Here is a 46,630-nt window from a genome sequence, read left to right as displayed (position 1 = left end):
ATCAATTGAAGACCTAGAATATTTATTACATCAACTCTTAAATGAAGGAGCGTTAATTATTAAATGGGGACGAAAACTCAAAAATAAAGGCGATACTATTATCACAATTTAAATGCACAAGAGCTTAAGAATGAATAGAAAAATGAATTAATATCAAATTCTAGGATGAATCTGGGTGGTTTTAATACAATTAAATAATAAAAAAATAGACAAAAATTCAGAAAATAACTGCTGTTGTAAAATGTCGCTAATAAGTAATTTATTACTAATATTACCTATTAGCGATGCTCAATATATGATGAAAACCTTGTCAGTGTAGGATAAAATGACTAACGCATTCTTACAGCTGTACCTGTAGCAGTAATCAGCATTAAAACTCCAGACTGGTCAACATTGATTGTTCCTGTATCAATTTCAATCCCAACGACGGCGTTTGCGCCTAATCGCTGTGCGCGTTGTTCTAATTCTAAGAGTGCTTTTCTTTGGCCTTCTTCAAATAAACGTTCGTAGCTACCAGTTCGACCACCAATCACATCTCGAATGCTGGCAAAAAAATCTCGTAAAAAATTGCTACCGTAAACAACTTCCGCAGTTACAATACCTAAATATGAATCAATCACAGCGCCTTGAATTACATCGGTTGTAGTTAAAATCATAGAATTATCTCACAGTTCACAGGTCAAGGAATATTGTACGTCTGAGATTGTTATTATTGGGGTAACTGCTAACGCAAGGTCAAACTTAGTGTTGCCAAGCAATATAAAAACGGATACAGAAATTAAATATTTTGGGTTTTAAAATAAGCAGCGTTGTAGTAATATTAGCCAGCAATAGTAAAATCGTTAGCAAAATAAATACAGAAGTATAGCAGTTCTATTTGAGAAATGAACAAAAGAGACAAGGGAGACAAGGGAGACAAGGGAGATATGTTGGTAAATCGCCTATAGATTCATTGTTCAGTAGAAACTCTAGTAAATTGGTGTCGTTTGCAGCTTGGGAGTTTATAAAATATTAATATTTCGTAAAACAGAATAAATACAGTTTTCAAAAATCCATATTTTTGTTTTAATGTACAAGAAAAAAGTTGCTAGAAGTTCAGGAAATTTACTGTGTACAAACGCATATCACTTATAGTTAGTGCTTTGTTGTTAGGATGTAGTGTGGTTACGATGCCTGTGAGAGTTCAAGCACAAGTATTAGTTGCCCAAGCGAAAAACCCAGAATTAAAGGAATTGTTTGAAGAAGGTCGCAGACAAGTTGATGCGGGTGATTATAACGGAGCGATCGCTACATATCAAAGAGCCGCAGCCTTAGACCCCAAGAATGCTAAAGTATACTCTGGGATGGGTTATTTGTATGCCCAACAAGGCAATTATCAAGCTGCTTTAGTGGCTTATCGTCGGGCATTGGGTCTTGACCCTGATAATAGTGATTTCTTTTATGCTGTAGGTTACATCAAAGGTAACTTGGGTGACACAAAAGGCTCTAGGGATGCTTACCGCCGCGCCATTCAGCTAAACCGTAACAATCTGAATGCTTATCTGGGATTGGGCGTTACCCAAGCTCGTTTAGGAGATTATGAAGCAGCTAATTGGGCTTATGAACAAGCTATTGGTATAGATCGCAACAATCCTCAGATATATGAATTTATGGCGGCGATGTTTAAACAACGTCGCCAGACAAAACAAGCAAATAGCTTACTACAAAAAGCTAAAGGTTTATACCAACGCCAAAATAATGCAGATGGCGTTGAGCGAGTAGAAGCAATGCTGCGGGAGTTAGGCGGTTGAGGTTAATCTAGCTGTCGTCCGGTTAATTCCACAAAAATATCTTCTAAATTAGAGGGGCGTACCATCATTCCCGTTTTATCTGGTTGTTGATTCAGATAATTGTTTGCTGCTTCTAAAGAAGGGAAAAATAAATATTCCCAGCGTCGGGCGCTGTCATTACCCGCCTCGGTGATTCCTAATTGTTTCATGACCAAACCTTCACCGTGAGCAGAACGCAACTGTTGGAGCGTTCCTAAAGATATAAGTTTGCCACTATCCATAATACCAATGCGTCCCGGCCCGGTTGCTTCAAAAGCTCCACACAAGTACTCGACTTCATCCATGTAATGAGTTGTGAGTAACATTGTCATCCCTTGCTTGTTTAAATCTCGAATAATTTCCCAAAGTCGCCGACGAGTTTGGGGATCTAGTCCGACTGTTGGTTCATCCAAAAATAAAATTTGTGGTTGGTGAAGTAACGCCCTGGCTATTTGTAATCGTCGTTTCATTCCGCCAGACAAAGTTTTGACTAAATCATCTCTTCTGTCTGCTAGTTCCACATACTCTAGCCATTGATTAATTAGTCGTTGTCGCTGTGGGTTGGCTATACGATGTAGCCGCCCATGCAATTCCATATTTTCCCAAACGCTTAAATCACCATCTATACTAGTTTGCTGCAAAACAACACCAATGCTCTGTTTTGCTTGTATTGGTTGTTTGACAACATCATAACCAGCAACTTCTATATGTCCTTGGGATGGCTTGGTTAATGTAGTCAACATCCGAATTGTGGTTGATTTACCCGCACCATTCGGGCCAAGTAGGGCAAAGATTTCTCCAGGTGCGATCGCAAATGATAAATCATTAACTACAGGGACATTTTTGTAAAACTTGAAGACATTCTCTAACAGAACAGCAGCAGTCATGGATAACTTTCTTAACATTTAGTTCATCACATAGACTATCATTCGTGGAGTGCTGAGTGCTGAGTGCTGATGGGTGTGCCTTGTGCAAATCAGACACACCCATATTGAAGGAGATATCTAGAGTTTAGATTTTACCCAGGAAACTTCTTCAATAAATCATCGCCAGGAATGACTGTTGTATAGAATACATAATCATTGTTAGCTACATAACGGCGGTCTTGTTTAATGATGGACATAAACTCTCTATGTCCTTGACGCATCCGCCCTACAAGACAACCAGCACTAGCATTTTTAATGTCATTACTAGGCGCATCATAACCCCAGTGTTGATTTACGTAGAAAAGACCTGTATCTAGTTTGTCACCTGTGCGTTGAAAATCTTTGTTGAAATCGCGGTGAACAGTAATGGGTGCAACTTGTACTAAGGCTTCGTGGCGTTCTGCATTTCCATGCAAACCTACAGCCCAGGCTTTGTATTGTCCAAACTTAATTCTGGCTGCACCGCCGGGATTCATGGGGTTAAGGGTGTAATATCTGCCTGGTTCAGTGGTTGCTTGCCAGTGATCGACAATTTTTGGAGTACCATTGACGACTTCGATCACAATGCGGCGATCGTTAAAAGCGTTGGGTGTGTCACTGTTGAGATTCCAGTCACCGTCTATACCTTCAACATAAACAATATTGTATTCTTTGGGGCCAGTAAAGACTTGATAATTTTGTGCCAGCATATACTTCACAATTCTGCTGGCAATGTCGTTACCTAGTTTTAATTCAGGTTTGGGCAATTCGTCGCGTTTGGTTTCAATCAATTCTTTGGCTGTCACTGCACCTATATAATCTGGCTCATTAATTTTCTTTAATTCTTGAAATTTTTTGATAGCAGCCGCAGTCACAGGGCCAAATTTCGCATCAGCAGGTGGTTCTAATAAATCTAAGCCAATTAATAGTATCTGTATCTGGCGAGTCAATTCTTCATCTTTAGCAACAGCCTCAAATCCCCACTTTTCTTCTTTACCTAAGAAATCTTGTAATTTCATTTTGCACCTATCTTCGTTTAGTTCTAACTAGGTATAAACAGCATTTCCATAATTGGGAATGTTGTTTGAAACTATACTCACAGCTCAAAATTTCAGCCGTGAATTTTAGTATTACTTTACGATTCAAGGCGACTTCAGTAATTTACGCAAAAGTAATTCTGTATTTTTTATAAAATCTAATTTGTAGGGTGGGCATTGCTTCTGTAAAATCTGGGAATATGTTGTCCAAAAAATAGCAATGCCCAGCTTCTGTTAACTGGGTGTAGAGACAGGTATGGCTTGATAGGCATTTTTGATGGCTACCCAGCTACTAGCGATGGGCATTCGCCAGCCTGTACCAAAGGCGCGGTCAGTAATTTTCAAGCCGGGGGGTGCTTGACGACGCTTAAATTCGGCACGGGCAACCATTTGAATTACTCGGTCTACAATTATGGGGTCGTGACCTGCTTCAACTATTTGGGCGGCTGATTCATGGTCATGAATGAAGCGTTGCAAGATGTCGTCTAAAACTTCATAAGCTGGGAGGGAATCTTGGTCAACTTGGCCGGGTTTGAGTTCAGCACTGGGGGCTTTGGTAAGGATATTTTGCGGGATAACTTCGTCGTTGCGGTTTAACCATTGGCAAATTTTATAAACGCGGGTTTTGGGAACATCGGCGATGACTGCTAAACCGCCGTTCATGTCGCCGTAGAGGGTACAGTAACCGACGGCCATTTCTGATTTGTTGCCTGTGGATAATAAGAGATAGCCAAATTTGTTAGCGATCGCCATTAATAAGTTACCGCGAATCCGCGATTGAATATTTTCCTCGGCGATGCCAAATTCTGTACCAGCAAACAAGTCAGCAAGGCTATGATCAAAGCCCTGCATTAATTCACCTATGGGTAAAATAGTTGTTTCAATGCCTAAATTTTTACCTAATGCCAAAGCATCACTAACAGAATGTTCGGAACTGTAAGGTGATGGCATCAGGACACCGAGGACATTTTCTTTACCTAATGCTGCTGTTGCGATCGCAGCGACTAATGCTGAATCTACACCACCACTTAAACCTAATACTACTTTAGAAAAGCGACATTTCAGGGCATAGTCTTGCACACCTAAAACCAAAGCTTGCCAAACTTCCTCTTCTTCTGATTCACACTCAGGTTTTAAAGAACTTAACTCTAAATCTCGTTGTCTCTTGTTAAATTCCACAGTTACTAAATCAGTGGCAAAACCACGGGCGCGACACATAATTTCGCCTTGACCATTTAACGCAAAACTATAACCATCGAATATTAAATCATCATTACTGCCGACTTGGTTAACATAAATCATCGGCTGTTGAAAGCGCACTGCACTATGCTTTAACATCGATTCTCGAAACTGCGGTTTGCCAACACTGTAAGGTGAAGCCGACAAATTAACAATTAAATCTACACCCAAAATTGCTAAGTCTGCAATGGGATTGACAGCATAACTACGTTTGCCCCAAAATTCCTCGTCATTCCATAAATCTTCGCAAATAGTTACGCCAATATGAATATCATCTAAAGTGAAATGATTCGGTTGTAACCCTGGTTCAAAATAGCGGTCTTCATCAAATACATCATAAGTAGGCAACAGCCGTTTATAAAAAATTTGCTTGACTTTGCCTGATTCTAATAAAGCAATACTATTAAATAAACTTTTACCGCCAGTGATATGAGATTTGGTATTTGGTTCAACAGTACCGACTAACACAGCTAATTCTGGGGGTAAATCTCTGGCTAATTGTTGTAGTGCCGTACTCATAGCCGAGACAAAACTAGGATTTAGTAATAAATCTCTGGGTGGATAGCCACACAAAGAAAGTTCTGGAGTTAATAATAAACGTGCGCCTGATTGTACTGCATCTTGGGCGGCTGCTAGAATCTTTTGGACGTTTCCTGGTATATCACCGATGGTTGGATTAAGTTGAGCGATCGCAATTTTCATATTTGTCCTTTGTTCTACCCTGCGGGAAGTCGCAAAAGCGTCTATGTCATGAGTCATTTGTACATAGTTTTTTACAAATGACTAATGACCAATGACTATTTAAATAAACACCAAAGGTTTATCTTTAAAAGGTGCAAAAGCTTCAGCATCGAATTTATATAAACTAGCTGGGCGACCTGCACCCCGTGATACCTTTACTCCGGTATCGCACAAAAAACCTAACTTGAGTAGTCGCGCCCGAAAATTAGAGTAATCAGAAAAGTTTTCCCCTAACACTGTTGTGTATAGCTGATACAAATCGTTTAAAGTAAACATTTCTGGTAAAACTTCAAAGGCGACTGGGCTGTACTCTAATTTATTTCGCAGTCGTCTATGACCATAAGTTAGCAGTTGATTATGGTCAAAGGCTAATTGTGGCACTTGTTTGACGGGATACCAAGCAATTCCTGCGACTTTATCAGCGATTAATTCGGCTTCTTCAAACCTGACAAGGGCAAAATAACTCACTGATAAATAACGCACGCCATAACTATCAGTTGCTTCTCTGGGGTCACGGTTTGGCCCGCCAAAGGTATACAACTGTTCTAAATAAAGATTGTTGACTCGGATTTTCTCTGCCATGATGCGGTAGGCCGCATCTTCTAAAGATTCGCCTTGACGCACTAACGTCCCAGGAAGACTCCAAGAATTTAAAAATGGTTCTTGCTGTCGCATGACTAAGAGAACCAAAAGTCGATTTTGAACAGTGTCTACAGAAAAAATTACATTATCCACACCTACCTTAAAATCAGCCAAAGGTTGTTGATTTAGCGGAGTTGGAATCTTTTTGTGGTTGCGTCCTGGCATTTGTACAAATGCTGTTGATGAATATAGGCAACAATGGGAGCTATCAGGGCTTGAGTATCTCCATGCTCACGATAAGCTGTTGAGGATACATTTAAACCTGTGAGGGTAGCGATCGCAATTTTTCCTCCCAGCTTTTGAATTGCCTCTAAGCTAGATTCTTCTATTGCATATCCTGGTCGTGGCACAACCATTAGTTGCACTTGCTGTAATAAATCTTCAATTTTATACCAGCGTGGTAGTTGATTGATCAAATCTGAACCAATAACTAAGGTGTATTCTGCTTCTTCACCCCAATACTGTTTGGCTTTTTCCACTGTTTCTAGGGTGCGCCAGCTACTTAAATCCTGCGTCACTGCGACGTTATCTCTTGGCGCATCCATGTCAGCAATTAATAACCGCAGCATCGCCGCCCGATGTTCTAATTGTGTTTGATGGGACTTAAAGGGATTATCCGCCGCCCAAACTGCCACCCAATCATAACGTTCTGACAACCATCTTAAAATCTCTTGATGCCCAGCCGTTGGCGGATCAGCACTTGTACCAAATAAAGCAATTCTCATGATTTACCTCTGTGTCCTCTGCGTCTTGGCGGTTCGTTCCTTAGTCTTCTCAGTCAATTCCTGCAACTCTTCAGAAATCTCCACCGGCAAAGCCACAGGGTTTGATATCTGCCTTGTCTCTTCTGGCAAACTAGCGACTGTTATCGCAGTTCGTTGGCGAATGTCTGCTAAAGTTTCTGGCAGTTGCACACGTTCACCTTGCTTCATGAATAATTGCAATAAAGGTGTTTCTGATTGCGGTGTTTCTGTGATTAAACCCAACCTATCAGCTTTTACCTTGCCATCAGCAAATGACCGAAAAATCTGCTTGCGTCCGGGATAAGTCCCCTTACCGCTAGACTGTTTCATGACGGGAACGCCATCAATTTCTACCAGCTTATAAACCCCGTTGACAGGCGTACCTGTTACCAGTCGCGTTCCCAAACCATAACCATCAATTACCGCCCCAGCCGCTTTGAGTCTGCTGATTTCCCATTCATCTAAATCACCACTAGCAACAATTGGCACATTTGGTAATAGCGATCGCACTTGTTTTGACAAGCTTACCAAATCCCCAGAATCCAGTCTGACTCCTGATAATTCCATTTCCCCTGCACTGACTTTGGCTGCCAAATTTTCTGCCGCCGCGATGGTATCGTAAGTATCAATTAACAAGGGCGCACCGGGAAAATAGCGATGAAATGCCGTAAAAGCTTCTGCTTCACTGCCTTCCATCGCTGACAACGCCATGACCAAGGCGTGTGCCATCGTACCACTTGGCTGTTGACCTAGTTGTAGTGCTGCTAACACATTGGAGGTAGCATCTAATCCCCCGGCTAAGGCTGCCCGTGCCGCCCACAACGCCCCTTGGGGACTGAATGCCCGCCTTGTGCCGAACTCTAAAAGTTTGGCTTTTTCCCCAGCAACATCACGCAGACGGGCGGCTCTGGTGGCAATTAAAGTTTGATAATTGATGGTATTTAAGAGGTACGTTTCTATTAGTTGGGCTTGCCAAAGTGGCGCTTCAATTCGCAAAAATGGCTCGTTGGGAAATACGGCTGTGCCTTCGGGAACTGCCCAAACATCACCAGTGAATTTCGCTTCAGCTAATAACGACCAAAAGCGATCGCTGGCTTGGGCGAAAATTCCCGTCGTCTGGAGTGCGGCAATTTGAGAATGAGTAAAACTTAACTTTTCTAAATATGCCAGAACTTGCTCTAAACCCATTGCAATGAGATAGCCAAAATTTTCTGGCGATCGCCTCACAAATAACTCAAAACTAGCTTGTTTTTGTTCTAATCCTTCACCAACATAACAAGCTGCCATTGTTAGCTGATAAAGGTCGGTGAGCAAGCTGTAATCAGCCGCAGAGATTGTCAAGTCTTGGCGCTGGTAGCTGCCCAAGTCTGGGATAGTTGCCATGTAAGAGTGTCCTTACAAGAATGCTGCTTTTTATTATGGTAGATTTTACCATAAATAATGTCAACTACTCCGCGACAGAGAAGCTCTTGACTTCATTAAATCAACATAATCACCGCAAAATAATTATATTTTATACAAATATTTAATCTTTTTTAATAGTTTATTCTTCGTAAACTAACCTCTATAAAACACTGATATTTCTCATACAAAAGAGCTTAATTGGAAGTTTTGTTATAATTGGAATTGCAGAGAAACTTTAAACTTTTTTGGCAACCTAAAGTATTGCAAAGCAATCTGAAAAACTATTGCATAAATTCTCAATATATTGAGAGTCTGAGCGATAAGAAAATATCGAATTAAAGTAGAAAGATAACTATCTAACTGACTCAAAAATAAGGAGTCTAAGAGTATGGCTATTTCCCAAATCATTGCTAGGATTACCGAGTATATCTCTGAAGCTGCAATGCGAATTTTTGGCCCTACAGATGATCAATATCCTAATACTGGGGTACAACCTTTTACGGGTGAACCTTATAAAAAAGGTATGAGTGATGTTTGGTAGAAGATGAAATATTTAGATATGAGTGAGGTCAAGGCTTGAGCCAAAAGCTTGAGCCTTTTTATTTGGTAAATTTTAGGAATTACGCACAAAGATTGTTTGTGGAGATTGGGTGTAGGGGTATAAGGGTTTTGAATAAATACACCCCTACACCCTCACACCCTTAAACCCATTTTTAAGAGAAAACATTTGTTTTTTAATCAATTACTAAAACTGCTGAACCTTCAATTTCGCCATTGCGAAGGGCGTTTAAAGCTTCATTGGCTTGGGTGAAAGGAAAAGCATTCACTTCTGTTTTAATTGGAACTTTGGGTGCTAAAGCGAGAAATTCCTCGCCATCTTTGCGAGTTAAATTAGCCACAGAACGTAACATTCTTTCTTCCCAAAGAATTTCGTAAGGAAAAGAGGGAATATCGCTCATGTGAATACCTGCACAAACCACAATTCCTCCTTTGGCGACTGCGCGTAAAGCGGCTGGGACTAGTTTACCTACAGGTGCAAAAATTATCGCTGCATCTAAAGGTTCTGGTGGTAATGTGTCGGAGTCACCCGCCCAATTTGCACCGAGTTGAAGAGCAAATTCTTGTCCGATGATATCTCCAGAACGAGTAAAAGCAAAAATTTGCCGACCTTGATAGCGGGCTAATTGAATTAAGATGTGGGCAGATGAACCAAACCCATAAAAACCAATTTTTTCAGCATCGCCTGTCATGCTGTAAGCACGATAACCAATTAAGCCACCACATAATAAAGGCGCAGCTTGCAAGTCAGGAAAGCTAGGATCTAAGGCAAAGCAAAAGCGGTAATCAGCTACAGTATATTCTGCATAACCACCATCTAGGTTATAGCCAGTAAATTCAGCATAATCGCAGAGATTTTCTCGTCCTGAGCGACAATAACGACAGTGATCGCAAGTATGACCCAGCCAAGGCACTCCCACCCGTTGACCGACATAAAATTTATCAACCTTTGCCCCCATTGCCTCGATAGTACCGACAATTTGATGTCCAGGTATTAAAGGTAATTTGGGATGAGTCAATTCTCCATCAACTATATGTAAATCTGTGCGGCAAACTGCACAAGCATGAACCCGAATCAGAACTTGTTCTGCATTGGGTTGAGGTATTGGTAACTCAGCTAAACGTAGAGGTTGATGTGGTGCATCTAAAAGCATTGCACGCATAATATAGGGGAGTAGTGAGTAAGGGTGATTACTCACTATATAGCTCAGGAAGAAAAATTTTTCTTCTATCTCTGGCTTACAAAATTCCCACTCCCAACTCCCCTATTTACGAAAGATTTCGGCGAAAAATTGTCGCATATCTTCCCAAGAACGTTTGTCAGCTACGGGATTATATAACGCGCCTTTTATCTGACCTTTGTATTCTGGGTTAGTAAAGGCGTGTACTGCACCACCATAAGAAATTAATTGCCAGTCTACATTTGCTTGGCGCATTTCGTTTTCAAAAGCTTGGACTTGTTCTGCTGGGACGAATGGGTCATCAGCACCATGTAATACTAAAACTTTGGCTTTGATATTTTTAGCATCGTTGGGGTTTGGTGTATCGAGGTTGCCGTGAAAACTGACGACTCCGGCAATGTTAGCACCGCTACGGGCAAGTTCTAATACTGTACCACCGCCAAAACAATAACCGATCGCTGCAATTCGTTTAACATCAGTAAGCGGATTTGATTGTAATACTTTTAACCCAGCTAAGGCGCGATCGCGCAACAATTTTCTATCGTTGCGATAAATGGTAGCTTGCTTACCAGACTCTTCAGGAGTCTTCGGTCTAATACCTTTACCATAAATGTCAGCCGCGAAAGCAACATAACCAAGTTTCGCTAACTGTTCTGTGCGTTGTTTGGCGTAAGATTGTAGTCCATTCCATTCATGTACTACCAAAACTCCAGGACGCTTGCCTTTAATTGCGTCATCATAAGCGAGATAGCCTTGTAAAACTGTATTTCCTTGTTTATACTCAACATTTTTCGTTTGAATTGCTGCCAATGTTTGTGTAGCAGTCAATACCACAGCCACAGGTGTAATTAATGCAGAAAGCAGTAATTTCATCTCAGGACACCCAGTAAAATAATCATCTGGGATGATTATGCCTGGAAAGTAGACAATAAAGTTGTCATTTGTCATTTGTCAAAAAATCCACTACCTATTCCCGGTTGGTGAGCTTGTCCTGAGCGTAGCCGTTCGCGCAGCGTCTCCGATAGGAGAAGGGCGGAGCCGAACCACCACTCCCTAATTCGGTTATTTCGGCATTCTGGCAACGCTAAAAATCGCAGCGATCGCTACATTAGAAGTATATTGAGATATTTATCAGCATTGATACAACGCTATGAGTGCAGCCACTATTCCCCAAAATCCCTTGTTAAGAGGTACTGGCTTACCGCCATTTACTGAGATTCAAGCAGAACAAGTAATTCCAGCCTTCCAGCAGTTATTAAAAGAACTGGATGAGGAACTGGCTACCTTAGAAGCTAACGCCCAGCCAACTTGGAGTGGTTTAGTTGAACCCTTAGAAAAACTCACCGAAAGGCTGACTTGGAGTTGGGGTATAGTCAGTCATTTAATGGGAGTCAAGAATAGTCCCCAGCTGCGCGAAGCTTATGAAACTGTGCAACCCCAAGTAGTACAATTCAGCAATAAACTTGGTCAAAGTCAAGTTATATACAACGCCTTTAAACAACTCCGGGCGAGTGATACCTGGGCAACCTTAGAACCAGCCCAGCAACGCATTATCGAAACTGCCATCCGAGATGCGGAATTATCGGGTGTGGGCTTGTCAGGCGAAGCCAGAGATCGGTTTAATGACATTCAAATGGAGTTAGCAGAATTATCCACAAAATTCTCTAACCATGTATTAGATGCGACTAAAGCTTTTAGCTTAAACCTCACAACCAAAGCAGAAGTTGAGGGCTTACCCCAAAGTTCCCTCAGTTTAGCTGCCCAAGCTGCCCGTGCGGCTGGGGAAGAAAACGCCACCCCCGAAAATGGCCCTTGGCGCATCACTTTAGATTTCCCCAGCTACAGCCCGTTTATGCAGCACAGCACCCGCCGAGACTTGCGGGAAAAATTGTATAAAGCATATATCACTCGTGCTGCTGCTGGTGAGTTAGATAATAATCCTTTAATTGTGCGGATTTTAGAATTACGCCAAGAACTAGCCAATTTATTAGGCTACAAAAACTTTGCTGAGTTAAGCCTTGCTAGTAAAATGGCTCCCAATGTGGCAGCAGTCGAAGCACTGTTAGAAGAGTTGCGGAGTGCCAGTTATGATGCTGCTGTCAAAGAGTTAGCTGAACTTAAAGCTTTTGCTGCTACCAAAGGCGCACCAGAAGCCCAAGATTTACAACACTGGGATATTAGCTTTTGGGCAGAACGCCAACGGGAAGCAAAATTCTCCTTTACCACGGAAGAATTACGCCCTTATTTCCCCTTACCGCAAGTTTTAGACGGTTTATTTGGACTAGTGAAGCGGCTGTTTGGCGTTACCGTCACCCCTGCTGATGGACAAGCACCCGTTTGGCACGAAGATGTGAGATATTTCCAAATTGCTGACGAAACAGGTAAACCCATCGCCTACTTTTACTTAGATCCTTACAGCCGTCCCGCCGAAAAGCGTGGTGGTGCTTGGATGGATGTCTGCATTAACCGAGGCAAGATTAACGATAATGGTGCTACATCTGTGCGCTTGCCTGTGGCTTATTTGGTGTGTAACCAAACTCCGCCAGTGGATGGTAAGCCAAGTTTAATGACCTTCTATGAAGTAGAGACATTATTCCACGAATTTGGTCATGGCTTACATCACATGCTAACCCAAGTTGATTACAGCAGTGCCGCCGGGGTGAATAATGTCGAGTGGGATGCTGTGGAATTACCAAGCCAATTTATGGAAAACTGGTGTTATGAACGCCCGACTTTGTTTGGTATGGCCAAGCATTATGAAACTGGCGAACCATTACCAGAGCATTATTACCAAAAACTGTTAGCCGCACGTAACTATATGAGTGGGAGTTTGACATTGCGGCAAATTCACTTCAGCACGGTGGATATAGAATTACACGATCGCTATCTTCCTGGTGGTGATGAAACTCCCGCCCAAGTGCGCCAGCGTATAGCCAAAACTACCACAGTTTTACCACCGCTACCCGAAGATTCTTTCTTGTGTGCCTTTGGGCATATCTTTGAAGGTGGCTATGCCGCAGGTTACTACAGCTATAAGTGGGCTGAGGTACTGAGTGCAGATGCTTTCGCCGCTTTTGAAGAAGCTGGTTTAGACGATGAAACCGCCGTTCAAGCCACTGGTAGACGCTACCGTGATACTGTGTTGGCACTTGGTGGTAGTCAGCATCCAATGGAAATCTTCAAAGCCTTCCGAGGAAGGGAACCAAGTACAGTTTCGCTGTTACGGCACAATGGTTTGGTAGATACAGCAGCTTAACAAGATTGTCTGTGGAGACTGGGTGTGGGGGTGAAAGGGTATAGGGTGTAAGGGTGTTGAAGAAGTACACCCTATACCCCTACACCCTTTCACCCTTCTCCAAATCCTTAATTTTTCGTTTTTTGCGTAAGTCCTATTTACAACTGAAATTCATCAAACTTGATCACTTCTGAATCTGGTTTGCGCGTATCAAAAAGATAGCTACTTACTTTACCTGTGCTGGTATCAAAGATACTAAAAACAGTAATGTTATTACTAGCTATATAAGGTATTGGTTGACCATTTTCACCTAATATTGGTGCGATGTTTGGTACCACAGGTTCTAAACCATTGGGGTCGCCGAGGTCAACATATTTTTCCTGATAGTTAGTGGGAACTTCTCGCTTTTTTTCGCCCCAAGCAGCACTATATGTATTACCCACATTTGAGGTTTCTAAAAAGTGCATTCCCCCAGAACTAATAAAGCGATTCCATAAATGAGAATGTCCATAAAAGACTAATTGCACATTAGCTGCTTCCAGTAAAGGGACAACATCACGGATAATATAGTCAGCGTTTTTGGGATATTCGTAACGCACAGAGGTAATTTTGTTTTGCTGATTGCGATCGCTGATTTGTATTGGGTCGGTGTACGCTGGAACTATATTATCGCCCAAGGTATGGGGCGGGTGATGGAACATCACAACTTTGTATTTTGCTTGTTGAAATTCTGGGCTGTTGAGTTCTGATGCTAACCAATTGTATTGTGTACTACCTTTGGCGATTGGCTCATAAATGATCTGCCCATAACCCCAATTTTCTTGGTTATTTAAATCTTTTTCTGCTTCTCGATATCTACCTGTAGATTTTCCGTCTAATTTGGGTGTGCGCCACATATTTGTGATGTATAAAACTATTAAACGCACATCACCAAAACTAACTGCATAATATTTTTTTCCACCTGATTTACTTTCAGGTAAGCTCAAAATTTCTTCGTAGGTAATTGTATTAAAAGAATGATCAATTAGAGATTTGCCACTATATAATTTTTGGGCAACCGCGCGGGGAAAGGTATCATCAAATTCATCATTTAAACTGTTTTTCCTACCAAAACGCCCCATGACTTCATGATTACCAATGCAACTATACATGGGTGCGTGTTGGATAATTTGCCCGCCTGTGTAAGTGACTTTCACGCCATTATGCTGCATTTCGTATTGAGCATGACCTTGTAAGCCAGGAAATAAAGCATTACCCCGATTATCATCAAACCATTCCGAGGCGCGATCGCTCACATTAATCAAATCACCAGCAAACCACACTGCATCCACTCTCCCCACTGTTTCTACGACTTTTTGTAGGTTGGCGGCGGTCATTGGCTTGAGTTGATGGTCGGAAGTTAACAGGATTTTGAGTGGTGTTCCCGGTTCCGGTTTGGCTGTCAGAGTAAAAACATCACTGCTAACAGTCGCGCCATCTTCTCTTGTACTGCTAACTCGATAATTCACCCGCACCCCTGGCGTTAACCCTGTCACCTCTGCTTCATGTCGCCAAATATCCCGCATTGTTGGTTGTTGATAAACTTGTCCATCTTGGGTTTGCTTCCCAACTCTGGATTTTTGGTCTTCTCTGGTGCGACTGAGTTTAGTCGTCGTGGCTTTGGCAGTTTGCTGCAAATTTTCCCCATAAGCCACTGTATGCTTAGTTCCGGCAAACTCAGTAAACCACACTACTTTGACTGAGTTTGCCGTTGGTAGCTGCAAAAATGGATCGGTCAACAGTTGAGGCGCTGTGGTCATAACGGTTTGCCCAAGAGAATGCACGCTTACCAAGGTAAAGCATAGAACAAACAAAAGTACAGGCTGGAGAAATTTCATGATTTGTCCTGCTGGAAAGGTTCTGCGACAAATGCAGGTGCGCGGTGATTCGCTTTGTGAGTTTTATTTACAAAGATGTATTGACAAAATTTACTTATTTTTAACTTGTTACAGATGATGTTAAATAACCTTATGATAAAAAACAAGTTTTTAGCTCAAAATTTGTAAAGAACTTAACAGACTGGCAGAAGAAATACATTAATTCTCTGGCGTAGGTGCAGTGTTATGAGAAATTTAATTATATTCATCAATCTACTGTTAGTATCACAGTTTCTTGGTGGGATTCCTTTAATTGCTTTAGCACAGTCATCGTCTCAACCATCTCCCAGTACACAACCAAAGCCACCAACAGAAACAGAACCACAGGTACTTGTCTCAGAAGTCGTAGTAAAAGGCACAACTGAAAATTTAGAAGATTTAGTTTACAAAACAATTAAGACTAAACCAGGTAAAAAAATTACGCGATCGCAATTACAAGAAGACATCAACGCCATTTTTGCCACAGGTTGGTTTTCTAACGTACAAGCTGAACCAGCCGATACTCCATTAGGTGTACGTGTAACTTTTGTTGTCAAAACTAACCCTGTTTTAAAAAAGGTAGAAGTAACTGCTGTATCTAAAGCTTCTACGATACTATCGCCACAAGTCGTTAATAGTATTTTTAGTAAAGATTACGGTAGCATCTTAAATTTAAATAAATTGCAAAATAATATCGCACAGTTAAATAAATGGTATCAAGATAAAGACTATGTCTTGGCGAATGTAGTTGGTACACCACAAGTTGATGATAATGGTGTTGTTAAACTAAAAGTTGCTGAAGGGGTAATTGAAGATATCCAAGTTAAATTTGTTACAGACGACGATCAAGAAATAGATAAAGATGGTAAACCCATTGAAGGGAAGATTCCTGCAAAATTAATTATAGAAGAGTTTAATATTAAACCAGGACAAATATTTCTAAAATCAGTAGTCCAGAAAGAAATAAAACATTTATTTGATTTTGGCTTATTTAAGAATGTAGAAGTTGCTCTTGATACAGGCAAAGATAAAAACAAAGTCATTGCAATTATTAAAGTTAAAGAAAATGAACTAGCTGAGAAGCTAGGTGAGAAATTTTTTGTTAATCAACAAGCATTCAATAAAGCCCAGGCTAACAAGGATGAATTAGGAATTGCGAATGCCGCAAACAATATTGCTAATATTTATGTTGACTTAAAAGAAAAAGATGATCAAAAAAAAGCTATTCCTAAATATCAAGAAGCCCTGAAGATTTTTCAGAAAAAGCAAGATTTAATTGGACAAGCCAAAGTTTTTAATAACTTAGGTAATACATATAATAAAATTCAAGAAGATAAACTGGCAATTGAAAATTACAATCAATCACTTATTCTGTTTCAAAAACTACAAATGCCATTTTGGGAAGCTTTAACTTTAAATAATCTAGCACTAAATTATCGAGAACTAGATGAAAAAGAAATGGCGCTGGGAATATATACCAAAGCACTAAAAATGTGGCAGAAGTTTAGTAAAAATCCTAATATAGCTAAAATTGGAGTTAACAAGTCAGACCAAGATTCTAAATCAATTAAAACCAGTTCCCTATATTTTTCAATTGCTACATCTAGTACTCAAGGTACCAGTGGAATTTCAGGCGTACAAATAGGTAACAGTGAAACTTTAAAATACTTGCCTCTTCCAGATGTGCGTTTTTGGGAAGCAGAAACACTTTTCAATATTAGTGGTATTTATCAAACTTTTGCCGATTATCAGCAGGCTTTGTATATTTTCAGTGATGCCGAAAAAATTTGGGGAACTATTAATTTTGATAAAATAGTTGACACTCTTCAATTAGAGGATAATAAGAACACTAAGAAGTCATCTTTGGCTTTATTAAGAATATTACCAGAGCTACCAAAAATTAGGTTATATAATGAAGTAAATAAACCAGAAGTAACAGCTAATAATCTTAACAATTTCATCCTAAAATTGACTTCGCTACTATCTAATACAGAACCCGAAAACAGTGCATTTTTATCGTTTTTTAATTTAGCTTTAACATCAGAAGAAGATGGTAATGACAATAATAAAATTTCTGAAAATATCTGGACAAATTTTAGACCATTGCTAAAAGATTTTCTACGGGAATTTAATCAAAATCCTAAACAACCTTATTCTCAATCTATTAGTAATTTATTATCTGCTGCTGATGCTTATTTTTCCAAAGATAATCAACAAAAATTAGAAGCGATAAACATACTAGAAACAGAATACCAATCTTTAGAAAAAGCTTACCCACAGTTTACTCAGTTTTCTGGTTTCGTTATCTCTTACTTAGGTAAAGAAAAGGGTAAAGTCTTAACTGATGTAGGAAGAAATACTGAAGCTGTAGCAGCGTACCAAAAAGCTTTGTCTGCACCACCATTTCTTGGTGTTCCCTTAAATAACGATAAACAAGAAATACTATATTTAATTGGTAAATCTTATTTAAACAATCGTCAATATCAGCAAGCAGAAGAATTTTTTAACAAATCATTAACTGAAGCCCAAGCCAATAAAAAAAATATCCAAAAAGCTGATGTTTACTTAGGTTTAGCCATGTTAGAACGCGAACGTGGCAATTTTCAGAAAGCACAAGCACAAATAGAAAAAGCAATTGCCACGATTGAATCAGAAGGCGCTCAAATTGAGAATGCTGAACGAGAAGGAAAAGATAAACCCGTACTGAGACAAACACCGTATAGGTCTTATACTAGTTTAGCTAAATATTTAGAATCAAAACAAAATTATTATGCGTTTTATGTAGATTTATTAATGAGATTACATCAAAAAAATCAGCAAGCAGGTTATGATATTCAAGGTTTTCAAGCTAGTGAACGCTCTCATGCTCGCAGTTTGTTAGCGATAATTAATAGAACAAATCAAAGTTCAAGATTGAGCAAACAAAATAAAAAAGAATCAGATGCGCGGGCAGTTGAATTAGCTAAACCAGTGGAAATTAAGCAAATTCAAAAACAAATTTTAGATGATGACACATTACTTTTAGAATATCTATTAGGCGAAGAGCATAGTTACTTATGGTTAGTTAGTAAAACTGGTGTTAGCAGTTACCAACTACCAAAGCTTTCTGAAATAGAACCTTTAGCCAGAAAATTTTCTACAGCAGTTTCTTCACCAAATCCATCATTGCGCGATCGCCAATTATCCCAACAGTTGAGTCAAATACTTTTGGGACAGGTTGCGAATCAACTAGGACAAAAACGCTTATTAATCGTGGCTGATGGCATCCTCCAATATATTCCTTTCAACGCTCTCCCTCATCCCAACTCTCCAGCGGACAAACCCGAACCTTTACTGGTTAAACATGAAATCGTTGGTTTACCCTCAGTTTCTACTCTGGCTGTGATTAGAAATAGGCAAAACTCTCGCAAACCCAGTAAAAGTTTAGCTATATTTGCTGACCCAGTTTTTAGCCGCAACGATGAACGATTAAAATCTCGCTTAACCAAGTCTAACGATGAAGAACTCTATGAGCGATTACCCGGTACACGCCAAGAAGCTGACGAAATTCTGTCGTTATTTCCAAATTCGCAAAAATTGGTCAAATTCGACTTTGCAGCGAATCGTCAAGCAGCTATCAATCCAGAGATTAGTCAGTATCGCTTTGTGCATTTCGCTTCTCACGGGATTCTCGATAGCCAAAGACCGGAAAGATCAGGTATGGTCATGTCTGTAGTGAACGAAGTAGGGGATGTCCAAAGAAGCTTGTTATCTATCCCTGATACTTTTAACCTCAAATTATCTGCTGACTTGGTAGTATTAAGCGGTTGTCGTACTGGACTAGGAAAAACTATTAAAGGCGAAGGTTTAGTCGGACTCACAGGCGGTTTGATGTATGCCGGTAGTAAAAGTGTTGTGTCTAGTTTGTGGGACGTAGCGGATGAAGGTACGGCATTGTTGATGTCCAAGTTTTACTCGGCAATGCTGCAAAAAGGCTTAAAACCCTCATCTGCACTGCGACAAGCCCAACTAGAGATGTGGCGAGATCCTCAATGGAATGCACCTTATTATTGGTCTGCGTTTGTCTTTCAAGGGGAATGGAATTGAGAAACTAAGACAAAAAGGCAAAAGTAAAAAATCAAAAGGAAAAAGTAAAGAATAGCGATATCACAAGCCTTTTAGTAATTTCTTATGGTCTGTTTATTTACGCCGACCTGTACTAGGGAAATCAGAGGAGATAAAGTGCTTGTAAACTTGAACGAAGTTTGAACACTATTTCTACTGACTTTTGACTGCTGATGTTTATTGAGGTCACAAGTAAAAGTTAAATTTCTATTAAAATATGTCAATTGTTAGCAGATGTAGCAAACTCTACTAAATTTTGGGAGGAAAACCGTTAACTTGATGAGAGCCGTAAATGTAATTCAGGCTACCTTCACATGCGACTAGAACAGTTGCAAGCTTTTTTGGCGATCGCAGACAGTGGCAGCTTCCAACAAGCCGCCCGACAATGTGGTGTCACTCAATCAACTATCAGCCGCCAAATTCAAGCTTTAGAGGCTGATTTGGGTGTGGAACTGTTTCACCGCAACACTCATGCTAAATTAACCTTGGGCGGGGAACGTTTATTACCGCGTGTCCGCAAGATTTGTCAGGAGTGGCAAGTTGCTACCCAAGAATTAGTAGATTTAATGGCGGGGAAGCAACCAGAATTGTGCATTGCTTCGATTCATTCTCTTTGTGCTTCTTACTTACCGCCAGTATTACAAAAGTTCTGCCGAGATTATCCCGAAGTGCAGTTGCGGGTAACATCTTTGGGGAGCGATCGCGCCCTGAAGGTTCTCAAAGATGGTTTAGTAGATTTAGCGATCGTCATGAATAATCGCTTTTTAACCACCGGTAGGGAAATGGTGGTGGAAGTTTTATACGAAGAACCAATCGAAGTCCTCACCGCCGCTAATCATCCTCTCGCCCAATATGAACGCATTCCTTGGTCAGAATTGGTGCGTTATCCCCAAGTGGTATTTAAAGATGGTTATGGAATGCAACGGTTAGTCCAAGATAAATTTGAGCGTTTAGAAGCAACACTCCATGCGGCTTTAGAAGTAAATACTTTAGATGCGTTTCGGGGTGTGGTGCGTCAAGGCGAATTAATTGCCTTACTCCCGACTTCGGCGTTAGTCGAATCGCGTCACGATACAACTTTAGCCGTGCGTCCTTTAGCTAATAACCCTATAGATAATTCTGGGTTGACTCGCCGCGTCGTTATGGTCACAACTCAAGACCGCCTGCAAATTCCCCCGATTAAACATTTTTGGGAACTGGTGTTAGAAAATATTCCGCCGCAATCAAAAGAACAGCGATCGGCTTCCTGAAGTATGATTAGTCAACAGTCCATAGTCAATGATCAATAGTTTGTACCATTGACAAATGACCCGTGACCAAATATGAGCAATATCTTCAGGGAACTACTAAAAAAAGTAGGCAGTGGCAATCACACAGGGGAAAATTTAACTCGTGCGGAAGCTGCGATCGCTACTAAAATGATGTTGCTGGGAGAAGCCACACCAGCCCAAATCGGCGCATTCTTAATTGCCCACCGCATCAAACGACCAACGGGCGAAGAATTGGCAGGAATGTTAGATACATACAATGAACTAGGGCCAAAACTCCAGCCGATAAACGCTACATCGCCTGTGATGGTGCTGGGAATACCTTATGATGGCAGAACCCGCACTGCACCCATTAGCAACGTTACAGCTTTAATTCTCGCGGCGGCTGGACAGCCTGTGGTGATGCACGGTGGCGATCACTTACCAACCAAATATGGTTTACCTTTAATCGAAGTTTGGCAAGGTTTAGGTGTCGATTGGACTGCTTTATCTTTACCTCAAACCCAGCAAGTTTTTGAACAAACCAAAATTGGCTTTATCTACACACCTCGTCATTTCCCCTTAACTAACAGTATTTGGGAATACCGCGACCAACTCGGTAAACGTCCACCATTTGCCACAATGGAATTAATTTGGTGTCCTTATGCGGGTGATGCTCACTTAATTGCTGGGTTTGTTCATCCACCCACCGAGGGAATGTTTCAATCTGCATTAGAGTTAAATGGAGTAAGAAAATATACCTTGATTAAAGGCTTAGAAGGAAGTGGTGACTTACCGCGCGATCGCACCGCAATTATCGCCTTATCTTCATCCCCAGATTTAGCCAGGTTATTTCTCTCGCCCCATGATTACGGGTTTACCACCAAAAATGTCCCTTTAGGCACCACTGAAGAATTAATCACCCAAATTCAAGATGTTCTCGCCGGAAAACCAGGGGAATTAATGCAAACAGCTTTATGGAATGGGGGATTTTATCTCTGGCGCAGTGGTATTTGTTCAGATATGACATCAGGTATCGCCACAGCCAAAGAACTATTAACTAATGGTGTAGTCGCGGCTAAATTGCAAGAATTGAGGCAAATAGTTAATTCCGCTTCCCAGAATGCCTCTCCCTTACTCCCTGCGACCTCAACATACAAATCAAATGCTTAACAAAGCGATCGCTTGTCCTGTTTGCCAAAAAACTCTCACCACCGCACCCCCAGACTGCAATCAATGTCAAAATTACTTCCGTCAGGAAGTCACAAAAATACCATTATCTCTAGTGGATTTAACACCTGCAAAAGTCAAGGGAGAGGTTGATGTAGTTGATTCTCAGCCACTACGCACTGAGTTATTTCGCTTACCAATCATTTCTTTTTTATACGAGCGACTCTTACCGCCAATTTGGGCAATGGGGTTACGTAATCGAGGCGGGATTGATACGGAATTTCAGCAGTGTAGCGAATTTTTTGGTCAAAACTTAGGCACTGTGGCGGATATTAGTTGTGGTACAGGAATTTTTGCCCGCCGTTTGGCTTTATTGCAGCAATGTCAGCAAATTATTGCTCTGGATTATTCAGAGACAATGTTAGGGCAATTACAACAAAAAATCCTACAAGATGGGATATTACCATCTCAAATCGCCATTATCCGAGGCGATATCACCGCATTACCCTTCGCGCCAAATTCTCTCGATGCTGTTTACAGTGGCGCGGCTATGCACTGTTGGCCTGATGCCACAACAGGAATTCGCAATATTTATCAAGCATTAGGTAGTGGAGGTAAATTATTTGCCACTACATTTCTCCAACCATTACCCAGCATAGTGTTTCGCTTCTTCACTGCCGATGAATTGCAGCAAATTGCGATCGCCGCAGGTTTTCATCCAGACTGTGTACAGGTGGAAACTCGCGGAGTATACGGCACGCTCAAATGTATCAAGTAAATTAATCACCAATAGATAACACCAGACCTTCACAGGCTAGTAAACCTTGGGCAAAAGTGGCTTTCACCTCAGTTTGCACCTGATCCAGAAAATCATCCTCATCATCGGGATGGTGATGGGAAATCACTAATTTTTTTACTGCTGCACTTTGGGCTACTTCTACAGCTGCTTGCCAGTGTACATCTGTCGATTCGTGGCTGTTGGCGGTTGGCGGAACGTAAGTAGCATTCGCAACCAGCAAATCTACACCTTTTACTAGTTGTAAAATCTGCTCTTGATCTACAGGATCAGCATTTTTGGTTAAATCGGTGACGTAGGCAACACTTTTGTCCTGCCAGGAAACTCGGTAGCCTATAGAACGCTGTGTTTGATTAATCGAGGCTGTGGTGATTTTGACATCATCTAGCTGCACATCACTACCAGGAATCACATTATAGAAATGCAATTCCGACTGCATTACCTGGAGTGGATAGGGAAAGTGCGGCTGTAACATCTGATCACAAAGGCACTGTTTAATCGAAGCACTGTTAGAAGCAGCCGAACCATAAATATGAAAGCGGTTTTCTGGGACAAACGCTGGTGCAAAAAATGGAAACCCTTGAATGCGATTTGATTGAGAATTGGTAAAAAATAAATGTGCTTCTATCGGCTGTTGCAGTTGTCGCAAAGATTTACCGAGAATACGTAGACCAGTTCCACCATCAAAAATCAAGCGTTTACCTGCTACTTGTATTTCTACACAAGCAGTATTCCCGCCATAGCGATCGGCGTTACTAGCTGGGGTGGCGATTAAACCTCTGACACCCCAAAACTGCACAAAAAATTCACCCACGGAACTACTAGCGGTTGTAGTTGCGGTTTCAGTTACGGAACTTTGGAAATCCGACGGCGCAAGATTTGACATTTTTCTGACAATTTAGACCTTACTGAGCAGGTCATCGTAGTGCCGCACTTCTAATAGTCGGTTTTTTTCGTCCACAATGACTACCGTAGGAGAGTAATTTTTTAACTCTTCCAAAGAGAACTGCCCGTACGCCATTATAATCAAGCGATCGCCCACAATGCCTAGACGTGCCGCCGCTCCATTTAGCTCAATAATTCCCGAATTGGCTGGAGCCTTGATTGCATAAGTAATAAAGCGTTCACCATTGGCAACATTGACGACTTGCACTTGCTCGTAGGGTAGAATACCAGCCTTGTCTAACAACATTTCATCGATGCTGATACTACCTACGTAGTTAATATTCGCCCCAGTCAGGGTGCAATTGTGTATTTTTGCCAAAAGAACTGTACGCTGCATTTAGGTTTGAGATTTTTGTGGCTAGATGTGCAATCTGCAATTAACAAACTTTTAATTTTGTGATTGCCTGAATCTAGTATAGGAAAGCAGGAGACAGTCTTGATGAATTTTTGATTCAGTGCTATTGAGAAGTTAGGAGTGAAAATCATTACTCCTAACTTAGCAATAATTATTTAGCAGCTTGGATGCACTTTTCTACCAAAGCTGAAACTGTGCCAACATCTTGCCAACCAAGAATTTCGGTGACTTTCTTTTCCAAGTTTTTATAACTGCGGAAAAATTCAGCAATTTCATCTAAACGGTGTGGCGCTACATCGTTGAGAGATTTGACATGGGTATAGCGTGGGTCTTTGTCTGGTACACAAAGAATTTTCTCATCGCGATCGCCACCATCAATCATCTCTAACATACCTATTGGGCGTGCAGCAATGATACAACCAGGAAAAGTTGGCTCATCGATAATCACCATCCCATCCAGAGGATCGCCATCATCAGCCAAAGTATTCGGCACAAAACCGTAGTCGTAGGGATATCTTACCGAAGAATAAAGCACTCGGTCTAGGGCAAAAGCGTCCAGTTCTTTGTCATACTCGTATTTATTCTTGCTTCCACCTGGGATTTCAATCAGAACGTTCAGAATACCCGGTTTTGGTTGAGCAGGAATACGGGATAAGTCCACAACAAAACTCCTTGGCTAACAGTAAATTGGGGATGCACTCTGTTTAGTTCCCCGTGTAGAATTTTATGGCCAAGATGTACTTCTGCCCAAAGTATTTTCTCACACACCCTGAACCCGACAATGATGATTCTTCCATCCGAGGGATGTGTCAATACTGAAAAAATGACTAATCTAAAAGTAACATTTAATCAGTAAATAATAGAATTATGCCATCTCCAAAACCATTGTATGGTACAGAACTAGTAGACTGTGCCAGAGCAAATGCCAAGCAAGGAATTGAAACTGCTGCTTATCAATGTGGCTATGGCGATGATCTTAATACTTTTGCCCAAGAACTCCGACAAGCTTGTGAACAAATGAATTTACAAGTCAAGGAATTAAGTGAATTAATTACTGATCAAGATATGCTCCTCGAAATAGGTACTGGTGAAATTATTGCCCCAGATACAGCTTCTGAATTATAAACACAGCATCCTTGGAGATGTATCTGATATAGATTTAACACATCTTCTTTCTTATCCTGTTCCTTGGTCGCCGAGCGGAGTCGAGGTGATAATCTCGATATGATTTATGGTGCGATCGCCCTTCACCACCGTTAAATCTTATACCATTTCCCAAAATTGCTGATACAAATCACTTCCATCGCCCCTCTGCTTCCGGTCGCCGAGCGTTCGCGCAACGTCTCCGACAGGAGACGTCGAGGTGATACTCTCGATATGAGTTATGGTGCGATCGTCCTCTGCCACAATTAAATCTTACGCTGCTTAATAGGTTGGGCGGGATTACCGGCATAAATTGTCATCGCTTCTAGAGAACGTCCTGTAACTCCACCCAAAGTCAATACAGCACCCTTCCCAACAGTTACTCCAGGGCCAATTACTGACTTAGCAGCAATCCAACTACTTTCTTGAATGTGAATTGGCGCAGTCATTAATTTAAAATCGGGATGACTCCAGTCATGGTTCCCCGTGCAGAGATACACACCTTGAGATATGCACACATGGCTTTCAATCGTCACATTCGCTAGATTATCAATCCAAGCATCTTCTCCAATCCACACATGATCACCAACAACTAGCCGCCAGGGAAACTTCACCCGCACACCTGGTTTAATCCGCACATGCTCACCTATCTGCGCTCCAAAACAGCGAAGTAACCACACTTTTAACCCCGAAGCAGTCAACCACCGATTCTGCACTAACGCAGAACCCAGGAAATACCACAACACTTGTTTCCATAAAGGTGCGCCAGGAGTATAAGTACCAAGAGTGTAATTATCTAACCGCATATATCAAGCTAAGCAATGGTTGATGAAAAAATAGGTATGACCAAGGAAATTAAACTGTAAGTTTTTCTCGTTCTGTAGTTTTACCAAATATGGAAATAGCTTGAGGTTCAAATGAGTTGTCTGAATCAGACATCAAGCTAATTCAAGCTCAAATTACCAAAATTAAGTCAAATATGCTGTTATTTAACGCTTTAATAGTTTGATTGCCATTCTCATAGTTGGGACTGATTATCTTCTCGAACCAGTCTACCATCTGCTTGCATACACTATAGAATATAGCAGTTCTAAATTAAGTTACTAACGAGTCTATTCCCTAATCTCCAGTCTTTCGTTGGCAAATCAAATAGATAGCAATAACTCCAGTTGAACTGTGTGTTACCGATGGTGAAATTCTTCAGGTTGATATCATTAATTTAAATTTTATAATTTTACTTGAAAAGCCTACCAGAAGCACATATAAGATTTTTGAATGCGATTAAATTAACGTATATCCACCAAGATTGGCTTGACGATATGTGAATTTATGGTAAATTTACTCAGGCAGAATATGAAGTATTCTGATTTAGTGAGGAGGTACCCTTGATGACTGTTCTCAAAATTTGCTTAATTCATGCAATCTTGTGTGCAACGCAGCTCTTAATAACTAAGAGCCAAGTTTTTTCGTTAACTTAACTGCGTGTTAGTCGCAACTTAAGATTGTGTGTTCAGTTTATTCTCAAGATAAGCTCTAGAGCTTACTTAGGGAAGCGATCGCCCAATAGCTATTTAGTGTTCATTTCTCAATACTTCTAAATTGTTAGATAGAAGTTATGTTCCCGATATAAAGACAATCAGGCTAAGAGGTTCTATGAAACTTTTCAATGACCTTGTGACAGTAGCAGAATCAACTGCTCCTGTTATTTCTGTTGCTTTTCTTAGCTCTATTTTAAGTTATGGAGTAAGTCTCGTTCCAATAAATCAAAGCAACAACAAGTGTGTTCAGAAATGGAATTTTAGTTTCCATAAATTTCCAACAAATAGGCAATTGACGCAAAACACAACTCCACTGCAGCATACCAAAGCTAGTTTGGCCATGAAATCGAGCGTGTGTAGCTCAGGGTCAAATAGCCTTGCTTACAGTAGAGGAACGCTCTTGGGTGGTGCTGATACAAAGATGGGTACCGCCAGAACAAGCTTTAGTGTGACAGCAGTAAATAACAATTGCTAAATAGTTATGAAGAAATTTAAATATATCAAATTTTTCCTACTCGCTGCACTGACGCTGCTGTTGAGTTTATCTAGCACCATAATTCATGCCCAAACCGCACCCCTAACGGTTTTCACAACTCAAGTTCCTAGCACTTCCCAGAATGATAGTCCCTATGAATTAGGGATGAAATTCCGCAGTGCCAAAGACGGGCAGATTAACTCAATTCGTTTCTGGAAACCTGCCAATGAGACAGGGGCGCATACTGGCACAATCTGGTCAGAAGGAGGAACTCTCCTGTCTAGTGTTACTTTTGCCAATGAGACTGCTTCTGGTTGGCAGCAACAGGCTTTGAATACACCACTAAATATTCAGGCCAATACAAACTACGTAGTCTCTGTCAATGCTAATACTTCTTACCCAGCTACGAATGGAGGGATGACTAACTCCATCGTCAATGGAGATTTGAGTTCAGTAGCAGGTAACAATGGGGTGTTTAACACCGCTGTAGGTGCGTTCCCCACTAATTCTTACCAAAATACAAACTATTTTCGTGACATTAGTTTTGTTGCTGCTACCTCATCAACAACATCAAACCCACCAACAACATCCACTATTCCAGCAAGTGCTATTGCACCTTGGCCAGTATTTCAACGTGTAGATGCTCTCAAATTCTCTTCCCGTGTTGGTTTGACGACAGTTTGGGGAGATTATAACGAACGCAGCGATGACCCAACTTCCGTAAGATACATTGATCAGAGTCAAGAACTGTCAAACACCGCAAATAATAACTATGCGGTGTACAACAGCGTTGACTTAGGTAGTGGTGTAGATACGTTGATGTTCCGCATCGCGTTAGCCTCTGGAAGCAATCCCGTTGAAGTGCGTTTGACCTCTCCAAGCGGGACTCTTGTAGGAAGCTGTACTATCAACAGTACGGGTTCTGTGACAACCTACCGGACTGTTTCTTGTCCTTTAAATAGCAGCCTAGCTAGGGGCGTGCAAAACCTAGTTATCAGGTTTCCAGGAACTAACAGTGCTATGCGCTTTAATTGGTTTGCCTTTTGGGCGCAGAATACGAAGCAGACAATTGACCAGATTCAAAAAGCAGCATCCACTACGATGGTCAATAAGGCTGCACCTGTTGTAGCAATTTCTGGCAGACCAGTACGGACACAGGCTATGCTTCCTGGAAGTTCTGAGATACTGGCTAAGTCCTATGGTTTGTGGTCTCCTGGAAAATCATGGGAATGTCCTAAATGGATGCACGATACCTATTGGGTGAAAGCTGAGGATGGTAGAGTTTATCCTACATGGCATCCTCCTACGGATTTCAACCCGGAAACAAATGCTTATTGTACGTATGGTCATGAGCATGGTGATGATCCACGTAGCTCAGAGGTATTTTCTATTAACGGTATGCCAGCTTTCGGCTATGTTAATGAACAGCAGTCGCTCTATGATCCTGCTAATCCCAGACATGAAGACCACTTTGGCCACAAGGTTTTTGTTGCGAATAACTGGAATCTCTACAATTTTAATAACAGCAGCCAAACTACCAGCTGTGACGTAGTTGTGAAACTACATATGGGTTCACATTCTCCAGACGCACTCACAAATACTGCACATGAGATGTTTGTGTCTGGACAATGCAGTGGTCTACAACCTTTCAATTTAAAGCAACTGGCTTTGTTTGGTGCGCCTGGATACTTTAAAGAACCTGAATCGCTATATTGTGATACAACCCTGCCTTCTGGGATTACGCCATTACCAAGTAACCAACCAACAGGAGGCGTTCATCGTGCTATTCCTACTAAGGATTGTTATAGCCGTGGTACCGTAGATGAACAAGCCTCAACAGTTATCAAAAGAACATTTGAATACTGGTTGACGGGTATGGCTGGTGGTGATTTCTACTTTAGAGTTACGAATCCTGCGCGTTTTTATGATGCTTCTTCTACAACAAAAATTGGTCGGACAGTGGATTTGTGCAGTATTTCCACTCATCCTCTTGCTCAAACCTTGATGTGCCAAGAAGTTCTGGCTGCGGGAGCAGTTAACAAAGTAACGTGGGATGAACCCCGTTCGTTGTTCCGAGGAACAGTTAACGTAGAGAGTCACTTTTCAGCTCTTAACTTTAGTAATTCTCCATCTTCTGTAGTGTATACAGACGCTTATGGTAGAAATACTAGAACATCACCTAATCCTAGTCAGGGAATTACTCTCAAACAGACAGTTCCTGTTCAGGGATTCAATTATAAGGTAGACGGTCAAGCCAGCCTCTTCCCATCAGTAGACTATTCTGCAGAGGGGAGAAATGGTGTAAGAGCGCCTAACTAATAAAAAATTACAGCTAGAGAAAACAGTCTGTGGTATTGCACACAGGCTGTTTTTTGTGGCAATGAGGTAGGGAACACAGAGAGTCTGAGGACAGATTTTAGGGCGTGTTTTCAAAGTCAGCAAGGAATTGTTGTAATTATGGTGTTTGGGTCAACTTAACTTCTCTGTTTCTATCAGACGAATGGATAGAAGAATTTCCGCTAATACTCGTTGGAAAGCATAGTACCAACCTTGCCAACCATCTAGAACGCCACCTTTAAGAAATAAGCAGTAAAATAGAATGATGAAGGGGGCGAGAATTTTCTGTTTACGGATGCGATCGCCCCAACTCAATTGATGGATTGGTGTTGTCAATATTTTCTCTGCTTCAGTAAGCATATAACGATCTTGCGCCCAAAACCAGCGACTTAAGGATTTGCGATCGTCATGGTGGACATAACCTGAAAGCATTGCAGATTTACCTTTTACCAAAACTCGATGAGCGTGACCATCATCTTGGTAAATAGCTTTTTCTTTCTTGTAGAGTACCTTACGGGGTGGAAGCAACGTACCACGTAGGGGTTTGCCAAACACACAATACTTAAATCTAGTGGTAAAGCTATCTATATCTGAATCTGCTGGTATTGCTTTAATTTCATGAATTAACTCATCAGTTAATATGTAATCAGCATCTAGTGAAAGCACCCACATGGAGGTAATTTTTGTCAAGCCATAATTGCATTGACCAGCGAAGGAATCAAACTTTCTTTGAAATATTTTTACTTGGGAATGGTCAGCCAAAATTTCTAGAGTTTCATCGGTGCTATAGCTATCAATCACTACAATCGTCTTTGCCCAAGTCAGTTGTTTAAGAGTGCGGGCAATATTTGGAGCTTCGTTATATGTGAGGATTAGTGGAGTAACTTCTTCTAGCATAAAATATGCAGTTATTTTAAATTATTTGCAGTAAATCGTTTATGATAAAAGCTTTTTATTTAGGTAATTAACACCTTGATTGCTAAGTAAATTCTTAAAATCATCGAGATATATACTTGCAATACGCTGATAACTAAATTCCGAGGCTTTACGCCTAGCTTTTTGACTCATCTCCTCTGCTTTTTCTGGGTTGAGAATGATTTTCTCCCAGGCAAGCGATAGATTACTGGCGGCATCTGTACTACGATGTTCAAAAAAGAATCCTGTTTCATCATCGTTGATTAAATCCTGAAAACAGTCAAGATTAGAAACGACGGGAATTAGACCAGTCCCCATTGCTTCCAAAGGTGCTACAGGAAATGCTTCTCCTTTTTCCGCAAGTGATGGATAGCAAAATATATCAGCTTCACGATAAGCTTGAGCTAGTTGTTGAATATCAAAAATAGGTTCTACAAACTCAACATTTAATCCTGTTGCTTTTATTTTTAGGGTACTTAGATATTGCTCACCTCCACCCCCTTGACTTTCTTTAAAAGGGCCGATAATTCTCAGTTTAACTGGAGCATACTTTTGCGTTAGAAGAGAAAATGCGTCCAATAATAAATGAACTCCCTTTTCAGGATGAAGCCTACCTACATACAAAATAACTTTTTCTTGTTGTTGATATGTCAAGCTAGTTGCTGGATGAAAAATATTAATATCTATAGGATTAGGGATAACTTTTGTTCGCGCAATGGCTGGAGAATATTCTTGGGTTATGGCTTTTTTAATTGCTTGTGATGCAGCAGTAATCAAGTCAGCCTTGGCATATAGACGATACTGCCCTTTAGGAAAGCGATTCGCATTAATAACAATTTTGCCTACTTGAGGACGCAGTGCAGCAAACACAGGCAACCAAAAATCGTTAATTACAAGAATATCGCTGGGAGGTAGTCTAGGAAATGTCATTAGAGCATAGACGAGATCCTTGAAGAGATCCCAGCGAATATCAGTGCTTTGGGAAAAACCACCCCGTCTAATATAGTTCACCCCATTAATCACCTCTTGCTGAGGCTGGCCTGGATAGGCTCTACATAATATGTTAACTTGATGACCTTTAGCAGCAAATTCTTCTGCCAGACCTTGCCAAAGGCGAGGAACAGAACCACCTTGGATAGCGGGAACTGGTAGCCAAGGCCCTGTAGCAATGGAAATAATCACAATCTTGTCTCCTTAATAGTTAGAAAATTGCACACAGATGGGAGGTTCACCACCACTGAGAATCCAATGGTAAAGGCTTGCCATATCTTTAGCAATCGCCTTCCAAGAGTATTTGGCCTGAACTAAATTTCTACCTTGAATACCCATTGCTTGTCGCTCACTGCTAGACATATTTATAGCGTCTATTAAAGCGTTTGTGAGTGCTTGCTGGTTATTCTCAATCCACCAACCACAGTTATATATTTCTAAGTCCTGCCAAGGAGCGCCTTTGGTGGTAATTACAGGTACAGCATAAGCTAGCGACTCGGCAATTGCAATGCCAAAATTTTCTGAGTGGGTGGGGAGAACGAATAAATCAGCATTACTAAGGGCGGAGGCTTTTTGTTGTCCCGATAGCATTCCTGTAAATGTGACTTGTGGTTGCAATTTTAAGGTTGCTGTTAGCTCTTCTAATTTTGCTTGATAGCCGATTAAGTCAGACCCAGCAATTATTAAATGCCAGTCGGGAAATTGATTTACTAATGTTTTCCAAACATATAGTAAGTTATCTAGACCTTTTTTGGGATGTATTCTCGATAGAAAAAGTAGCCAATTTTTGCCCGCTAGTTGGGGAAATCGGCTAACTAAAATCTCTCGGCTAGGTGGATTGTCAAGGTTAGGAATAGTAACTCCATTAGGAATTACGGCAATTGGTTGGCGAAAATTGAGTTGACGCAGGGAATTAGCTTCTTGTTGAGAAGTTGCATGGAAGGCGATCGCTTGCTGAAGATTCTGCTTTTCATACAAAAACCATGCAGGTAGTTTTTTAAACCAACTATTCCGTAATGACCAAGGCTCCAGCATTCCACGCGGAGAAATCAATAAGGGTAAATTATACCTTGTAGCTGCCTGACGAGCATAAAGGTTAGGAAACATCCAAATGCCATGATTATGAATTAAATCTAACTCTGTTGCTGCTAATTGGTGTAAAGCTTGACTAGCACTTGGTTGAAATCCTCGCAGTAATTTTGCTAATTTCGTGGCAGGATAGCTATGAACTTTGACGTTATTTGTAGAAACTTGTTGACCATGTTCCTGATAGTCAAGTGTGAATAAATGAGAATCAATATTTTGTTCTGATAATGATTGAGCCAGATTAGTTACCGAATAAGCAGGCCCGCCCACATCCTCGTTAATATTAGCAATCACATGACATACATGGAGTTGCTGGAAACCTTTTTTCATATGAATTTAGAGCTGATTCGTAAAGAAAATCTAAGGTTAAAGGGCGTAAGCGCCATATAGTTGTGGACTCGCAAGGATTATTGATTGGGGTTGTTGTGACTGAAGCAAATGCCCCAGAACGATTAGGGGCGGTAATTGTCTTGGATGAAGCACAGGAAAAGTTGTTCCAATTAGAAGTTATCTGGGTAGCTCAGGGGTACTCTGGTAGAAACTTTGCCAATGCAGTTCAGCAAGTCTGTGGTGAACGGGTGCGTGTGGAACTAATTGAATGAATCTCACAGACCTTTGAACAGTTGCCCAAACGCTGGATTGTTGAGCGAACATTTGGATGGCTGAATCGATTTCGGCGTTTGAGTAAAGATTATGAAGTGTATTCAGAGGTAAGTGAAGCCATGATTTATGGTTCCTTACTTCGTCTCATGGTTAGGCGATGGGCTATTTAATATTTACTTTATGAATTAGCTCTTAGCTTGTTATTTTTTCAAAAATATATTGATTGATTATTGAGAAACTTTTTGCCACCAATACTTTAATAATGCCAGACTCCAACGACGATACCAAATTCCTAAGTGTATATCTTTATATGAATCTAATCCAGTAAAGCATTCATGCCATTCATCTTTAATCCATTCTTGAAAAGGAAAAGAAAAACCTCGTTTTTGTTTGTTAATCACCCAATCAGGTAATTCTGGTATAGATTCAATTAGTAACTTTTTTTGCGGCATTAAGCGCAGGTTACTGGGTATAGAAGCAATAGTTTCTAGTAAAACTCTGTCTACTAGCGGCACTCGCAATTCTAAGCCCCAGGACATACTCATTACATCACTGTCTCTTAATAGCTGATTAAGCATATAGCCGCTAATTTCTAACCAACTAACTTCATCTTCCAGGGAAGGTAGAGACATAAGTGAATGCTGACGCTGACGGAGTGGTAAATCTTTTTCTGGAAGGTATTGATGTGCGATTCTGCAAGCTTCTTGATGAGAGAATATTCCTCGGAAACTACGATAAGCAGCTTGAACATTTGGAGTATCTTGTAAAAAATCTCCTATTCTTCTGATTTGGGCTGAGTTACCCCAATATTCTAAGCCCATACCAAGACCGATATTTAGGGGAGAAAATGCTTTAACTTTTTTCCCTAAGCGCACCATTTTGGGAATTTTTTGGAAGGAACCATAACCGCCAAATAATTCATCTCCTCCTAAACCAGAAAGTACAACTTTTGTGCCGTCTTCTCGTGCTAGTTGGGACACACAAAAGGTATTAAAACCATCTACGCTTGGTTGGTCAATTGTTTCTAAATATTTAGGAAAGAGGGCTTTACCTAAAGAAGATGTAATGGTGAATTGTGTATGCTCAGTATCAAATGTATGAGCTATTTTTGCGGCAGTTTCTCCTTCGTTCCATTTTGATTCTTCAAAGCCAATGGAGTAGGTTTTCAGGATACCAGTTTGGGTTTTACGTGCTAAGGCAACTACGGTGGTAGAATCTATACCACCGCTAAGAAATACCCCTACAGGTACATCACTGACAAAGTGATGTTCAATAGAATCAATTAATGCGTTTCGGACTTGTTCACGCGCTTGTTCTGGGGTGATTTCTTCAGGAGTAAAATCAATTTGCCAATATTGTTTTTGGGTCAATTCACCACCTTGCCATTGCAGATAGTGACCAGCATTGAGGCAATGAACTCCGGCAATTAATGTGTGTGGTTCGGGAACTGAACCATTAGTTAAATAACCATACAATCCTTCCATACTCAAATTAAGAGCAGGTTGACGAGAGGCGAGAATTGCTCTAAGTTCAGACGCAAAGATTAATGCAGAACCAGATTGCCAATAATAAAGGGGTTTTATGCCTAAAGGATCACGAGCTAAAAAGCAGGTTTTCTCTAAGTCGTCCCAAATGGCAAAGGCAAACATACCGCGTAGATGCTGAACACAGACATTCCCCAATCTTTGGTACAACTTTAAAATAACTTCTGTGTCTGTTTGCGAATTGAATTTTTCACCTTGTGCAATCAAATCGTGCCGTAGTTGTTGAAAGTTATAGATTTCACCGTTAAAAGTAATCCAGTAGCGACCGTCAGATGTGGACATGGGCTGATGTCCGGCAATACTGAGGTCGAGAATGGAAAGACGAGTATGAGCTAGAGCAGCTTGTCTTTGTGGGGCTATAAAAATACCCGCATCATCAGGGCCACGATGTTGCAAAGCAATTTGCATTCGCTGAATCGTCTGTTCTAATTGCTCTTGATATTGATTGACTGTAAGAATGCCTGCAATGCCACACATATTTTAAAATTTGGTATATAAGTTTTAATTAAAATTTGTAATTAATTCAAATATTAAAATAATAAAAGAAAATTATAGATATAAAAATCTAATTCTTTTTTTGGATTTTTCCTATTTTGAATGTGGAAATTCACCAGTGAAACTAAGATAAGGTGGGGAATGTCCACCCTACAGCCAAGAAAATCTAAAATGCTAATTATCTGCGTTTATCTGCATTCAATTCTCCCAATCTCTGAACAGATTTTAACCTTGAAACAATACTGAATATCTAGCTTACAACAATTAAGTCTGAATTTTTATATTAGGGTAAAAAAGTGTTAAATTTCTGCTTTAAATTTGATTGAAAGCTGGCAAATCCATATATATCAATCACAGAATTTCGTAATTCATCTGGTTGATAAATTAAGGAATTGGGATATTTCTGGATGAGAATGTCAGTTAGTGTTTGAGCGATCGCCTCCATATCATCAGGATTAACCAACGCCCCTAATTTACCATGACACAGGGCATCTATAGCACCGTCTTGATTACCTCCTAACACAGCTTTACCACAAGCTAATGCTTCTAAATAAACGATGCCAAAGCCTTCTCCTTTGCTTGGCATAGCGAAAACATCGCAGAGGTTGTAGTAATCACATAGCTGTTCATCAGGGACAAATCCCGCTAGGGTAACGCAATCTTGCAATTGTAGCTGGGCTATGAGTTGTTCAATTCTTGGTCTATCACTGCCTTTACCAACAATTACATAGTGAACGTCAGGAAGGGATTTACGAATTTGGGGAATTGCTTTTAAAACTTGGTCATAACCTTTGTATTGCTCACCTGCGCTTAATCTGCCTACAGTTAAGATAACTGGTTGTGCCGGCTTAATGTTGTGTTTTGCTAACAAATAGGCGGGTTTAGGCGCAGGTTGAAAACGTCGAGCATCAAAGGTATTGGGTAGGACGGTGACTTTTTGGGGATTGAGGTTTTGTTCTTTGAGCAGGCGATCGCGCGTGTAAGCACTAACGGCTAAAATTAAATCGGCTTCCCTCAAAGCTGTTTGTACCGCCCGATTTTGCAGATTCCAGGCTTCGATACCGTGGGCTACTACCCAGTATGATATCCCCAAGAGACGCTTGAGGATGAAGGCGGCGATCGCAAAATTTAGGTGAGTGGCTAACACCAAATCCGGTCTTTTAATTAAACCATTGCCAACAAGCTGTGCTGCAAATAAGGGTGTACGGACTTTCGCAGGTAAACCACCAGCAAAATGAAATCGAGTTTGAGGTAAGTAGGTAATGCTAGGCGAAGTTTCCACATCATGTTTAATAAAAACTTCGTAGCCACTGTCAGGAAAAATATTTTGTAAAGCTTGAAATAAAAAAGCAGAATATATTTGGATGCCACCGTTAAAACTAAACAACTGAGGCAACCAAAGATGTATATTCATTGATTTAGATTGATTTGGCATATGCAAGTGCTTTCAGTAATCCCTGAGTTGCCTGAGCATAGGTGTATTTTGACACTATATTCCGGCTATTTTCTCCCCATTTTTGTAAACGTTGTCGATCTGCGAATGCTTCCTTCAGACTATGGGCTAAGGCTGACACATCACCAGCCGGAAAAATTAAACCGTTATCATAATTGTGAACTAGGTCTTGGGAACAACCTACATGATTACTCACTACTACAGGACGAGCTAAACACATGGCTTCATTAATTGCCAGTCCCCAGGTTTCTCCAGTACCGTAGCTGGGTAAAACGAATAAATCTGCCATTGTGTAGGTACGAGGCATTAATGTTTGGTTTTGAAAAGGGGCAAAGTAAATATGAGGGTGTCCAGCTGCGGTGTTTTTTAATTCTGTTTCTAAAGGCCCAGCACCCACAAATAACAGAGAGGTCTGAGGAATATTTGTTGATAAGAAAGCTTTGAGCAAATCCAAAGGACGTTTTTTATCTTCCAGCTTACCAGCAAAGAGAATTACCTGATGGTCTGGGGGAATACCTAATTCTTGTTTCCAGGCTTGTGCTTGATGGTTAACTATATCAGCTTGAGCTAAAAAGCGATCGTTATCTACTGCATGGGGAGAAAAAAACAATTGTTCCTCAGCTACCCGATGATAACGGAAGTAATCATAGTTGGCTTTACCTACATATAAGCAAGCAGCAAATCGACGATATATTTGTGTAATAAATTCTCGTCTAGCTAAAGCTTTGACCCCATACAAACCTAGCAGTCGGTGAGAATCTCCCCGAAATAACAAAGGAATTTGACGTTGATTCCAAGTCCACAATAAGCGATAGATACTAGCATAATTATAAATCATTAATAGTACCGCTTCCGGGTTAAATTTTTGAATTTGTGAACTTAAAGACGGATTTTGTAAACCCCAGAAATGATGTGTTCCAGGACTACTACTGATATTCGGAACAAATTCATAATCGTAGCCGTTTAATAAGGGGATATCCCATTGAATTGCTTGCTTAAAACCGAAATCTACTTGCTTGGTAACGCCAAAATTCCACAAGTAAAAAACCTTCACAGCTAAACCTGCTGTGTTAGCCAGATAATTAAACCAAGGGGAATAATATTGAATGGGATGGGAAACAACAATTGCCAGTTTTTTCATGTTTTAACTGCTCTCTTGTTTCATCATTTATAAACTGGACGTGATGTCTTTTGATTCTCCATCAAGACTAAAACCATCCCATATAGCACCATACCCGATTGAAATAAAGCAGAAACATAGACCCCAGCACTGTATTCTGACTGCAAAGAAAAGGCTAGTAGTAGGACAGAGAAAAGTGATTGGGCTGAAAGAATAGGTGCATTCATAGACCAGCGAGTAGTTCTACCATACACATTTCCTAATACTACTCCAAGTCCAGCACAGCCTAAAAGACCAAAATTGGCATAAGATTCAGCCAATAATCCCCAACCAATAGTAGTAGATAAAGTATCTTCTCTTCTTTGTAATCCATAATGAATACTTAAAATAGACGTGCCTTCATGGCTGCGAATTTTATTCGCATTCAAAAATCGCGGAATTAATAGCTGTGGGATGACGGCATAAGACTCACCATATAAATAAGGTATAGGTTCTGGACTTTTAGTTTGAGATAAAAGTAGCATTTGAATTACACTTGAACGTTCTACAAATGATGCTTCTTTGTCTTCCTTGGATGATGTAAATTCATCATCTTTTATCTGCATTTTTTGCAGGCTATAACCAATCCATTCGCTATACCAATTTCCATATTCCCAAGGTTGAACAAGGGTTATTCCCTTGCTGTTAAACCAATATTTATGACGCATCTCACTTTTACCTTGATGCAATACAGAAAGGCTGACAGCAACAATTAAAATAGCTATGATTGGCACTTTCTTCCGACCAATAATAAAGGCAGCTGTAGATACCATAAATGTAGATGCTGCGCCTACAACTACTAAAGCAACTGCGTCCGTTATCATGTAGGCAATCAGCAAAATTAAATATATTCTTGACTGAGTTTTTGGTAAGGTACGATTACCTAATTGATAGGTGAGTACGAAACTAGCGAGAACGGCTAGCCCTAAAACAGCACCCCGAATCGCCGAAAATATACCTCCATCTATTAACAGCCAGCCGCCATTTTTCGATAAGTTAAAGAGGACGGCTAAAACCATGATTAATAAGAAAAATAAATTGCCTTTTTTCCCGTTTAAGGCGCGATAGTGTTTAGGTAAAGGAGGTGGAGATTTTACCAAGTTAAACCAAACGGAAGTGCCTATGCCTAAAAACCCAGCAGCAGTTAGTCCGGCAAATAATTGGCTTTCTGGAGAATAAACAATGACTGCGGAATGATTAGATACTAAGGGTAAAGCATGAGTCCAAGTATATGTAAAAGCGAATAAGGGGAAAATCGGCATTCCAAAGGCTCGACCAGCACACCAAAGGTAACTCGGCATCAGTGCAGCTATGGTGAGGATAATAGCTGCTAATTTTGGTAGTATGGAAGTAGTTTCTGCCTGCATTTCAAAGAATAATAAGGCGATCGCAATCAGCCAAAATACCTTGAGTAACTGTCGTCTTTGATACCGTTCAACTTTGGGTAACAAAGCTAATGAAGGGTAGTTGCTGGGGTATGACTGATTCATAACGATTTTCTTTATCCTTGACTAGCAAGACACTGGTCAAAAATTTCGCACTGCTTCCTGGTCATTTCTCGCGCTGTGTAAGGTTTAAATGCTGACCAGTTAGTTTCCGGTATGTACCCGTGAGGTAGGGAAAGCAATTTTTGCAGGGCAGTGGTGACTTCGCCTAATAAATCCTCTGGTTGGCTGTTGCTATTAAAAGTTATAGCTTCCCCGGCTTGGCTTTGCCTGAGAATCTCTACTACAGAACTCTGTTGGTGGAAAACTGCCAGTATGGGCTTACGGGCTAGGATGCAAGGATACAGTTTAGAGGCTGTGTAGGTAGAGTCATTAGAACCAATGAGTAAGATAGCACTACTATCTGTGAGGACTTTGATGGCTTCAAAGTAAGGAATACGTACAGGATGTTCGGTGACTAAATCGGCTATACCAAGTTCTTGGGCAATTGGTTCAGCTGTTTTAATAGCATGTTCTTTGGGTGCATAGCTTGTCCCAATAAAGTGTAACCTAATTGAGTCCCATACTTGCGGATTTTTCAGGCGATCGCACTTAATCCCCAAGAATAAGCTTCGCAAAGCCAAGGCCATATCATCCCCACCTCGACCTACGTATACCCAGTGGCGTTTACCATCATCAGGATTAAAGATTGACTGCTGAACATCAAGTGCTGGAAGTGATGCAAAATCTTGTTCTGGCGCACCAAAGGGTAAAACCGTAAATTGTTCTGGACGTAAGTGAGAATATCGCTGTTGTAAGATTTTGGGATAGGCAGGTGAAACACTAATGATATGGCTTGCTGCACTCACACCAATAGGTTCTAGGAGTTTAGCTTGCAATTGAGAAAAGCCATACTTCAAACGCCCACCGGGAGGCCTTGCAGTTTTGGAATTTTGGTAGTAATCACTTAGCCAAGGGTCTTGGAAATCTAGAACATAAGGAATGCCAAAACGACGATACCAAATCGCCCCCAGAACCATTGCATCAAATATTGTTGTAGAAAAATATACTAAGTCAAACTTTTGCTCTCGCAAAAGACGATTACCCACAGCCAGTAGTTGGGGAAAAGAACGCCAGCCCAGACTACTCATCCCCAATCTGCGAGTTTTTTCGATAGATAATGCTCCTGTACGGGTAACTGGAATCTTTTGGGGAACTGTTTTTTCTAACAGTGGTTCGTTAACTCCAAAAACACAGTCTGGTCTCACTGTGAGAACATGAGCTTCCCAGCCAAATTCTTCCATATAAGGAAGAGACATTCGTATCCTTTGATGATCAGCCGCATTAATTGGGGGAAAATGGGGACTGACAATTAAAACTTTATAACTCACATTTGCACACCTTGCACCGTAGATAAAAAATTCTATTTTTCACTCACGAATAGTATTGATTACTTTTAATAGACAGCTATAATTTCTTCACATTCTTCTAAATTTTTATTACCGACAGGTTTGATTTTGTAACCTAATAAAGTTAGGAAATTAATACACTGTTGATGAAGTTCTACACTATGGGTTGCTAAAAATATAGTTGGATGAGCATTAATTAGCATGGTTTTAGCACCAGTAAGAACTTTCATTTCTGCTCCTTCTACATCTATTTTCATATAGTTGGGAGTAGGAATCTCCCCTGTAGCAATTAAGTTATCAAGGCTAACTGTTGCTACTTCCAGAGTACCTTTTGATGATAATTGTCCCTGAAAACTAGAGGAATTTAATTCAAAATAAGCAATGCCTGTAGTATCTGAAACAGCAGCTTCCATGACAGTAACGTTAGCTATACGGTTCAATTGCAGGTGTTGTTTGAGATATTTAACATTAATAGGCATTGGTTCAAAGGCAAATACTTTGCCTTTAGCACCTACCAAGGTGGAAGCTAAAAGTGTATAAAACCCAGTATGTGCGCCTAAATCAAATACAATACTTCCATCTGTAATAGTTTGCTCGAATAAAATTTGTTTATCATATTCATAGCTGCCTAACCAACAACCATGCTGACTAGAACCAGTGATCCAACGCTTACCTTTAAGTCTACCCTGGAGGATAGGTAAAATTGTTGTAGGAGGAATTAGTTTTAGTGGCAAACGCAAAACTTTTCCTAACAAGGATTGATTAGAAATTCCTGATACATTCATGGTAATTTTCACCAATAAAGGACATTAACTAGTAGGTTGAAAAACAATAATCGTGACTCTGATAGTTGATTTTCTAAGTTCGTTTGATAAAATTTAGGTAAAATATTCAATAGATAGGTCTTCTTAACCTTCTTAACAATGATTGACCTATCTTCTTTTACCAGAATTTGCTTACACCTTTGAATCAATTAGAATATTAGCCATGTTTCGCCCCTTCAGAACTTGTGTTGAAAATTAAAAGATTATATCCAACTTAGAGGTAATAGCAAATTAATAGATTTCATGCCTTTTATCTAAGTTAATTATTTATCTAGGAATAGAAAGAAAGGTTTGCAGACTACCACCACGAGTAATAATTGATTTGTCTGTTAAATTCCGCAAGGTTTCTGCATCTTCATGATTAATATATAAATGGAGTTGGCAACCTTGATAGTTTTTGATAAAGTTTACAACTTCTACAAGATTGAGATAATTATCATAATAATCCATAACAGCTTTTCTCATTTTCTCAATCACAGTTTTTTCCAATTGATTGGCATAAGCTATGACTAGAGGAAGTTCTTCTAAGGATTTATAGGTTAAACAGTTTTCTCCATTAATCAAATTGGGAAAAAACCAATTTTCATAGCTGATAATAGGAATTGTACCTACAGCCATAGCTTCGATTGCATTGTGACACATCAGCATATGGCTACCAGGAAGTGCTAAGAAGAAATTAGCAGTAGACAATTCATCTAACCACTTTTCCGGCAACCCTTTACATTTACAAAGAACTAGTGAGTAATCTTTGTATCTACCAGGATTATCATTAAATTTCTTTCTTTCTGGGAACTCTTGGATAATAGCTATATTGAGTCTTGTGGAATTTTCTGTTAAAAATTCCACACATCGGTCACGGGAAGGCACATGATAATATCTCTCAACTAAATATTTATCGATTACAAAAGCAGTAGCGCCTGAGAACAAAACAGATATTGCTCTGTCTTGAGAACGCAATTTTTTAATGCTGCTATTAAATTCTGCATAATTTTGGAGAAAATAAGGGTGAACCCCATAAGGCAGCATGAAAGAGTCTTGCTTAGGCTCTTGCGATACATCGTTTTCTATAATTATCTGTTTTTTGGCTGCTGTAATCTTCAAGAACTCGCTTTGATTATTATCAGGGCTGACTACTACTTCTGTTGGCAATTTATAAGATGCTGGGGGAACAATTTTTACATTTTTTAGAGAAAAAAGCCTTCTACCTTCATAACCTAATTTTATATAATTATTAATGTTAAAATCCCAGAGGAATATTACTTCGGGATAAGCTAAACTCAGCAGGTGCAGTATTTGAAATACATACCTTTGTCCTACATGAGGTAAGTAAACTACAGGGGTATCTGATTTAATAGATTTTAATTGATGTTGAAAACGTCTTACTATGTAACCAGGAGCATGAAAAAAGTAATTTTCAGTCAATCTTTGTGGTAATCTCTTCTCTCTGATAATTAATTCTATTAGAGCAGAAAAAAGATTTATTAAGCGTTGTATTTTTTGCATTGGCTATATTAATTTAGTAAACAACTTGGTATTTTCGATCTATAACCTTCAGGCTATTTGCATTTGAATAGATACTAAACTCTGATAAGTATGCTCGTATTTACTAACAATTACATCAGCAGAAAAGCAATTTTCTACACGCTGACGACAGTCATAACGATTAATTTGAGATATGTTTTGGATAGCGTTACAAGCTTCCTCCAGATTATTGACTAAATAACCATCTACACCCTGACGGACAATTTCTGGTAAAGCTCCGCGAGGAGAGGAAATTATGGGTGTACCACAGGCCAAAGCTTCCGCAAAAACAATACCAAATGGTTCATCCCATTGAATAGGAACAATCATTGCTGCGGCTTGACCAAGTAATTCATTTTTCTGCTCATCGTTGACTGGGCCAATATATTCAATTCCATCTTTGCCCAAATAGGGAGCAATTTCTTGTTCCCAGTAATTTTTTCCTTCCTGGGAATTGACTTGATTACCTGCTATGATTAGGGTTTTTTTGGCTTGACGAGCTGCGGCGATCGCCTGATGCGCTCCTTTGATACTTTCAACTCGACTGAGAAAAACCAAGGGAGCATCGGCTTTTACAGTTGGTTGGAATGTATATTTTTCTAATTCTACGCAGTTGTGGATTGTCTGCCAAACTCCGCCTGCTTTGCGCCCAATACCACAAATATAATCACTACAACCAGTAAAGCTAAGAGAACCTTTAGCTAATTTTGTCCCCCAGTTTGTAGTGCGTAGGCTGGGGTTACGTTGATAAGACATGACCTTGGGTAAGCCAGAGTTCAGCAGGGGTAATAAATAAAGGATGCGAGAAAAACTATGCAAAATATCTGGTTGAAATCGCTGTACAGCAGACCACAAAACTGTGGTGTTTTTTAAAGCATCTAATTTGTTTTGAGATTGTTTACCCCACCAAGGAAAAAATTGACTGGCTTTTGAGGTAGATTCAGGATGAGCAACTAGCCCTACTGTATGACCCCTGCTTTGTAGTCCAGTAACGAGTAAATCAACAATACGTTCAATACCACCATAAAGTTTTGGTGGTACTGGAAGTTCTGGATCAGCTGTTAGTAATATCCGCATTTCTGTTATTAAATAATTTATTTTTGTTAGTTACAAGACTTACGCATGAGACAGAAAAATCAACGTTGAATCTACCCCTAAACCCCTAAACCCTTGGAAAACAAGCCCTAGCACTTAACCAATTTCAAAAGGCGCTCAACTTGATAGTCAAAATTAAGCTTTTCTTGTGTCGCTTGCAGTGCTGCTGCTTTTGCCTTGGCTAGTTTTTCTGGACTAGTTAATAAAGTTTCTAATCCTTGGGCCAGTGCTTGAGGAGAGTTACTCGGAATTAATTGACCAATGTGAGGAAATTCTCTAAAAATTTCTTGTTGACCGATGGTATTAGTAGCGATAACTGCTAAACCTGCTTGTAAGTATTGGAAAAGTTTATTAGTAATTGTGAGGTTACGGCTATCGATGTCGGTACATTCTAAAGCTAACCCAATATCATGTTCAGCAATGCGAGAGAGTAACTCTGTATTTGCGACTGTAGGGTGTATAAATAATTGATTGTGCCAAGCTTGGGGAATTAATGGTTCTAACCATTGGCGGGAACTTTCTGGATAATGACCCCGTAAATGAATTTCTAAAGGAATGGTGATATGTGGTAATGCTTGGAATAAGGTTTCTAAACCTCTTCCTGGCCCAATGGTTTGGGAAAACCAATGCACAGAGGGTATGTTAAGGTTTTGCCGATCACGTTTTTGCTGATCGATTTGCGATCGCTCTAAATTAGGAAAAACGTTATAAATTACTGTAGGTTTAGGTGCTTTGTAAGCTTTGGCTATAGCTTCAGCTAAGGCTTGGGAAGTAGTTAGACAATAAGTACATTCCTTGGCTAGCCGACTTTCTAAAAGCTTTAGCTGTGTAATGGGACGACTAAGACAGGCTTCTGGTAACAAGTCTTCAGAAAACCAGTCTTCAAAATCTACACCAACATTGAAACCCCTGTCTAGAAGTTGATTTCCTACCCAAAGCCCTGCTTCTGAGTGGACTATTGTTAAATCTGCACGGGTTTTCAGAGCTACTTTGAGCATTGCTTTAGCTCCATAACCCAACAGTTCAGGCGAAAATCTGCCGAAACGTTGAAATTTTTCTCTAGCTAAACGTCCTTGTAAACGAATAAGCAAGTTGTGAAATTTTTGGCTTGGTTGAAAGTCAATGATGGGTACAAATCGCCATTTTTTGTTTACCATGAGTAGGCGATCACGCTCTACTAACTCTGGGTCAAACCAAAAACCCCCAACTGTAACATCATGACCTGCATTTGCTAAAGCTTCGGCTTCTTTTTGAGGGCGAGGAGCTGTACAAAGATGAGCGCCAATTAAAATCAGTATTTTAGCCATTTTCTTTACTGAATTTGCTCTCTTTTAATAGATACGAGCTTCTGTCCCTAAATCTAAAAAATTTCCAACCCACAGCAGCTTTTGCATATCCAAATTGATAGACAAATCTCTGCATTTTTTTAGCTGTTTGCCAGCCTAAACAAGAGGAGAGCAATTTAAACATTGGCCCTCCCGATGCTTGCAACTCAGAACCACCAAATTTCTGCACCTTGTCTTGTGCTATTTTCTGAAGATCAGGTGCGTCTGGGTAAACTTCATAAATGAAGCGTTGAAAAACGGTTGCACAAGCATGGCGTGTTCGTGGGCTGTCTTCTTTAGCTAATAAATTACTTGTGCCAAGTTCTAAAGCTAAAAAAGCTGATTCCCAAGCCCGACGAGATTTTGAACCACTTAAGCTATTAGAATTACCGGATCTATAGTAAGTTCTTGCACCTTGGCAGAATTTAACACCTTTACTATTTAATAAGATGCGACTAAAATAATCAAAATCGTTAATCAAAGATAACTTTTCATTCCAATTGCCGGCTCGTTCAGCAATGTGGCGTGGAATTAGCCAAGCTGCTCCGTGCATCATCAAATGATTTTCCCAAGCACAAATTAACCAATCAATTGGTGACATATCTGCCCACAGAGGTTGGGGAATAAACAAAGCTTCATCAGGAGATTGATAAAATCTCGCCCATTCTCCTGATGCAACAAATTCAGAATTGCTATCACCCAAAAGGCGAATTTGTCGCTCAATTTTATCTGGTGCTAATAAGTCATCTGCATCAAGATACTCGATAAAATCTCCTTGAGCTTCTTGGAAGGCATGATTTTCAGAAGCACTTTGTCCGCTATTTTCTTGACTGATGACTTTAACTTTAGAGGAGGCAAAAGTTTTGGCTACTGACAGGGTGTTATCCGTTGAACCATCATCTACAATAATGATTTCTATGTTTTGCCATGTCTGGGCTAAGGCAGATTCTAGGGTTTGTGCTAGCCATGCTTCTACATTAAAGGCAGGTATTAGGATGGAAACTAAAGGTTCTACACTCATAATTAATATATAGTAATAAATTATAGGTATTTAGCTTTGAGGCGTTCATATAAACAGGTTTTGTCATATTTAGCATTTTTATCTAAATTATTTTGTCGCCATATTTCATTCCATAGATGAACCGCGTAACTTTTGGTAGTAATTTTCCCTGGATTGGTTTCAGGTCGAATAATTGGTCTAATCAAATCTTTCACTGCATCAACAGCCTTTTTAGCTGTAATTTTTTCAGGAGAATAAACTATTTTATCAACCGCTCTCCATGTTAATG

Annotated in this window: 38 protein-coding genes and 1 pseudogene (1 of these 39 running past the window's edge); 11 read left to right on the top strand and 28 right to left on the bottom strand. The window is 40.2% G+C overall.

Features of this window, described 5'->3' with window-relative positions:
- Window positions 1–329: 329 nt before the first annotated feature.
- The gene (locus H6G75_RS01830) at window positions 330–656 is read right to left on the bottom strand and encodes a YbjQ family protein (RefSeq protein ID WP_190588129.1); all 327 of its coding nucleotides are present in this window, start codon (window positions 654–656) and stop codon (window positions 330–332) included.
- Between the two features lie 453 nt (window positions 657–1,109).
- Between H6G75_RS01830 and H6G75_RS01825 the strand changes: the two genes are divergently transcribed.
- On the top strand, window positions 1,110–1,790 hold the full coding sequence (locus H6G75_RS01825) for a tetratricopeptide repeat protein (RefSeq protein ID WP_190978287.1): 681 nt from the start codon (window positions 1,110–1,112) through the stop codon (window positions 1,788–1,790).
- Between the two features lie 2 nt (window positions 1,791–1,792).
- On the opposite strand, the gene H6G75_RS01820 is transcribed toward H6G75_RS01825, so the two are convergent.
- The 6 genes from H6G75_RS01820 to H6G75_RS01795 form a co-directional block, all read right to left on the bottom strand.
- Window positions 1,793–2,695 (bottom strand): ABC transporter ATP-binding protein, encoded by a 903-nt coding sequence (locus H6G75_RS01820; RefSeq protein ID WP_190978286.1) that lies wholly within the window; start codon window positions 2,693–2,695, stop codon window positions 1,793–1,795.
- Between the two features lie 131 nt (window positions 2,696–2,826).
- Window positions 2,827–3,732 carry a peptidoglycan-binding protein gene (locus H6G75_RS01815; RefSeq protein WP_190978285.1) on the bottom strand — a complete coding sequence of 302 codons (906 nt, stop codon included), beginning with the start codon at window positions 3,730–3,732 and terminating at the stop codon, window positions 2,827–2,829.
- Window positions 3,733–3,984: 252 nt separating this feature from the next.
- Complete coding sequence (locus H6G75_RS01810; RefSeq protein WP_190978308.1) at window positions 3,985–5,691, bottom strand: NAD+ synthase; 1,707 nt, start codon at window positions 5,689–5,691, stop codon at window positions 3,985–3,987.
- Window positions 5,692–5,790: 99 nt separating this feature from the next.
- Entirely contained in the window at window positions 5,791–6,537 is a 747-nt protein-coding gene (locus H6G75_RS01805) for an NrtR DNA-binding winged helix domain-containing protein (protein ID WP_190588125.1), read from the bottom strand.
- The gene (locus H6G75_RS01800; protein WP_190978284.1) at window positions 6,498–7,097 is read right to left on the bottom strand and encodes a nicotinate-nucleotide adenylyltransferase; all 600 of its coding nucleotides are present in this window, start codon (window positions 7,095–7,097) and stop codon (window positions 6,498–6,500) included. Before H6G75_RS01800 ends, H6G75_RS01805 begins: the two co-directional genes overlap by 40 nt.
- 3 nt (window positions 7,098–7,100) lie before the next feature.
- Window positions 7,101–8,498 (bottom strand): nicotinate phosphoribosyltransferase, encoded by a 1,398-nt coding sequence (locus H6G75_RS01795; protein ID WP_190978283.1) that lies wholly within the window; start codon window positions 8,496–8,498, stop codon window positions 7,101–7,103.
- Window positions 8,499–8,907: 409 nt separating this feature from the next.
- Between H6G75_RS01795 and H6G75_RS01790 the strand changes: the two genes are divergently transcribed.
- A complete protein-coding gene (locus H6G75_RS01790) occupies window positions 8,908–9,060 on the top strand; it encodes a hypothetical protein (protein ID WP_190588123.1) in 153 nt (50 codons plus the stop codon).
- Window positions 9,061–9,253: 193 nt separating this feature from the next.
- On the opposite strand, the gene H6G75_RS01785 is transcribed toward H6G75_RS01790, so the two are convergent.
- On the bottom strand, window positions 9,254–10,240 hold the full coding sequence (locus H6G75_RS01785; protein ID WP_190978282.1) for a zinc-dependent alcohol dehydrogenase family protein: 987 nt from the start codon (window positions 10,238–10,240) through the stop codon (window positions 9,254–9,256).
- A 102-nt stretch (window positions 10,241–10,342) separates the two neighbouring features.
- Window positions 10,343–11,131, bottom strand: coding sequence for a dienelactone hydrolase family protein (locus tag H6G75_RS01780; RefSeq protein ID WP_190978307.1), 789 nt, complete (start codon window positions 11,129–11,131; stop codon window positions 10,343–10,345).
- 277 nt (window positions 11,132–11,408) lie between these two features.
- Here H6G75_RS01780 and H6G75_RS01775 point away from each other — a divergent pair, with 277 nt between their 5' ends.
- Window positions 11,409–13,514, top strand: a complete 2,106-nt coding sequence (locus H6G75_RS01775; RefSeq protein ID WP_190978281.1) for a M3 family metallopeptidase — start codon at window positions 11,409–11,411, stop codon at window positions 13,512–13,514.
- Window positions 13,515–13,651: 137 nt separating this feature from the next.
- Here the strand turns inward: H6G75_RS01775 and H6G75_RS01770 are convergent, their stop codons facing one another.
- Entirely contained in the window at window positions 13,652–15,292 is a 1,641-nt protein-coding gene (locus tag H6G75_RS01770) for a fibronectin type III domain-containing protein (RefSeq protein ID WP_242051430.1), read from the bottom strand.
- 303 nt (window positions 15,293–15,595) lie between these two features.
- Here H6G75_RS01770 and H6G75_RS01765 point away from each other — a divergent pair, with 303 nt between their 5' ends.
- The 4 genes from H6G75_RS01765 (at window position 15,596) to H6G75_RS01750 (ending at window position 22,687) form a co-directional block, all read left to right on the top strand.
- On the top strand, window positions 15,596–19,474 hold the full coding sequence (locus H6G75_RS01765) for a CHAT domain-containing protein (RefSeq protein ID WP_190978279.1): 3,879 nt from the start codon (window positions 15,596–15,598) through the stop codon (window positions 19,472–19,474).
- Between the two features lie 332 nt (window positions 19,475–19,806).
- On the top strand, window positions 19,807–20,742 hold the full coding sequence (locus tag H6G75_RS01760; protein WP_190978278.1) for a LysR family transcriptional regulator: 936 nt from the start codon (window positions 19,807–19,809) through the stop codon (window positions 20,740–20,742).
- Window positions 20,743–20,814: 72 nt separating this feature from the next.
- The gene (locus H6G75_RS01755) at window positions 20,815–21,912 is read left to right on the top strand and encodes an anthranilate phosphoribosyltransferase family protein (RefSeq protein WP_190978277.1); all 1,098 of its coding nucleotides are present in this window, start codon (window positions 20,815–20,817) and stop codon (window positions 21,910–21,912) included.
- On the top strand, window positions 21,905–22,687 hold the full coding sequence (locus H6G75_RS01750) for a class I SAM-dependent methyltransferase (protein ID WP_190978276.1): 783 nt from the start codon (window positions 21,905–21,907) through the stop codon (window positions 22,685–22,687). The genes H6G75_RS01755 and H6G75_RS01750 overlap by 8 nt, the downstream gene beginning before the upstream one ends.
- Window position 22,688: 1 nt before the next feature.
- Here H6G75_RS01750 and H6G75_RS01745 read toward each other — a convergent pair whose 3' ends face one another.
- The 3 genes from H6G75_RS01745 to H6G75_RS01735 form a co-directional block, all read right to left on the bottom strand.
- Window positions 22,689–23,591 (bottom strand): MBL fold metallo-hydrolase, encoded by a 903-nt coding sequence (locus tag H6G75_RS01745; RefSeq protein WP_190978275.1) that lies wholly within the window; start codon window positions 23,589–23,591, stop codon window positions 22,689–22,691.
- A 12-nt stretch (window positions 23,592–23,603) separates the two neighbouring features.
- Window positions 23,604–23,987: an aspartate 1-decarboxylase gene (panD, locus tag H6G75_RS01740; protein ID WP_190978274.1), complete on the bottom strand. Its 384-nt coding sequence runs from the start codon at window positions 23,985–23,987 to the stop codon at window positions 23,604–23,606.
- 169 nt (window positions 23,988–24,156) lie between these two features.
- A complete protein-coding gene (locus tag H6G75_RS01735) occupies window positions 24,157–24,666 on the bottom strand; it encodes an inorganic diphosphatase (RefSeq protein ID WP_190978273.1) in 510 nt (169 codons plus the stop codon).
- A gap of 206 nt (window positions 24,667–24,872) precedes the next feature.
- On the opposite strand from H6G75_RS01735, the gene H6G75_RS01730 reads away from it, so the two are divergent.
- Window positions 24,873–25,130 carry a hypothetical protein gene (locus H6G75_RS01730; protein ID WP_190978272.1) on the top strand — a complete coding sequence of 86 codons (258 nt, stop codon included), beginning with the start codon at window positions 24,873–24,875 and terminating at the stop codon, window positions 25,128–25,130.
- Window positions 25,131–25,414: 284 nt separating this feature from the next.
- Here the strand turns inward: H6G75_RS01730 and H6G75_RS01725 are convergent, their stop codons facing one another.
- Complete coding sequence (locus H6G75_RS01725; RefSeq protein WP_190978271.1) at window positions 25,415–25,954, bottom strand: WcaF family extracellular polysaccharide biosynthesis acetyltransferase; 540 nt, start codon at window positions 25,952–25,954, stop codon at window positions 25,415–25,417.
- A gap of 847 nt (window positions 25,955–26,801) precedes the next feature.
- On the opposite strand from H6G75_RS01725, the gene H6G75_RS01720 reads away from it, so the two are divergent.
- Both H6G75_RS01720 and H6G75_RS01715 read left to right on the top strand, forming a co-directional pair.
- Window positions 26,802–27,161: a hypothetical protein gene (locus tag H6G75_RS01720; RefSeq protein ID WP_190978270.1), complete on the top strand. Its 360-nt coding sequence runs from the start codon at window positions 26,802–26,804 to the stop codon at window positions 27,159–27,161.
- A gap of 6 nt (window positions 27,162–27,167) precedes the next feature.
- On the top strand, window positions 27,168–29,480 hold the full coding sequence (locus tag H6G75_RS01715) for a DUF4082 domain-containing protein (RefSeq protein WP_190978269.1): 2,313 nt from the start codon (window positions 27,168–27,170) through the stop codon (window positions 29,478–29,480).
- A gap of 150 nt (window positions 29,481–29,630) precedes the next feature.
- On the opposite strand, the gene H6G75_RS01710 is transcribed toward H6G75_RS01715, so the two are convergent.
- The 3 genes from H6G75_RS01710 to H6G75_RS01700 are packed head-to-tail and all read right to left on the bottom strand — an operon-like array spanning window position 29,631 to window position 32,819.
- Window positions 29,631–30,395 carry a glycosyltransferase family 2 protein gene (locus H6G75_RS01710; protein ID WP_190978268.1) on the bottom strand — a complete coding sequence of 255 codons (765 nt, stop codon included), beginning with the start codon at window positions 30,393–30,395 and terminating at the stop codon, window positions 29,631–29,633.
- A 39-nt stretch (window positions 30,396–30,434) separates the two neighbouring features.
- Window positions 30,435–31,595 carry a glycosyltransferase family 4 protein gene (locus tag H6G75_RS01705; protein WP_190978267.1) on the bottom strand — a complete coding sequence of 387 codons (1,161 nt, stop codon included), beginning with the start codon at window positions 31,593–31,595 and terminating at the stop codon, window positions 30,435–30,437.
- A gap of 12 nt (window positions 31,596–31,607) precedes the next feature.
- Window positions 31,608–32,819: a glycosyltransferase gene (locus tag H6G75_RS01700; protein ID WP_190978266.1), complete on the bottom strand. Its 1,212-nt coding sequence runs from the start codon at window positions 32,817–32,819 to the stop codon at window positions 31,608–31,610.
- 32 nt (window positions 32,820–32,851) lie between these two features.
- Between H6G75_RS01700 and H6G75_RS01695 the strand changes: the two are divergent.
- A pseudogene (locus H6G75_RS01695) lies at window positions 32,852–33,262 on the top strand (transposase); the annotation flags it as partial.
- A gap of 57 nt (window positions 33,263–33,319) precedes the next feature.
- On the opposite strand, the gene asnB reads toward H6G75_RS01695, so the two are convergent.
- From asnB to H6G75_RS01640, 11 genes are all read right to left on the bottom strand, one after another.
- Window positions 33,320–35,113: an asparagine synthase (glutamine-hydrolyzing) gene (gene asnB / locus H6G75_RS01690; protein WP_190978265.1), complete on the bottom strand. Its 1,794-nt coding sequence runs from the start codon at window positions 35,111–35,113 to the stop codon at window positions 33,320–33,322.
- A gap of 301 nt (window positions 35,114–35,414) precedes the next feature.
- Entirely contained in the window at window positions 35,415–36,545 is a 1,131-nt protein-coding gene (locus tag H6G75_RS01685) for a glycosyltransferase (RefSeq protein WP_190978264.1), read from the bottom strand.
- A 4-nt stretch (window positions 36,546–36,549) separates the two neighbouring features.
- Window positions 36,550–37,725 carry a glycosyltransferase family 4 protein gene (locus H6G75_RS01680; protein ID WP_190978263.1) on the bottom strand — a complete coding sequence of 392 codons (1,176 nt, stop codon included), beginning with the start codon at window positions 37,723–37,725 and terminating at the stop codon, window positions 36,550–36,552.
- A 23-nt stretch (window positions 37,726–37,748) separates the two neighbouring features.
- Window positions 37,749–39,233, bottom strand: a complete 1,485-nt coding sequence (locus H6G75_RS01675) for a hypothetical protein (RefSeq protein ID WP_190978262.1) — start codon at window positions 39,231–39,233, stop codon at window positions 37,749–37,751.
- An 11-nt stretch (window positions 39,234–39,244) separates the two neighbouring features.
- The gene (locus tag H6G75_RS01670) at window positions 39,245–40,558 is read right to left on the bottom strand and encodes a glycosyltransferase (protein ID WP_190978261.1); all 1,314 of its coding nucleotides are present in this window, start codon (window positions 40,556–40,558) and stop codon (window positions 39,245–39,247) included.
- Between the two features lie 65 nt (window positions 40,559–40,623).
- Window positions 40,624–41,361, bottom strand: coding sequence for an FkbM family methyltransferase (locus H6G75_RS01665; protein WP_190978260.1), 738 nt, complete (start codon window positions 41,359–41,361; stop codon window positions 40,624–40,626).
- Between the two features lie 306 nt (window positions 41,362–41,667).
- On the bottom strand, window positions 41,668–42,903 hold the full coding sequence (locus tag H6G75_RS01660; protein WP_190978259.1) for a hypothetical protein: 1,236 nt from the start codon (window positions 42,901–42,903) through the stop codon (window positions 41,668–41,670).
- Between the two features lie 48 nt (window positions 42,904–42,951).
- Entirely contained in the window at window positions 42,952–43,998 is a 1,047-nt protein-coding gene (locus H6G75_RS01655; protein WP_190978258.1) for a glycosyltransferase, read from the bottom strand.
- A 107-nt stretch (window positions 43,999–44,105) separates the two neighbouring features.
- Entirely contained in the window at window positions 44,106–45,323 is a 1,218-nt protein-coding gene (locus tag H6G75_RS01650) for a glycosyltransferase (RefSeq protein WP_190978257.1), read from the bottom strand.
- Window positions 45,316–46,362 carry a glycosyltransferase family 2 protein gene (locus tag H6G75_RS01645; RefSeq protein WP_190978256.1) on the bottom strand — a complete coding sequence of 349 codons (1,047 nt, stop codon included), beginning with the start codon at window positions 46,360–46,362 and terminating at the stop codon, window positions 45,316–45,318. Before H6G75_RS01645 ends, H6G75_RS01650 begins: the two co-directional genes overlap by 8 nt.
- Before the next feature lie 20 nt (window positions 46,363–46,382).
- Window positions 46,383–46,630: the final stretch of a glycosyltransferase gene (locus H6G75_RS01640; protein ID WP_190978255.1), read on the bottom strand. It continues 556 nt past the right edge of the window; only the last 248 of its 804 coding nucleotides appear in the window; its start codon lies beyond the right edge, outside the window; the stop codon is at window positions 46,383–46,385.

The sequence above is a fragment of the Nostoc sp. FACHB-280 genome (assembly GCF_014697615.1).
Taxonomy (GTDB): Bacteria; Cyanobacteriota; Cyanobacteriia; order Cyanobacteriales; family Nostocaceae; genus Nostoc_B.
This window is presented reverse-complemented; position numbering and strand designations above follow the sequence as displayed.

What these genes read in the sequence shown, in the direction of transcription:
- H6G75_RS01770 (WP_242051430.1), bottom strand. Translation starts at nt 15,292, where the DNA reads ATGACCACAGCGCCTCAACTGTTGACCGATCCATTTTTGCAGCTACCA.
- H6G75_RS01750 (WP_190978276.1), top strand. Translation starts at nt 21,905, where the DNA reads ATGCTTAACAAAGCGATCGCTTGTCCTGTTTGCCAAAAAACTCTCACC.
- H6G75_RS01820 (WP_190978286.1), bottom strand. Translation starts at nt 2,695, where the DNA reads ATGACTGCTGCTGTTCTGTTAGAGAATGTCTTCAAGTTTTACAAAAAT.
- H6G75_RS01675 (WP_190978262.1), bottom strand. Translation starts at nt 39,233, where the DNA reads ATGAATCAGTCATACCCCAGCAACTACCCTTCATTAGCTTTGTTACCC.
- H6G75_RS01765 (WP_190978279.1), top strand. Translation starts at nt 15,596, where the DNA reads ATGAGAAATTTAATTATATTCATCAATCTACTGTTAGTATCACAGTTT.
- H6G75_RS01755 (WP_190978277.1), top strand. Translation starts at nt 20,815, where the DNA reads ATGAGCAATATCTTCAGGGAACTACTAAAAAAAGTAGGCAGTGGCAAT.
- H6G75_RS01680 (WP_190978263.1), bottom strand. Translation starts at nt 37,725, where the DNA reads ATGAAAAAACTGGCAATTGTTGTTTCCCATCCCATTCAATATTATTCC.
- H6G75_RS01830 (WP_190588129.1), bottom strand. Translation starts at nt 656, where the DNA reads ATGATTTTAACTACAACCGATGTAATTCAAGGCGCTGTGATTGATTCA.
- H6G75_RS01730 (WP_190978272.1), top strand. Translation starts at nt 24,873, where the DNA reads ATGCCATCTCCAAAACCATTGTATGGTACAGAACTAGTAGACTGTGCC.
- H6G75_RS01785 (WP_190978282.1), bottom strand. Translation starts at nt 10,240, where the DNA reads ATGCGTGCAATGCTTTTAGATGCACCACATCAACCTCTACGTTTAGCT.
- H6G75_RS01650 (WP_190978257.1), bottom strand. Translation starts at nt 45,323, where the DNA reads ATGGCTAAAATACTGATTTTAATTGGCGCTCATCTTTGTACAGCTCCT.
- H6G75_RS01720 (WP_190978270.1), top strand. Translation starts at nt 26,802, where the DNA reads ATGAAACTTTTCAATGACCTTGTGACAGTAGCAGAATCAACTGCTCCT.
- H6G75_RS01685 (WP_190978264.1), bottom strand. Translation starts at nt 36,545, where the DNA reads ATGAATATACATCTTTGGTTGCCTCAGTTGTTTAGTTTTAACGGTGGC.
- H6G75_RS01815 (WP_190978285.1), bottom strand. Translation starts at nt 3,732, where the DNA reads ATGAAATTACAAGATTTCTTAGGTAAAGAAGAAAAGTGGGGATTTGAG.
- H6G75_RS01790 (WP_190588123.1), top strand. Translation starts at nt 8,908, where the DNA reads ATGGCTATTTCCCAAATCATTGCTAGGATTACCGAGTATATCTCTGAA.
- H6G75_RS01645 (WP_190978256.1), bottom strand. Translation starts at nt 46,362, where the DNA reads ATGAGTGTAGAACCTTTAGTTTCCATCCTAATACCTGCCTTTAATGTA.
- H6G75_RS01780 (WP_190978307.1), bottom strand. Translation starts at nt 11,131, where the DNA reads ATGAAATTACTGCTTTCTGCATTAATTACACCTGTGGCTGTGGTATTG.
- H6G75_RS01760 (WP_190978278.1), top strand. Translation starts at nt 19,807, where the DNA reads ATGCGACTAGAACAGTTGCAAGCTTTTTTGGCGATCGCAGACAGTGGC.
- H6G75_RS01800 (WP_190978284.1), bottom strand. Translation starts at nt 7,097, where the DNA reads ATGAGAATTGCTTTATTTGGTACAAGTGCTGATCCGCCAACGGCTGGG.
- H6G75_RS01810 (WP_190978308.1), bottom strand. Translation starts at nt 5,691, where the DNA reads ATGAAAATTGCGATCGCTCAACTTAATCCAACCATCGGTGATATACCA.
- H6G75_RS01805 (WP_190588125.1), bottom strand. Translation starts at nt 6,537, where the DNA reads ATGCCAGGACGCAACCACAAAAAGATTCCAACTCCGCTAAATCAACAA.
- H6G75_RS01700 (WP_190978266.1), bottom strand. Translation starts at nt 32,819, where the DNA reads ATGAAAAAAGGTTTCCAGCAACTCCATGTATGTCATGTGATTGCTAAT.
- H6G75_RS01795 (WP_190978283.1), bottom strand. Translation starts at nt 8,498, where the DNA reads ATGGCAACTATCCCAGACTTGGGCAGCTACCAGCGCCAAGACTTGACA.
- H6G75_RS01665 (WP_190978260.1), bottom strand. Translation starts at nt 41,361, where the DNA reads ATGAATGTATCAGGAATTTCTAATCAATCCTTGTTAGGAAAAGTTTTG.
- H6G75_RS01655 (WP_190978258.1), bottom strand. Translation starts at nt 43,998, where the DNA reads ATGCGGATATTACTAACAGCTGATCCAGAACTTCCAGTACCACCAAAA.
- H6G75_RS01660 (WP_190978259.1), bottom strand. Translation starts at nt 42,903, where the DNA reads ATGCAAAAAATACAACGCTTAATAAATCTTTTTTCTGCTCTAATAGAA.
- H6G75_RS01725 (WP_190978271.1), bottom strand. Translation starts at nt 25,954, where the DNA reads ATGCGGTTAGATAATTACACTCTTGGTACTTATACTCCTGGCGCACCT.
- H6G75_RS01775 (WP_190978281.1), top strand. Translation starts at nt 11,409, where the DNA reads ATGAGTGCAGCCACTATTCCCCAAAATCCCTTGTTAAGAGGTACTGGC.
- panD (WP_190978274.1), bottom strand. Translation starts at nt 23,987, where the DNA reads ATGCAGCGTACAGTTCTTTTGGCAAAAATACACAATTGCACCCTGACT.
- H6G75_RS01710 (WP_190978268.1), bottom strand. Translation starts at nt 30,395, where the DNA reads ATGCTAGAAGAAGTTACTCCACTAATCCTCACATATAACGAAGCTCCA.
- asnB (WP_190978265.1), bottom strand. Translation starts at nt 35,113, where the DNA reads ATGTGTGGCATTGCAGGCATTCTTACAGTCAATCAATATCAAGAGCAA.
- H6G75_RS01715 (WP_190978269.1), top strand. Translation starts at nt 27,168, where the DNA reads ATGAAGAAATTTAAATATATCAAATTTTTCCTACTCGCTGCACTGACG.
- H6G75_RS01745 (WP_190978275.1), bottom strand. Translation starts at nt 23,591, where the DNA reads ATGTCAAATCTTGCGCCGTCGGATTTCCAAAGTTCCGTAACTGAAACC.